Source organism: Klebsiella sp. HMSC09D12 (assembly GCF_001808475.1).
Lineage (GTDB): Bacteria > Pseudomonadota > Gammaproteobacteria > Enterobacterales > Enterobacteriaceae > Klebsiella > Klebsiella oxytoca.
On record NZ_KV793490.1, the window covers coordinates 1 to 41,299 of the forward strand.

At 54.8% G+C, this 41,299-nt stretch carries 36 protein-coding genes and 1 riboswitch; of the genes, 12 read left to right on the top strand and 24 right to left on the bottom strand.

Going from position 1 to position 41,299, the window contains the following annotated elements; genetic code table 11:
- Positions 1-83 precede the first annotated feature (83 nt).
- The gene (locus HMPREF3178_RS17690; protein WP_004117147.1) at positions 84-521 is read right to left on the bottom strand and encodes an acetyltransferase; all 438 of its coding nucleotides are present in this window, start codon (positions 519-521) and stop codon (positions 84-86) included.
- A 156-nt stretch (positions 522-677) separates the two neighbouring features.
- Between HMPREF3178_RS17690 and metA the strand changes: the two genes are divergently transcribed.
- The 4 genes from metA to aceK all read left to right on the top strand — a co-directional run bounded on the left by metA (position 678) and on the right by aceK (position 6,720).
- The gene (metA, locus tag HMPREF3178_RS17695; RefSeq protein ID WP_004109666.1) at positions 678-1,607 is read left to right on the top strand and encodes a homoserine O-acetyltransferase MetA; all 930 of its coding nucleotides are present in this window, start codon (positions 678-680) and stop codon (positions 1,605-1,607) included.
- Positions 1,608-1,866: 259 nt separating this feature from the next.
- Positions 1,867-3,468: a malate synthase A gene (gene aceB / locus HMPREF3178_RS17700; RefSeq protein ID WP_004109664.1), complete on the top strand. Its 1,602-nt coding sequence runs from the start codon at positions 1,867-1,869 to the stop codon at positions 3,466-3,468.
- A 156-nt stretch (positions 3,469-3,624) separates the two neighbouring features.
- Complete coding sequence (gene aceA / locus HMPREF3178_RS17705) at positions 3,625-4,929, top strand: isocitrate lyase (RefSeq protein ID WP_024274896.1); 1,305 nt, start codon at positions 3,625-3,627, stop codon at positions 4,927-4,929.
- A gap of 48 nt (positions 4,930-4,977) precedes the next feature.
- Positions 4,978-6,720 carry a bifunctional isocitrate dehydrogenase kinase/phosphatase gene (gene aceK / locus HMPREF3178_RS17710; protein ID WP_004109658.1) on the top strand — a complete coding sequence of 581 codons (1,743 nt, stop codon included), beginning with the start codon at positions 4,978-4,980 and terminating at the stop codon, positions 6,718-6,720.
- Between the two features lie 14 nt (positions 6,721-6,734).
- On the opposite strand, the gene HMPREF3178_RS17715 is transcribed toward aceK, so the two are convergent.
- Both HMPREF3178_RS17715 and iclR read right to left on the bottom strand, forming a co-directional pair.
- A complete protein-coding gene (locus HMPREF3178_RS17715; protein WP_085955761.1) occupies positions 6,735-7,139 on the bottom strand; it encodes an ASCH domain-containing protein in 405 nt (134 codons plus the stop codon).
- 9 nt (positions 7,140-7,148) lie between these two features.
- The gene (gene iclR / locus HMPREF3178_RS17720; RefSeq protein ID WP_004117167.1) at positions 7,149-7,976 is read right to left on the bottom strand and encodes a glyoxylate bypass operon transcriptional repressor IclR; all 828 of its coding nucleotides are present in this window, start codon (positions 7,974-7,976) and stop codon (positions 7,149-7,151) included.
- A gap of 196 nt (positions 7,977-8,172) precedes the next feature.
- On the opposite strand from iclR, the gene metH reads away from it, so the two are divergent.
- Positions 8,173-11,856 carry a methionine synthase gene (metH, locus tag HMPREF3178_RS17725; RefSeq protein ID WP_004109648.1) on the top strand — a complete coding sequence of 1,228 codons (3,684 nt, stop codon included), beginning with the start codon at positions 8,173-8,175 and terminating at the stop codon, positions 11,854-11,856.
- Between the two features lie 186 nt (positions 11,857-12,042).
- Entirely contained in the window at positions 12,043-13,674 is a 1,632-nt protein-coding gene (locus HMPREF3178_RS17730; protein ID WP_004109645.1) for a Na/Pi cotransporter family protein, read from the top strand.
- A gap of 244 nt (positions 13,675-13,918) precedes the next feature.
- Here HMPREF3178_RS17730 and pepE read toward each other — a convergent pair whose 3' ends face one another.
- The 9 genes from pepE to HMPREF3178_RS17775 form a co-directional block, all read right to left on the bottom strand.
- Positions 13,919-14,608 carry a dipeptidase PepE gene (pepE, locus tag HMPREF3178_RS17735; RefSeq protein ID WP_004109643.1) on the bottom strand — a complete coding sequence of 230 codons (690 nt, stop codon included), beginning with the start codon at positions 14,606-14,608 and terminating at the stop codon, positions 13,919-13,921.
- 306 nt (positions 14,609-14,914) lie between these two features.
- Entirely contained in the window at positions 14,915-15,724 is an 810-nt protein-coding gene (locus HMPREF3178_RS17740; RefSeq protein ID WP_004109640.1) for a shikimate 5-dehydrogenase, read from the bottom strand.
- The gene (sorE, locus tag HMPREF3178_RS17745; protein ID WP_004109637.1) at positions 15,717-16,949 is read right to left on the bottom strand and encodes an L-sorbose 1-phosphate reductase; all 1,233 of its coding nucleotides are present in this window, start codon (positions 16,947-16,949) and stop codon (positions 15,717-15,719) included. The genes HMPREF3178_RS17740 and sorE overlap by 8 nt, the downstream gene beginning before the upstream one ends.
- 176 nt (positions 16,950-17,125) lie before the next feature.
- Positions 17,126-17,950: a PTS system mannose/fructose/sorbose family transporter subunit IID gene (locus HMPREF3178_RS17750; RefSeq protein WP_004109634.1), complete on the bottom strand. Its 825-nt coding sequence runs from the start codon at positions 17,948-17,950 to the stop codon at positions 17,126-17,128.
- A gap of 11 nt (positions 17,951-17,961) precedes the next feature.
- Positions 17,962-18,759, bottom strand: a complete 798-nt coding sequence (locus HMPREF3178_RS17755; RefSeq protein WP_004109631.1) for a PTS mannose/fructose/sorbose transporter subunit IIC — start codon at positions 18,757-18,759, stop codon at positions 17,962-17,964.
- 186 nt (positions 18,760-18,945) lie between these two features.
- Positions 18,946-19,440, bottom strand: coding sequence for a mannose/fructose/sorbose PTS transporter subunit IIB (locus HMPREF3178_RS17760; protein ID WP_017145135.1), 495 nt, complete (start codon positions 19,438-19,440; stop codon positions 18,946-18,948).
- Complete coding sequence (locus HMPREF3178_RS17765) at positions 19,440-19,847, bottom strand: mannose/fructose/sorbose PTS transporter subunit IIA (protein WP_004109623.1); 408 nt, start codon at positions 19,845-19,847, stop codon at positions 19,440-19,442. Before HMPREF3178_RS17765 ends, HMPREF3178_RS17760 begins: the two co-directional genes overlap by 1 nt.
- A 9-nt stretch (positions 19,848-19,856) precedes the next feature.
- On the bottom strand, positions 19,857-20,660 hold the full coding sequence (locus HMPREF3178_RS17770) for an SDR family oxidoreductase (RefSeq protein ID WP_004109619.1): 804 nt from the start codon (positions 20,658-20,660) through the stop codon (positions 19,857-19,859).
- 70 nt (positions 20,661-20,730) lie between these two features.
- A complete protein-coding gene (locus tag HMPREF3178_RS17775) occupies positions 20,731-21,678 on the bottom strand; it encodes a sugar-binding transcriptional regulator (RefSeq protein ID WP_004109617.1) in 948 nt (315 codons plus the stop codon).
- A gap of 470 nt (positions 21,679-22,148) precedes the next feature.
- Between HMPREF3178_RS17775 and rluF the strand changes: the two genes are divergently transcribed.
- On the top strand, positions 22,149-23,021 hold the full coding sequence (gene rluF, locus HMPREF3178_RS17780; RefSeq protein WP_017145134.1) for a 23S rRNA pseudouridine(2604) synthase RluF: 873 nt from the start codon (positions 22,149-22,151) through the stop codon (positions 23,019-23,021).
- Here the strand turns inward: rluF and HMPREF3178_RS17785 are convergent.
- The 3 genes from HMPREF3178_RS17785 to rtcR form a co-directional block, all read right to left on the bottom strand.
- Positions 23,018-23,290, bottom strand: a complete 273-nt coding sequence (locus HMPREF3178_RS17785) for a YjbD family protein (RefSeq protein WP_004109613.1) — start codon at positions 23,288-23,290, stop codon at positions 23,018-23,020. The two genes, rluF and HMPREF3178_RS17785, sit on opposite strands and share 4 nt — an antisense overlap.
- Before the next feature lie 186 nt (positions 23,291-23,476).
- Positions 23,477-24,418, bottom strand: a complete 942-nt coding sequence (gene panS, locus HMPREF3178_RS17790; RefSeq protein WP_004117193.1) for a ketopantoate/pantoate/pantothenate transporter PanS — start codon at positions 24,416-24,418, stop codon at positions 23,477-23,479.
- 111 nt (positions 24,419-24,529) lie between these two features.
- Positions 24,530-26,110 carry an RNA repair transcriptional activator RtcR gene (rtcR, locus tag HMPREF3178_RS17795; RefSeq protein ID WP_017145133.1) on the bottom strand — a complete coding sequence of 527 codons (1,581 nt, stop codon included), beginning with the start codon at positions 26,108-26,110 and terminating at the stop codon, positions 24,530-24,532.
- Positions 26,111-26,554: 444 nt separating this feature from the next.
- Between rtcR and HMPREF3178_RS17800 the strand changes: the two genes are divergently transcribed.
- From HMPREF3178_RS17800 to HMPREF3178_RS17810, 3 genes are all read left to right on the top strand, one after another.
- Positions 26,555-27,682, top strand: coding sequence for a slipin family protein (locus HMPREF3178_RS17800; RefSeq protein ID WP_004109605.1), 1,128 nt, complete (start codon positions 26,555-26,557; stop codon positions 27,680-27,682).
- A 5-nt stretch (positions 27,683-27,687) separates the two neighbouring features.
- On the top strand, positions 27,688-28,476 hold the full coding sequence (locus HMPREF3178_RS17805) for a nucleotidyltransferase domain-containing protein (RefSeq protein ID WP_016808443.1): 789 nt from the start codon (positions 27,688-27,690) through the stop codon (positions 28,474-28,476).
- A 136-nt stretch (positions 28,477-28,612) separates the two neighbouring features.
- A complete protein-coding gene (locus HMPREF3178_RS17810) occupies positions 28,613-29,548 on the top strand; it encodes a hypothetical protein (protein WP_017145132.1) in 936 nt (311 codons plus the stop codon).
- A gap of 50 nt (positions 29,549-29,598) precedes the next feature.
- Here HMPREF3178_RS17810 and lysC read toward each other — a convergent pair whose 3' ends face one another.
- Positions 29,599-30,948: a lysine-sensitive aspartokinase 3 gene (lysC, locus tag HMPREF3178_RS17815; RefSeq protein WP_004109599.1), complete on the bottom strand. Its 1,350-nt coding sequence runs from the start codon at positions 30,946-30,948 to the stop codon at positions 29,599-29,601.
- A 180-nt stretch (positions 30,949-31,128) separates the two neighbouring features.
- Positions 31,129-31,362: riboswitch (Lysine riboswitch) on the bottom strand.
- Between the two features lie 352 nt (positions 31,363-31,714).
- Here lysC and pgi point away from each other — a divergent pair.
- Entirely contained in the window at positions 31,715-33,364 is a 1,650-nt protein-coding gene (gene pgi / locus HMPREF3178_RS17825; protein WP_004097737.1) for a glucose-6-phosphate isomerase, read from the top strand.
- A gap of 43 nt (positions 33,365-33,407) precedes the next feature.
- Here pgi and HMPREF3178_RS17830 read toward each other — a convergent pair whose 3' ends face one another.
- The 6 genes from HMPREF3178_RS17830 to HMPREF3178_RS17855 form a co-directional block, all read right to left on the bottom strand.
- Positions 33,408-33,863: an acyltransferase gene (locus tag HMPREF3178_RS17830; RefSeq protein WP_004109596.1), complete on the bottom strand. Its 456-nt coding sequence runs from the start codon at positions 33,861-33,863 to the stop codon at positions 33,408-33,410.
- Between the two features lie 8 nt (positions 33,864-33,871).
- Positions 33,872-34,381 (bottom strand): GNAT family N-acetyltransferase, encoded by a 510-nt coding sequence (locus HMPREF3178_RS17835; protein ID WP_004109593.1) that lies wholly within the window; start codon positions 34,379-34,381, stop codon positions 33,872-33,874.
- A gap of 108 nt (positions 34,382-34,489) precedes the next feature.
- Complete coding sequence (locus HMPREF3178_RS17840; protein WP_004109587.1) at positions 34,490-34,867, bottom strand: Rid family detoxifying hydrolase; 378 nt, start codon at positions 34,865-34,867, stop codon at positions 34,490-34,492.
- A gap of 25 nt (positions 34,868-34,892) precedes the next feature.
- The gene (locus HMPREF3178_RS17845) at positions 34,893-35,213 is read right to left on the bottom strand and encodes an AzlD domain-containing protein (RefSeq protein ID WP_017145131.1); all 321 of its coding nucleotides are present in this window, start codon (positions 35,211-35,213) and stop codon (positions 34,893-34,895) included.
- Positions 35,206-35,943: an AzlC family ABC transporter permease gene (locus HMPREF3178_RS17850; RefSeq protein WP_004109581.1), complete on the bottom strand. Its 738-nt coding sequence runs from the start codon at positions 35,941-35,943 to the stop codon at positions 35,206-35,208. Before HMPREF3178_RS17850 ends, HMPREF3178_RS17845 begins: the two co-directional genes overlap by 8 nt.
- A gap of 65 nt (positions 35,944-36,008) precedes the next feature.
- Positions 36,009-37,286, bottom strand: a complete 1,278-nt coding sequence (locus HMPREF3178_RS17855) for an L-cysteine desulfidase family protein (protein WP_017145130.1) — start codon at positions 37,284-37,286, stop codon at positions 36,009-36,011.
- Positions 37,287-37,663: 377 nt separating this feature from the next.
- On the opposite strand from HMPREF3178_RS17855, the gene psiE reads away from it, so the two are divergent.
- Positions 37,664-38,074, top strand: a complete 411-nt coding sequence (gene psiE / locus HMPREF3178_RS17860; protein ID WP_004097754.1) for a phosphate-starvation-inducible protein PsiE — start codon at positions 37,664-37,666, stop codon at positions 38,072-38,074.
- Positions 38,075-38,115: 41 nt separating this feature from the next.
- Here psiE and xylE read toward each other — a convergent pair whose 3' ends face one another.
- Positions 38,116-39,591 carry a D-xylose transporter XylE gene (gene xylE / locus HMPREF3178_RS17865; RefSeq protein ID WP_004109574.1) on the bottom strand — a complete coding sequence of 492 codons (1,476 nt, stop codon included), beginning with the start codon at positions 39,589-39,591 and terminating at the stop codon, positions 38,116-38,118.
- A gap of 712 nt (positions 39,592-40,303) precedes the next feature.
- On the bottom strand, positions 40,304-41,194 hold the full coding sequence (gene malG, locus HMPREF3178_RS17870; protein ID WP_004109572.1) for a maltose ABC transporter permease MalG: 891 nt from the start codon (positions 41,192-41,194) through the stop codon (positions 40,304-40,306).
- Positions 41,195-41,299: the final 105 nt, after the last annotated feature.

Consider the following 41,299-nt stretch of genomic DNA (forward strand, 5'->3'; position numbering starts at 1 on the left):
GAGCCCATCCTGACGGATGGGCTTTTTGCGTTTTTGTCGTCTGAAACTGCCGGACATCGGTCTACCCTTATCCGGCCTTTTCATTACTCATGTACCAAATTCAATAACGGATACGGTTTTCCAAGATCGTCCGTTTCAGAACGGCCTGTCACCTTAAAGCCCATTTTCTTATAAAATCCGACCGCTTGTTCATTCTGCTCGTTAACGTTAGTCGTCAGTCTGGGCGCTAACGACAAGGCGTGTTTAATCAAAAGCTTACCCACGCCACAGCCGCGAACGGCAGGATCAACAAATAACGCATCCATATGTTCCCCCGTTAGAAGCATAAAGGCGACCGGCTCATCTTCCTCCGTTACTGCTACCCACAGCGGCGCTTCGGGTAGGAATGAGCTCACCAGCTCTTCCAGCTCCGCTCTATATGCTTTTGATAAAAAACCGTGCGTTGCATCGACCGATCGACACCAGATCGCAATCAGTTTTTTCCCTTCATCATGCCGTGAACGGCGGATACTAATAACCATACGTGCTCCTTTTATTTGTTCTTATATTCTAACGTAAATATCTCCGTGAAATTTTCTCACCCTGCATTTGCAGGCTCGACATTCACATTATTCCTGGGTATCTTCAGCTGTCTGGATGTCTAAACGTTTATACGTATGTTATGAGGTAATAAAGCTATGCCAATTCGGGTGCAGGACGAGCTACCGGCCGTCAATTTCTTGCGTAATGAAAACGTCTTTGTGATGACGACAACTCGCGCGACGACTCAGGAAATCCGCCCGCTGAAGGTGCTCATCCTTAATCTGATGCCGAAGAAAATCGAGACTGAGAATCAGTTTTTGCGACTGCTTTCCAACTCTCCTCTGCAGCTTGATATCCAGCTGCTGCGCATCGATGCCCGCGAATCGCGTAATACCCCAGCGGAACACCTGAACAACTTCTACTGCAACTTTGAAGATATTTGCGATCAGAATTTTGATGGCCTGATTGTTACCGGCGCGCCCTTAGGTTTGGTTGAGTTTAATGACGTTGCCTACTGGCCGCAGATCAAACAGGTGCTGGAATGGGCTAAAGATCATGTTACCTCAACGCTATTTGTCTGTTGGGCTGTACAGGCGGCCCTCAATATCCTCTATGGTATCCCTAAACAGACGCGCTCTGAGAAGATTTCCGGCGTCTACGAACACCATATCCTGCAACCACATGCCTTATTAACCCGCGGCTTTGACGATAGCTTTCTCGCGCCGCACTCGCGCTATGCCGATTTCCCGGCGGCGCTGATACGCGACTACACCGACCTGGAGATTCTGGCGGAAACGGAAGAGGGCGATGCCTACCTGTTCGCCAGCAAAGACAAGCGTATCGCCTTCGTGACCGGTCATCCAGAATATGATGCAAACACCCTGGCCAGCGAGTTCTTCCGCGATGTGGAAGCGGGCCTCGATCCCCAGGTTCCACACAATTATTTCCCGCAAAACGATCCGCAGAACAAACCGCGCGCCACCTGGCGAAGCCATGGCAATCTACTGTTTATCAACTGGCTGAATTATTACGTCTACCAGATCACGCCATACGATCTACGCCATATGAATCCGACTCTGGATTAATCTTCTACACAACGCGATCCTAAAGCGTTTCAGCATTTTGCCTCTGGCACCTTCGGGTGCCTTTTTTATTTCCGAAATGCGGCTCATATTGTGATTAAACTTTATTTATATTGTTATCAATAGGTTAAATAATAATTAAATTAAAAATGGAAATTGTTTTTGATTTTGAAAAATAAATGCGTAGTCTTAATTGTGCTGAACGAAAACTACACAACGATCTTACGTTCGCGCCAACTGGATCAACCAAGAGGAGCAGCACATGACGCAGCAGGCGACAATTACTGACGAACTGGCTTTTAGCCAGCCATATGGCGACCAGGAGAGGCAAATCTTAACGCCTGAGGCAGTCGAATTTTTGACTGAACTGGTGAGCCGCTTTACGCCTGAGCGCAATAAACTCCTGGCGGCGCGTCTCCAGCAGCAGCAGGAAATTGATGACGGTAAGCTACCTGATTTTATTTCGGAAACAGCTTCCATTCGTAATGGTGATTGGAAAATTCGCGGCATCCCTGTGGATTTGCTGGATCGCCGGGTGGAAATCACCGGTCCGGTAGAGCGTAAGATGGTGATCAATGCGCTGAATGCGAACGTAAAAGTCTTTATGGCGGATTTCGAAGACTCACTGGCGCCTGAATGGAGCAAAGTCATTGAGGGGCAAATTAACCTGCGCGATGCGGTTAACGGCACCATCAGCTATACCAATGAAGCTGGCAAAATCTATCAGCTTAAACCGAACCCGGCGCTGCTGATCTGTCGCGTGCGCGGCCTGCATCTGCCGGAAAAACACGTGACATGGCGCAGGGAAGCCATTCCCGGCAGCCTGTTCGACTTTGCTCTTTATTTCTTCCATAACTACAAAGCGTTACTGGAAAAAGGCAGCGGGCCCTATTTCTATCTGCCGAAAACCCAGGCCTGGCAGGAAGCCGCGTGGTGGAGTGAAGTCTTTAGCTTTACGGAAGACCGTTTTGAGCTGCCGCGCGGCACTATCAAAGCCACGCTGCTGATTGAAACGCTGCCCGCCGTATTCCAGATGGACGAAATCCTGCATGCCCTGCGCGACCATATTGTGGGTCTGAACTGCGGGCGCTGGGACTATATCTTCAGCTATATCAAAACGCTGAAGAATCACCCGGACCGCGTTCTGCCGGATCGTCAGGTGGTGACGATGGACAAGCCATTCCTCAGTGCCTACTCACGATTGTTAATTAAGACCTGCCATAAGCGCGGCGCATTTGCGATGGGCGGCATGGCGGCCTTTATTCCGAGCAAAGATGCTGAGCGGAACAATCAGGTGCTGAACAAGGTAAAAGCGGACAAATCGCTGGAGGCGAATAACGGTCATGATGGCACATGGATTGCGCATCCCGGTTTGGCTGACACCGCGATGGCCGTCTTTAATGGCGTGCTCGGTGAGAACAAAAATCAGCTATTTGTCACCCGTGAAGACGATGCGCCAATTACCGCTGAACAGCTGCTGGCCCCCTGCGAGGGCGAACGAACCGAAGAGGGCATGCGCGCCAACATTCGCGTGGCGGTGCAGTACATCGAGGCGTGGATTTCCGGCAACGGCTGCGTACCGATTTATGGCCTCATGGAGGATGCGGCAACGGCCGAGATCTCACGTACCTCAATCTGGCAGTGGATCCATCACGAAAAAACGCTCAGCAGCGGTCAACCGGTAACTAAAGCGCTGTTCCGCCAGTGGCTGGCCGAAGAGATGCGGGTGATTCAGGACGAACTGGGCGAGCACCGCTACAGCAGCGGGCGCTTTGACGAGGCCGCGCGCCTGATGGAACAGATCACCACTTCCGATGAGCTCATTGACTTCCTGACTTTGCCGGGTTACCGCCTGCTGGCCTGACGGCCCAGGCTACTTTGTTTGCCATTTTGGCCCCGGGCAGTACTCAAAATCCTCACGTACTATAAGTACGCTCCGGTTTTTGCGCGCTGGCCGTGACCAAACTGTCATCACCAATAATGCCTGGGAAGCCAGGAAAATAATATGGAGCATCTGCACATGAAAACCCGTACCCAACAAATCGAAGAATTAAACAAAGAGTGGACCAACCCGCGCTGGGAAGGCATTACTCGCCCATACAGCGCCGAAGACGTGGTGAAGCTACGCGGCTCCGTTAACCCGGAATGTACGCTGGCGCAGCTGGGCGCGGCAAAGATGTGGCGACTGCTGCACGGCGAAGCGAAAAAAGGCTACGTCAACAGCCTGGGCGCGCTGACCGGGGGCCAGGCGTTACAGCAGGCGAAAGCGGGCATTGAAGCGATTTACCTTTCTGGCTGGCAGGTCGCGGCGGACGCCAACCTGGCCTCCAGCATGTATCCGGATCAATCGCTCTATCCGGCTAACTCAGTACCGGCCGTGGTCGATCGGATCAATAACACCTTCCGCCGCGCGGATCAGATCCAGTGGTCTGCGGGTATTGAACCGAACGATCCGCGTTATACCGATTATTTTCTGCCGATCGTCGCCGATGCGGAAGCGGGATTTGGCGGCGTGCTTAATGCGTTTGAGCTGATGAAATCGATGATTGAGGCCGGTGCAGCGGCCGTACACTTCGAAGATCAGCTGGCATCGGTGAAGAAATGCGGCCATATGGGCGGCAAAGTGCTGGTTCCCACGCAAGAAGCGATTCAGAAACTGGTTGCCGCGCGTCTGGCGGCAGACGTAATGGGCGTACCAACGCTGGTGATTGCCCGCACTGACGCCGATGCGGCGGATTTAATTACCTCAGACTGCGATCCTTACGATCGTCAGTTCATTACCGGCGACCGTACCAGCGAAGGTTTCTTCCGCACCCATGCCGGTATCGAACAGGCGATCAGCCGCGGGCTGGCCTACGCGCCCTATGCCGACCTGGTGTGGTGTGAAACCTCCACCCCGGACCTTGAGCTGGCGAAGCGCTTTGCCGATGCGATCCATGCGAAATATCCGGGCAAACTGCTGGCCTATAACTGCTCGCCGTCGTTTAACTGGCAGAAAAAGCTGGATGATAAAACCATTGCCAGCTTCCAGCAGCAACTGGCGGATATGGGCTACAAATATCAGTTCATCACCCTGGCCGGTATTCACAGCATGTGGTTCAACATGTTCGATCTGGCTCACGCTTACGCCCAGGGCGAGGGGATGAAGCACTACGTTGAGAAGGTTCAGCAGCCGGAATTCGCGGCGGCGAAAGATGGCTATACCTTTGTCTCCCATCAGCAGGAGGTCGGGACTGGCTACTTCGATAAGGTCACCACCATTATCCAGGGCGGAACCTCATCAGTAACGGCGTTAACCGGCTCTACAGAAGAAGATCAGTTCTGATCATTTCCCCTCTCCCTCTCTCCGGGGGAGAGGGAGAGAGGGGAAGGTATGACACGTGGCCTGGAATTATTGATTGCGCAAACTATTTTGCAGGGTTTCGACGCCCAGTACGGTCGTTTTCTTGAAGTCACTTCCGGCGCCCAGCAGCGCTTTGAACAGGCCGACTGGCATGCCGTCCAGCAGGCGATGAAGCAGCGCATCCATCTCTACGATCACCATGTCGGCCTGGTCGTCGAGCAGCTGCGCTGCATTACCGATGGCAAAAATACCGATAGCGACTTTTTGCTGCGGGTAAAAGAACACTATACCCGCCTGCTGCCGGATTACCCTCGCTTTGAAATTGCGGAGAGCTTTTTCAATTCCGTCTATTGTCGGTTGTTTGACCACCGCTCGCTGACTCCCGAGCGGCTTTTTATTTTCAGCTCGCAGCCCGAGCGGCGCCTGCGCTCTATACCGCGGCCGCTGGCGAAAGATTTCTTTCCCGAGCGCGGCTGGGACACGTTATTACGCAAAGTGTTATCCGATCTTCCTCTCCGCCTGCCGTGGCAAAACAGAGCGCGCGATATCGGGTATATCACCGTTTGCCTGCAGGAAGCGCTTGGCGGCGAGCTGCTCTCCCGGTCGTATCTACAGGTGGCGAATGAACTTTTTTACCGCAATAAGGCAGCCTGGCTGGTAGGCAAATTGGTTACGCCGATGGCCACGCTGCCTTTTCTTCTGCCAATCCATCGTACCGATGAAGGCGAACTGTTTGTCGATGCTTGCCTGACGACGCATGCCGAAGCCAGTATCGTTTTTGGCTTCGCCCGCTCCTATTTTATGGTTTACGCGCCGCTGCCCGGCGCGCTGGTCGAGTGGCTGCGCGAGATTCTGCCGGGTAAAACCACCGCCGAACTGTACATGGCGATTGGCTGCCAGAAGCATGCGAAAACGGAAAGCTATCGGGAATACCTGCACTATCTTTCCCGCAGCAATGAACAATTTGTTGAAGCGCCGGGGATCCGCGGGATGGTCATGCTGGTGTTTACCTTGCCGGGCTTTGACCGGGTATTTAAGGTCATCAAGGACCGCTTCGCGCCGCAGAAAGAGATGACTGCCGCTCACGTGCGCGCCTGTTACCAGCTGGTCAAAGAGCATGACCGCGTGGGACGGATGGCCGACACCCAGGAGTTTGAGAACTTCGTGCTGGAGAAACGGCAAATTGCGCCCGAGCTGATGGCCCTGTTACAAACCGAAGCAGGTGGGAAAATTACCGACCTCGGCGATCGGATTGCGATCAGCCATCTGTATATCGAGCGGCGGATGGTGCCGCTGAATATCTGGCTGGAGCAGGTTGACGGGCAGGCGCTGCGTGATGCAGTCGAGGAGTACGGGAACGCCATTCGTCAGCTGGCTGCCGCCAACATTTTCCCGGGCGATATGCTATTTAAGAATTTTGGCGTTACGCGTCACGGCCGGGTGGTGTTCTACGATTACGATGAAATTTGCTATATGACGGAGGTGAATTTCCGCGAGATCCCGCCAGCGCGCTATCCGGAAGATGAGCTTGCCAGCGAGCCCTGGTACAGCGTCTCGCCGGGCGATGTTTTTCCGGAGGAGTTTCGCCACTGGCTGTGCGCCGACCCGCGTATCGGGCCGCTATTTGAAGAGATGCACGCCGACCTGCTGCGCGCCGACTACTGGCGGGAGCTGCAAAACCGTATTCGCAACGGCCACGTGGAAGACGTCTACGCCTATCGTCGCCGTCAGCGCTTTTGCGTGCGCTATGGCAACCTGCAACAGGCAGGGTAATCAGGCGGCCAGGTTCAGGCGGCCTCTATAACCGCAAATTCTTCGTACACCAGCTCCATATCCGACGCCCAGGTGCCTTCGCGTTCAAAGAATGCCTGATGCGCCGATTGCCAGTAAGCGAGGCTCAAATCACCTTCGCCCTCCAGCGCGGCGAGCTCAGGGCTCATTTCATTAAACCGGATCAGCCTGAGCATCAGGGTGCGTATCACGCAGACGGCTTTGCCCTGGCCGTCCAGCACAATGTGATATGCCCCCGGCGTCACGGGCGGCTGCTCCTGCTGATAGCTGGCAAGCGAACCGCAGGTGCCGCGCTTCTTCCCCGCGATGACCAGGGCCGCCAGCTCGTCGGCCAGCTCCGCTGAATCGCCGAAAGACCAGCAAAAAGCAGAAGGGTATTTATCCTGCCAGTAGGATTTCAGATCGCTCATTTAGCGCACTCCGCCATACGCCAGTGTCACTTCTTTCGCCGCTTTGATCACCATGGCGCCGAACTCGGTCACGCGGTCATCGGTAATGCGGGAAATGGGCCCGGAAATAGAGATAGCGGCGAACGGCTCACGATGTTCATCATAAATGCATGACGCTACGCAGCGCAGTCCTAGCGCGTGTTCTTCGTCATCAAACGAATAGCCGCGCTTACGCGTCTGGGCCAGGTCCTCTTTCAGATGCACCGGCGATACCAGCGTAGCGTGGGTGTAAGCGTGCAGACCTTGACGGTGCAGCAGGCCGGTGACCTGATCTTCACTCAACTGCGACAAAAACGCCTTACCGGCGCCGGAAGCGTGCATCGGCAGCTTACCGCCAATCGGCGCCGACATACGCATCAGTTGGGTACACTGCACCTGATCGATAATGATCGCCTGATGATCGCTCGGGTCCAGCACCGCGAGGTTAACCGTTTCGCCGGAGTCTTCCATCAGTTGACGCAAAATCGGATGGACGATCGCCAACAGGTTACGACTTTGCAGGAAGCTGCTGCCGACGACGAAAGCATGGGCGCCCACCGACCAGTGACCCAGTTCACCGACCTGACGAACAAAACCCAACTGCTGCATCGTGGTTAACAGGCGGTGGGTGGTGGAATTAGGCAAGCCGGCCTGCTGGGCCAGTTCGGTCAGCGCCACGCTGCCGTGAGATTCAGCAATCCATTCGAGCAGCTTCAGGCCGCGGGTCAGGGACTGAACTTGCCCGCCAGCCGGAGCGGCGGCGGAGGCGGCAGGTTTTCTGCCGCGTTTTGCGGGAGCGGGGGTCGCCATCGCGGACTCCTTTTTTCTGTATCGTGGAAATGATTTTCGTTTTATTTGGCGATAATGCAATCACTACCCGACTGATCGGATGAGTGAAGCTGAACATGTCTCATCTTGCCCGCTGTTCTCTTTTCCACCCCTTCGGTTTGTGCCAGTATGGTCCGTTGAGTTTTTTCGGTCTGGTTGAGCGTTGTCGGGAGCGAGTGTGAGCAGCAAAGTTGAGCAACTGCATCAGCAGTTAAAAGAACGTATTCTGGTTCTGGATGGGGGCATGGGCACCATGATCCAGAGCTATCGTCTGAGTGAGCAGGACTTCCGCGGCGAGCGTTTTGCCGACTGGCCGTGCGACCTGAAGGGCAACAACGACCTGCTGGTTCTCAGCAAGCCGGAAGTGATCACCGCCATCCACGATGCCTATTTTGCGGCCGGGGCGGATATCATTGAAACCAACACCTTTAACTCGACGACCATCGCGATGGCGGATTACCAGATGGAATCCCTGTCGGCGGAAATCAACTTTACGGCGGCGAAACTGGCCCGCGCCAGCGCTGATGCCTGGACCGCGCGCACGCCGGAAAAACCACGCTATGTGGCAGGCGTTCTCGGCCCGACTAACCGCACTGCGTCCATTTCTCCTGACGTCAATGACCCGGCCTTTCGCAACATCACCTTTGACGGGCTGGTGGAAGCCTATCGTGAATCCACCAAAGCGCTGGTGGAAGGCGGGGCGGATCTGATTCTGATTGAGACGGTGTTCGATACCCTCAACGCCAAAGCGGCGATCTTTGCGGTCAAAGAGGAGTTTGAAGCGCTGGGGGTCGATCTGCCGATTATGATCTCCGGCACCATCACCGACGCCTCCGGTCGCACGCTGTCCGGCCAGACCACCGAAGCCTTTTATAACTCGCTGCGCCACGCCGATGCGCTCACTTTCGGCCTCAACTGCGCTCTGGGGCCGGACGAACTGCGCCAGTACGTGCAGGAGCTGTCGCGTATCGCCGAATGCTACGTCACCGCCCACCCGAACGCCGGTCTGCCGAACGCCTTTGGTGAATACGATCTGGACGCCGACACGATGGCGACGCAAATTCGCGAATGGGCGGAGGCCGGCTTCCTGAATATTGTCGGCGGCTGCTGCGGCACCACGCCGGAACATATTGCCGCCATGAGCCGCGCGGTGGCCGGCCTGCCGCCGCGCCAGCTGCCGGAGATCCCCGTCGCCTGCCGTCTTTCCGGCCTTGAGCCGCTGAATATCGGCGATGACAGCCTGTTTGTGAACGTCGGCGAACGCACCAACGTCACCGGCTCGGCGAAATTCAAACGCCTGATTAAAGAAGAAAAATATAACGAAGCGCTGGATGTGGCGCGCCAGCAGGTGGAAAGCGGCGCACAGATTATCGATATCAATATGGATGAGGGGATGCTCGACGCCGAAGCGGCGATGACGCGTTTCCTCAACCTGATCGCCGGTGAGCCGGATATCGCCCGCGTGCCGATTATGATCGACTCCTCCAAATGGGAGGTTATCGAAAAGGGCCTGAAGTGTATTCAGGGCAAAGGCATCGTTAACTCCATCTCGATGAAAGAGGGCGTTGAGCCGTTTATCCAGCATGCGAAAAAGGTGCGCCGCTACGGGGCTGCCGTCGTGGTGATGGCCTTTGATGAAGTGGGCCAGGCCGATACCCGTGAACGTAAAATTGAAATTTGCCGCCGGGCGTACACCATTCTTACCGAAGAGGTGGGCTTCCCGCCGGAAGACATCATCTTCGACCCGAATATTTTCGCCGTGGCGACCGGAATTGAAGAGCACAACAACTATGCCCAGGACTTTATCGGCGCCTGTGAAGATATCAAACGCGAACTGCCGCACGCGCTGATCTCCGGCGGCGTCTCTAACGTGTCGTTCTCCTTCCGCGGTAACGACCCGGTGCGCGAGGCGATTCACGCGGTATTCCTCTACTACGCCATCCGTAACGGCATGGATATGGGTATCGTCAACGCTGGACAGCTGGCAATTTACGACGACCTTCCCGCCGAGCTGCGCGACGCGGTTGAAGATGTGATTCTGAACCGCCGCGATGACGGCACCGAACGCCTGCTGGATCTGGCGGAGAAATATCGCGGCAGCAAAACTGACGATACCGCCAACGCCCAGCAGGCGGAATGGCGCAGCTGGGACGTCAAAAAACGCCTCGAGTACTCGCTGGTTAAAGGCATTACCGAATTTATTGAGCTCGATACCGAAGAAGCCCGACAGCAGGCCGTGCGCCCGATCGAGGTTATCGAAGGGCCGCTGATGGACGGTATGAACGTGGTCGGCGATCTGTTCGGTGAAGGGAAAATGTTCCTGCCTCAGGTGGTGAAATCCGCCCGCGTAATGAAGCAGGCGGTGGCCTACCTCGAACCCTATATTGAGGCCAGCAAAGAGAAAGGTTCCAGCAACGGCAAGATGGTCATCGCCACCGTGAAGGGTGACGTTCACGATATCGGCAAGAATATTGTCGGCGTCGTGCTGCAGTGTAATAACTATGAAATCGTCGATCTGGGCGTGATGGTGCCTGCGGATAAAATCCTGAAAACCGCCCGCGAGGTTAACGCCGACCTGATTGGCCTCTCCGGGCTGATTACGCCGTCGCTGGATGAGATGGTCAACGTGGCGAAGGAGATGGAGCGTCAGGGCTTTACTATTCCGCTGCTGATCGGTGGCGCAACCACCTCGAAAGCGCATACGGCAGTGAAAATCGAGCAGAACTACAGCGGCCCGACGGTCTACGTGCAGAACGCCTCGCGCACCGTCGGCGTGGTCGCCGCCCTGCTGTCCGATAGCCAGCGCGATGATTTTGTCGCCCGTACCCGCAAAGAGTACGAAACGGTGCGTATTCAGCACGGACGTAAAAAGCCGCGCACTCCCCCCGTCACGCTGGAAGCCGCGCGCGATAACGACCTGGCCTTTGACTGGGCAAGCTACACCCCGCCGGTAGCTCATCGTCTGGGCGTGCATGAGGTGGAAGCCAGTATTGAAACCCTGCGTAATTATATCGACTGGACGCCGTTCTTTATGACCTGGTCGCTGGCCGGTAAGTATCCGCGCATTCTGGAAGATGAAGTCGTGGGCGAAGAGGCACAGCGCCTGTTTAAAGACGCCAACGAACTGCTGGATAAGCTCAGTGCCGGGAAGGCCCTCAATCCACGCGGCGTCGTGGGGCTGTTCCCGGCTAACCGCGTCGGCGACGATATTGAAATCTATCGCGATGAAACCCGGACTCATGTGCTGACGGTGGGGCATCATCTGCGCCAGCAGACCGAGAAAGTCGGCTTTGCCAACTACTGCCTGGCGGATTTTGTCGCGCCGAAGCTGTCGGGGAAGGCGGACTATATCGGCGCCTTTGCGGTGACCGGCGGCCTTGAAGAAGACGCGCTGGCCGACGCCTGGGAGGCACAGCACGATGACTATAACAAGATTATGGTGAAGGCGATTGCCGACCGTCTGGCGGAAGCCTTCGCCGAGTATCTGCATGAGCGGGTGCGTAAGGTCTACTGGGGCTATGCGGCGAACGAAAACCTCAGCAACGAGGAGCTGATCCGCGAGAATTACCAGGGAATACGCCCGGCGCCGGGCTATCCCGCCTGTCCGGAGCACACCGAAAAGGCGACCATCTGGGAGCTGCTGGAGGTGGAAAAACGTACCGGCATGAAGCTGACGGAATCCTTTGCCATGTGGCCCGGCGCGTCGGTTTCCGGCTGGTACTTCAGCCATCCGGACAGTAAGTACTTCGCGGTAGCGCAAATTCAGCGCGATCAGGTGGAGGACTATGCGTTACGTAAGGGGATGAGCGTGGCGGAAGTGGAGCGCTGGCTGGCGCCGAACCTCGGTTACGATGCCGATTGATCCACCAGCCGTTATCTTTCCTTACAACTAACAGGGCGCTCAACGAGCGCCCTGTCTCTTTATTGTGCATAAACCCTTATACTGAAGGGAGCTTGCGATCGTTGCCGTCGGATAAGCGAAGCGCTATCCGGCCTGTAACGGTTTATGAGTTTCTGGAACAAATAAATATAAGGAGAAGCTGATTCCGTGTTAACTCTGCTACACCTGTTGTCCGCCGTCGCTCTACTGGTGTGGGGCACCCATATTGTTCGTACCGGCGTGATGCGCGTCTACGGCGCTCGCCTGAGAAGTGTACTCAGCAGCAGCGTGGAGAAAAAACCGCTCGCCTTCTGCGCGGGGATCGGGGTTACCGCGCTGGTCCAGAGCAGCAACGCCACCACCATGCTGGTCACCTCTTTTGTCGCCCAGGATCTGGTGGCGTTAGCCCCTGCGCTGGTGATGGTGCTGGGCGCTGACGTTGGTACCGCGCTGATGGCGAGGGTGCTGACCTTCGACCTGTCCTGGCTTTCGCCGCTGCTGATTTTTATCGGCGTCATTTTCTTCCTTGGGCGCAAGCAAACGCGTGCGGGCCAGCTCGGGCGCGTGGGTATTGGCCTGGGCTTGATTCTGCTGGCGCTGGAGCTGATCGTTCAGGCGGTGCATCCCATCACCCAGGCTAACGGCGTGCAGGTGATTTTCGCCTCGTTGACCGGCGATATTATGCTGGATGCGCTGATCGGCGCGGTATTTGCCATCATCAGCTATTCAAGCCTGGCAGCGGTGCTGCTGACCGCTACGTTAACCGCCACCGGCGTGATTTCGTTCCCGGTGGCGCTGTGCCTGGTGATTGGCGCCAACCTCGGATCCGGGCTGCTGGCGATGCTAAACAACAGCGGCGCTAATGCCGCCGCGCGCCGCGTTGCGCTCGGCAGCCTGTTGTTTAAGCTGGTGGGTAGTCTGATTATCCTGCCGTTTGTCCATCTGTTGGCAAACGTTATGGATGAGCTTCCGCTGCAAAAATCCGAACTGGTTATCTATTTCCACGTCTTCTACAACCTGATCCGCTGTATCGCCATGGTGCCGTTCGCCGGGCCGATGGCTAACCTCTGCAAGCGACTGATTCGCGATGAGCCGGAGCTGGATGCACGACTGAAGCCAAAGCATCTTGATACTTCAGCGCTGGACACCCCGGCTCTGGCGCTGGCTAACGCCGCCCGCGAAACCCTGCGTATCGGCGATGCCATGGAGCAGATGCTGGAAAGCCTGCATAAAGTGATGCACGGTGAACCGCGTGAAGAGAAAGAGCTGCGGCGGCTGGCGGACGATATCAACGTACTTTACACCGCGATTAAGCTCTATCTGGCGCGGATGCCAAAAGAGGAGCTGGCCGATGAGGAATCCCGCCGCTGGGCGGAAATTATCGAAATGGCGCTCAACCTCGAGCAGGCTTCAGATATCGTTGAACGAATGGGCAGCGAAATCGCCGATAAATCGCTGGCCGCGCGGCGCGCGTTCTCCATGGAGGGGTTGAAAGAGCTGGATGCGCTCTACGATCAGCTGCTCAGCAATCTACAGCTAGCGATGTCGGTTTTCTTTTCCGGCGACGTACCGAGCGCCCGCCGTTTGCGCCGTAGCAAACACCGTTTTCGCATTATGAACCGTCGTTACTCGCATGCTCACGTTGATCGCCTGCATCAGCAAAACGTGCAGAGTATCGAAACCAGTACGCTGCACCTGGCGCTGCTGGGCGATATGAAGCGTCTGAACTCGCTGTTCTGCTCGGTAGCCTATAGCGTGATGGAGCAGCCGGATGAGGACGATGAGCGCGATGATTATTAAGCGCTGATGTACCGCCTGACATCCCCGGCTCGCGCTGCGCTTAGCCGGGCTACAGGTATACCGCGGTCTGCGGGCTGGTAGCCCGGACAGATGCGCAGCATCGCCTCCGGGAATTCGTGCCACTCAGCGCTTTGCTCCCGGGGGCGGCGCAAAGCGCCTTGCCCGGGCTACGGGGGTCAGCGTCGTCTGTGGGAGGATAGCCCGGACAGGCGCGCAGCGCCGCCTCCGGGACAAGGGCGGCGGGTCAGAAACGATGGCCTGCGTTCAGGGTTACCGCTTCCACTCCGGCTCTGAAAACCAGCGTCGGATTCGGGCCGCCGAGAGTGGCGTGGCCCTGCGTCACCTGTATCCAGTTGCCTTCCGGCAGGCCGATAATCGTCAACTCTGGCGCAACCACCAGCAGCTCGCGAATCCGCTGTTCGCGAGTTTCCCCTTTGTGGCCTTCCGGCAGCGCGTTGGTGAAGTGGGGGTTAATTTGCAGCGGAAACAGCCCCAGCGCAGAAAAACCGTTAGGGTCGACAATCGGCATATCATTGGTGGTGCGAATTGTTGGGCAGGCAAGGTTAGCGCCCGCGCTCCAGCCGATATACAGCGCCCCGCGCTTCATTACATCCACAATCGGCGCCAGCAGGCCGCGGTCGCGACACTCTTTCAGCAGCTGAAAGGTATTGCCGCCGCCGACGATAACTATCTCCGCGTTCTCAATCGCCGAAACCGGGTCCGCGACGCTGTGAATACCGGTAACCGTAACGCCCATTGGGCTGAAGACGGCGGCGGTTTTCGCGGTGTAATCATCCCAGGTTTGCGTCACCCCGGCAAAAGGGATGAATACCGCGGAACGGCGGCCATTTAGCTGCCCGGCAATGGTCGGCAGCGCATGTTCCAGCCAGGCTTTGCCCGGCAGCGTTGAGTTACTCAATAGCAGCAGTTCCATAATTTCTCCATTTGACCAGATGATTATTCGGGCTGGGATGTTATCACAGGATATCTCACCGCTTGCTGACGTGGCTCACGCTGAGACGCGCTGAGCAAAGCGGAGCGGCGATTTTTGGCGCAGGGATTCTCCGAATTAATCTGGAAAGTACCTCGCAGAGTGACTCTACCGGGCGTGACAGGTTAGCGGGAACCGCTTAGTTTCACGTGATGATTCACAGGCAAGGGAAGGGCTGCGCTGCGCGCTGCAATCGACTTTCCGATCAATGGTTATTAGAGCGCCCTCCCTGGCGCTCTTCGTTTGCCCTTATCCTCTGGCAAAGGCCGCGGCTTCAGCGACCAGCGCCGCGTCCGGACGCACGCCGGTGTAGAGCGCAAACTGCTCCACCGCCTGCAGGGCAATCACCTCCGCGCCGCTGATAACGTGTTTGTCCCGCTTCTTCGCCAGTTTGATGAGCGGGGTTTCCGGCGGCAGAGCGACCACGTCAAATACCACGTCGGCCCGTTCCACCATCGTCGGGCTAAAGGCCAGGGTTTCGCTTTCCGCACCGCCCGCCATGCCGAGCGGCGTGACGTTAACCAGAATATCCGCCGCGATCCCTTCCGGCTTTGGCTGCCATTGAAAACCGTACTGCTTTGCCAGCACCAGTCCACGATCGCGATGGCGGGCGGCGATAATCACATCGCGGAAACCGGCATCGCGAAAGGCGGCGATGACCGCTTTGCCCATCCCGCCGCTGCCCTGGATCATCACTTTGGCAGAGGAGTCGAGCTGATGGCTGTCAATCAGGCTTTTCACCGCGATGTAGTCGGTATTCAACCCGGTTAGCCTGCCGTCGTCGTTGACGATGGTGTTGACCGAATCAATCGCCTTTGCCGAAGGGGCAAGCGCGTCAAGATACGCTATGCAGCTCTCTTTAAACGGCATTGAGACCGCGCAGCCGCGGATGCCCAATGCGCGGACGCCCTTCACCGCTGCGGCAATATCCTGGGTAGTAAAGGCTTTATAGATATAATTCAGCCCGAGTTTTTCATACAGATAGTTATGAAAGCGGGTACCGAAGTTGCCCGGGCGACCGGCCAGCGACATGCATAGCTGCGTATCGCGATTAATCATGAGCAATATCCTCCGCGTGGGCCAGCAGATACTCTTCCGCCTCTTTTGACCAGATACCATGGTGACGTTCCATAATCGCCGCCAGCTGCGGGTCGCGAATGTCTCCCAGCGGCGTCAGCGGGAAGTTTTTCCCGGTATAAACCAGCTTCTTACCGCCGCCCACCGCCGGTAAATCCAGGGTGGTCTCGCCCGCCGCATTCAGCCCCAGAATATGGGTCACCACTTTTGCAGTCTGGACTTTTTTTGCCTGCATCAGCGCTACGGCGGCGCGCATATCGTCGGTATTGCCGCCGGAGGTGCCGACGTAGTGAGTGAAGGCGTAATGCACATCGTAAAAATTGATCGGCGCGCTGAACTGCTTATCCTGCGGGCCGGCAAAAAAGTTCAGGCAGCCGTCCGGGGCCAGCAGCGAGGATGCCAGAGTGATGAGCTGTTCGTTAGGGACGAAGACAAAAATATCGTCAAAACCGTGGCCGCCGGAGAGCGCCATCAACGTTTCGCGGCTGGCGTCGTGCCCATCCAGATAGTGAATCAGCGTTTGCGGCTCGGAGGGATAGTGCTGGCGCGCATAGCTGAGTTTTGGCTTATTGGTGTCGGTGACCACCAGCAGCGCCGGGTTGATCGGGCCATGCAGCGCGTAGTCGATAGCCAGCAGACCCATCGGGCCGGTGCCGCCGAGGATCAGGGTGCGCCCCTGCGGGCGAATGCCCATCACATGGTTATAGCTGCCTTCCTGCAGATGATAGTTGGCGTTGAACGCGCCGATTACGCAGGAAAGCGGCTCCACCAGCGAACCTTCAAACCAGGTATCGCCTTCCCAGGTGAGCAGGCAATCCTGCGCCATCACCTCGTCAGGGATCACCACGTGGGTGGCTTCGCCGCCGATCCACGGGAAGGAATAACCGGGGCAGTCCGGGCGATCCGGTAGCTGCAGATTGGCCTGAATCACATAGCGCTGGCCAGCGTGAAACTTATGCTGCCATTTTTTGCCGACGGCGATGATCTCTCCGCAGAACTCATGGCCGATGATGATCGGGTTAGTCGCCACATCATCAGGCACCTTTTTGTGGTCCTCGCCCTGGTTCGCCTCTTTCCACGAAGAGAGGCACAGGCTGTCGGTGACCACCCGGGCGAGAATTTCATCATCCTGCATCGCCGGAAGTGCAAAGGTTTCCAGGCGCAGATCGCGTTTGCCGTACAGGCGCAGGGCTGTTGTTGTTTGCATGTTTACCACCTCACCCCCTTCATCTTTCGCATTACGGCTGTATTGGCTTCCTTCATGTCCCCGGATCACGCAGTGAATCCACGCTCCCAGGGATAAATTCAGTTGCCGCCTCGCCGTACTGCGCCATCTTTGGGGTTAACTTGTTGAAGTAGACCCGGCATCGCCGGGCGGAATAATCAGGACAGGAAGCCCAGTGCGTTACCGATAATCCCCAAACCGAAGAGGGCGAAAATCAGCCAGACCGGGTTCACTTTCTTATTGAGCAGGCGCACCATCAGCAGCGTCAGGCCCAGAGCCAGCAGGCCGGGGCAAAGCTGATCGAGGATGTTTTGTACGGTCATGGTGACGGTTGAGCCGTTGGCGCCCGGGGTTTGCGAGACCACCAGCGGGACGTTGATGGTGGTCCACTTGGTGACCAGCACGCCCATCACAAACAGGCCAAGAATGGAGGCGCCTTCGGTCAGTTTTTGCAGCAGGTTACCGCCCATATCGCTGACGATATTGACCCCTTTACGGAAGCCAAGCTGCAGTCCGTACCACTTCATCGCCAGACGAACCGCGTTGAAAATAAAGAAGAACAGCAGCGGACCAAGAATATTTCCGGAGAGCGCCAGCGAGGCGCCGAGGGCGGCGGTAATTGGCCGCAGCGTGCCCCATACCAGCGGGTCGCCCACGCCTGCCAGCGGCCCCATCAGGCCGACTTTGATCCCGTTGATGGCGCCATCGTCAATAGCGGCGCCGTTGGCCCGCGCTTCCTCCATCGCGACGGTCACGCCAATAACCGGCCCGCAGACTGCCGGAGTGGTATTGAAGAACACCAGATGGCGCTTCAGCGCGGCAACCTGATCCTCCTTCAGCGGGTAGAGGCGCTTGATGGCCGGGATCATGTCGTAGCAGAAACCAAGCCCGTGGATACGCTCGAAGTTGAATGACGCCTGCTGCAGGTTGGATCGCAGAAACATGCTCACCAGGTCGCCTTGGGTAATTTTTTTCTGTTCCATGTTGGGCTCCATCAGTCGTCAAGCTGGTCAAGGGCGGTGGAAGAGGGGGCGGCGGCCTGCGGTTCAGGTTTACGCCACTGCGGGTTGAGCTGGATATAAATCAGCGCGATGATGACCCCCACGCCGCCGAAAGCCAGCAGACTAAAGTCGAGATAGCCGCCCGCGAGGAAGCCGAGAAAGAAGAAAGGCATCAGATACTTCACGCCCATCATGCGCAGCACCATGGCGTAGCCGACCACCACGATAAAACCGCCGGCGATTTGCAGACCGCGGGTGACGAATTCCGGAATGGCGTTGAGCATATTGCTGACCATATCCGCGCTGACAAACAGAGAAACGATGAGTGCGGGAATGGCGACGCGCAGCGCCTGAACGCCCAGCGCCGACACATGCAGCAGATCGATTGTTCTGAAGCGTGCCTCTTCCGCGGCCTTATCCGCCGCGTGCTGGAACACCACGGTAATGGTGCGGGCGAACACGGTGAGTACCTGGCCTGCGGCCGCGACCGGCAGCGCAATCGCTATTCCGGTAGCGATGCTTTGCTGGCCAACGATCACCAGGATGGCGGAAATAATGCTGGCTAACGCCGAATCCGGAGACTGCGCCGCGCCGACGTTCATCCAGCCGAGCGCGATGAGCTCCAGCGTCCCGCCGAGCATAATTCCGGTTTTTAAATCGCCGAGAATTAAGCCAATCACGGTACAGGCGATTAATGGACGGTGAGTCTGGAATTCATCCAGCACGCTGCCCATTCCGGCAATACAGGAAAAAATAAATATGGCTATTATTTGTAGGGTACTTATTTCCATAATTTGTCACCTTGAGGGTATAGAAATCCCTGCCTTTTACGGCATTTACACGATGTTCTTCAGGCTGCCTCTTTGTTGACTGCATTCTCTCGCCCCAGTCGCATAGTAATCTATGCTGCTGGTGACTTTCTCATTTGCCGCCGCGATGCAGCCAGAATGCCAGGGTGAAATAAAAGGCGCGTTTTATTATTCTGTAACGGACTGCTCTGCTATTTTATCGAGAATATTAACCGACGGATCTGAGGCTACGACGCGTAAATCAAGTTTAACCCCCAGATTATCTAACTGCTGAAAGGTATTAATATCCGCTGCGTCTAATGACACCGCTTTGGTTAATTGTTTCTTACCCGGTCGCCAGGCCATACCGCCAATATTCAGGGTGGCTATTTTCACCCCCTGCTGCACCATAGTTAATACGTCCTGCGGATTAGTGAATAAATAAAAAACCGTTTCGCCCTGATATTGCGGGTTGTGATAAACGGCGACGGCTTTCTCGATATTCACCACATTGACCTTCATGCCCGGCGGCGCGGCCTGGCGAAGCAGCGTGCGGCGAACGTCGTCGTTATACACGTCGTCATTACAGATAATAATGCGCTGGGCGTTGGCCACTTTTGACCAAACGGTGGTGACCTGGCCGTGAATCAAACGGTCGTCAATGCGCGCGAGCGTAATGTTCATCAGAAATCCTCCTCAACGGTTTCCGGTTGCCGCCAGGTGACGCAGCACTGGCTGGCGATAAGTTCCAGGTGTTGGCACAGCGCTTCTGCATTCATCGTTTGCTGATTATCGACCAGCTCCAGAGCCAGCGGCAGCGACAGGCCGCTGATGACCCGGAGCTGCGGGTTGCGCATCGCTAGCCCGGCGGCGGCATTCCACGGGCTGCCGCACTGTAAATCGACGGCAATAAGCCACTCTTCGTCTTTGTGAGTACTTACCAACTTTTCAAGCTTACCGGCGATGTCGCCCGCGTTTTCACCCGGTACAAACTCCACGGCGCTGACGTTGACATCGCCGTAAACCATGCGCACCGAGTCGAGCATGGCGCAGGCCAGCTGGCCGTGGGCGCAGAAGATGACGTTAACCATTTTTCCCCCTTAGCCGCGCGTTTTTCCGCCCGCGATGTTAGTGGTGACTCCGGTGATATAGCTGGCGCGATCTGAGAGCAGATAGCAAACAAAATCAGCGACTTCGCTGAGCCGACCCGAACGACCAATCGGAATCGAATTTTTGCTATAGCCTTCGCGCAGCTGCTCGACGGTAATATTACGGGTCCAGGCCAGCGCCTGTTCGTACTCAGGCGTGCGCAGCCCGGTTTTTTCCAGAATGCCCGGCGCAACGCCCACGACGCGAATACCGTGTTTACCTAACTCTTTCGACCATGAGCGGGTAAAGCTATTCAGCGCGGCTTTAGTCGCGGCGTAACAGCTCTGGCCTTCAGAGCCTTCGAGGCCGCTTTCCGACGAGACGTTAACAATCACGCCGCTGCGCTGTTTAACCATCTGGCGGGCTACCGCCTGTGACATCAGAAATACGCCTTTTTGATTGATATTGACCATTTTTTCGAATGCCGCTTCATTTAATTCATAGCGGCCGGACGGCGCTTTCTCATCGACTAATAAACGCGGGAAGTTGACGCCAGCGTTATTAACCAGTCCGTCAATACGGCCAAAACGCTGAATAATACTGTCGACGGTATTATTCACTTCGCTGGCGCTGGAAATATCTGTTGGCCAGAAACAATAATTTTCACCGAGCTGATGTTTATCGCCGCCGTGAATATCGCTCATCTGCACATTTGCGCCCTGGGCTAATAATTCATCGACAATCGCCAGGCCAATTCCTGATGCGCCACCGGTAACAATAATAATTTTATCTTTTAAGTTTAACCACGTATCCATTATCGACTCCTGTTTCTTCAGATAAAGGGATTCCCCGCAGCAGCGCTGCGTGAAATCATATCGTTGTAATTTACTTCAGTAGCGACTCGGCGGTTTCTCGATTCGTCACCAGACAGTTAATATAGTGTCCATTTAAGGCGCCAAGAATACCGGAGTATTTTTCCTCGCCCATGGCGATACCTACCGAATAACGCGCCTGCCTGAGTTTCGCCATCTCAATAGACAGCGTTTTCTCGCTCATGGCGGTTTCTACCAGCGCGCCATCAATATTGTAAAAGCGCGAGCAGATATCACCGGCGACCTGGCGGGCGTTGAGATCGTCGCTCTCTTCACTGCCGTAAAACGCATGCCAGTTGGCGCCGTCGCGGATAGCCGGTGAACCGATCCCCACCAGCGCGACGTCCAGGTTATCCCAGTAAGATGCAATGGTTTTAAAGTGCTGGGATTGCATAATACCGTTGCGAATTAATTTGTTATCCAGCAGCGCCGGGAAATCGGCGAGATGCGATTCCGCTTTCAGCTTCGCCGCGGCGCCGTAGGTCAGCGTATTCACGTGGTAGCGGCTCTCCAGCTTGCCGGAGGGGCCGCCGATAATCGGGACGCAGATAACCTGACGGGACTGGCTGGCCTGCGGCAGATTCTCCACCAGCGCGCGTACCGCACGCCCCCAGGAGAAACCGACGATATCGCCCGGCTCCAGCAGCCTGTCGACCAATTGTGCGCCATGCAGGCCGATAAGATTGAGCTGATCCTCCTCCAGCAGCGAGTCGCAGGCCGCCACCACCGCCTCCTTGAGGCCAAATTTTTGTTTCAGCTGCTGCTCAAGCCACAGATTTTCGTTGTAGTCATAGTTGATGGCGATAGTGACGATGCCCTGCTCGCGGCCGCGCTTCAGCAGACGGCTGATGGTGGTGCGGTATATCCCCAGCTCGCGGGCAATCTGCGCCTGGGTCATATCCTGCTCATAATAGAGCTGGGCGATTTTTACGATCAGACGAATATCGTCGCTGTTTTCCATCGTCACTGTCGGCTCCTGCACATTTGTGCAAATCAGATATTGGCGCTCACGATCTGATATAACCCCATCAGGCGCCCGCTTTAAAGAAATTTTCCTCTTTTTCATAGCAACCTTCTGACCGTTTCTGTTGCACATTTGCGTTGCTAATCGCCGGTTTCCGGCACGTTTGTGCCGTAAGTGATAAGGGCCTGATTCTGCTTTATTTCGCCGGGCAAAGTTGCTGGGCTTTCTGAAGTACACTTTTGTGTTGAAAGGCGGGACAGATCACATTTAGCGTCAGGCGGCGAGCGCGCGATTCTTTTTTATCGCCTGCAAGGTAGGGTATATTTCGTTTTTAAACAGAAAGCATTCAAGTTTTATCAAGGCGGCAAGGGAGCGACGCCCGGCAGCATAGAAATCTATGTGACTGGGATCAGTGAGTGTAGCCATCGCAGAGACAACTTGAAGGATGAAGTGTTTCAGGAGAAGTTATGCTGCCCGACTCGTCAACCCGACTCAATAAATACATCAGCGAAAGCGGAATTTGCTCGCGCCGTGAAGCCGATCGCTTTATCGAACAAGGCAACGTTTTTATCAACGGCAAACGCGCCACTATTGGCGACCAGGTTAAAGCTGGCGACGTAGTCAAGGTCAATGGCCGGTTGATTGAGCCGCGCGAAGCGGATGATTTAGTACTGATTGCGCTGAATAAACCGGTTGGCATCGTCAGCACTACCGAAGACGGGGAGCGCGACAACATCGTTGATTTCGTTAACCACAGCAAACGCGTATTCCCAATCGGCCGTCTGGACAAAGACTCGCAGGGGCTCATCTTTCTGACCAACCATGGCGATCTGGTGAATAAAATCCTGCGCGCCGGTAACGACCATGAAAAAGAGTATCTGGTCACCGTTGATAAGCCGGTGACCGATGAGTTTATTCGCGGAATGGGCGCGGGCGTACCGATTCTCGGCACGGTAACGAAGAAGTGCAAAGTGAAAAAAGAAGCGCCTTTTGTGTTTCGCATTACCCTGGTTCAGGGGCTGAATCGCCAGATCCGCCGGATGTGCGAATATTTTGGCTATGAAGTGACGAAGCTTGAGCGGACGCGGATCATGAACGTCAGCCTGACGGGGATCCCGCTGGGAGAGTGGCGCGATCTGACCGACGATGAGCTGATCGATCTCTTCAAGCTGATTGAGAACTCGTCTTCAGAGGCGAAACCGAAGGCAAAGGCGAAGCCGAAAACGGCCGGCATTAAGCGCCCGGTAGTCGCGATGGAAAAAACCAGCGAGAAGTCTTCCCGTCCGGCGTCGAACGGCAAACGCTTTACTGCGCCTGGGCGTAAAAAGAAAGGGCGTTAGCGTCTGCCGCGCGTTGGCGTATTTGCCGACCAGGAAAACGAGGCCTCCGCATCCGGTTTGTAAGCCTGCTTTTTCTTGAGCTGGCGGGCTTTCTTAGCCTCGGCTTCGCGCTGGAGCATCAGTTTATCGATGTACTCTTTTTTCACGCTATTGGTCTCCGCGTTGGTCAGCGGACGGCCATGGGCGATGCGCGCGCGGTCGAGCAGGGTTTTCAGTTCGCGCTGTTCGCGCTCGGTCATCTCTTTTTGAGTGATGCGGGGGAGTGCCATAGTGGTGCCCTCAGTTAGCCTGTGGCTTCAGTGTACGGTAAAGGGGCGGACGTCTCACGGTAAATTGTTGTGCCTCGCAGAAAATCCCGGAGGCGGTGCTGCGCACCTGTCCGGGCTACAAAACCCGCAAGCTGCAAGGACCGTAGCCCGGCTAAGCGCAGCGCAAGCCGGGAAAATTACGGGTTGTTAGCTCTCTTTTTCCGTTTGACGCGATTCATCCGCAATCGGCTTCCCTGACCAGTAACCGGCCAGCAGCGAGCCAGACAGGTTGTGCCAGACCGAGAACAGCGCCCCGGGCAGCGCGGCCAGCGGGCCAAAGTAGATTTTCCCCAGCGCGGCGGCAAGGCCGGAGTTCTGCATTCCCACCTCGATCGCCAGCGTGCGGCAGGTGGACTCGTCAAAGCCAAACAGTCGCCCGCCCCAGTAGCCGCCGAGCAGACCGATAGTGTTATGCAGGATAACGGCGATAATCACCACAAAACCAACGGAAGCGATATGCGACGCCGAGCCTGCCACCACGGCGCAGATAATCGCCAGAATGCAGACCATCGAAAAGGCCGGGAGAAACGGTTCCACCGCCTTCACCACTTTCGGCAGCAGATGATGCACCGCCAGCCCCAGTGCAATTGGGATCACCACAATTTGCAGAATGCTGAGCAGCATTCCCATCACATCTACCTGAATATGCGCATCCACGTACAGACGCGTCAGCAGCGGCGTCGCGACCACGCCGACCAGGGTGGATACCGAGGAGATGGTGACTGAGAGCGCAACATCGCCTTTTGCCAGAAAGATCATCACGTTGGATGCCGTACCGCTGGCGACGCTGCCCACCAGCACCATGCCGGCGGAAAGCTCCGGCGGCATGTGAAAAATCAGCGCCAGCAGCCAGGCGGCGAGCGGCATCACCAGGTAGTGGAGAAAAATCCCTGCGGCAACCGGCGCGGGGCGGGAAAGCACGCGCTTAAAGTCGTCGACTTTCAGATGCACGCCCATGCCGAACATAATCAGCATCAGCAGCGTCGGGACCCACGGGCCAACGGGAGTAAAAGTGGATGGCGTGTAATAAGCGATAACCGAGAGCAGCAGCGCCCATAATGGGAACAGCCGCGTAAGCGTGGCGAGCATGTTGTTTTCCTTGCACATAAGTTGTGTTTGCTTGTTATTGACCGGCCGGGATCGAGCCCGGCCATAGCTATTGTTTATCGTGCTAAGAAATATTATTCAAACAAATTATGCTCATGTTCCGCTGCGGATAAGCTCCCAGCTGAGTCCGAAGCGCGCTAAATACTTGCGCAGGCGGTCAGCATCGTTAGGATTGGCCTTTTTCTGACGGGAGACGGCGAACAGCTCGCGTCCGGCTTCGGAAAGCGAAGCGCTGCGCTGGCAGACCTCCAGCACCGTTTCCAGCTGCCGGCGATCGAAGAGATCGATTTCCATTGCTATGTCAGGAGAAGACGTCGTCAGCTGCCAGCTCTCTTTCAGCAGCATAATCTCCTCTTCCGCAACGGCCTGCGTAATGCGCCCCTGCTCGGCCAGCGTCGCCATACGCGCCACGGATGAGCTGAGTTCGCGAAAATTGCCGCGCCACTGCGCCTGCGGCGAGCAGGCAAAGGCCAGATAGCGCTCGCGGGCCTCTTTATCAAAGCGGATCTGCGTCTGCCGTTCGCTGGCCAGTCGCCGTAGTTCATACTCCACGTTTGGCGCAATATCTTCCCGCCGCTGCGCCAGGCCGGGGAGGGCAAAGCGCCACATATTGATGCGCGCATAAAGATCTTCGCGAAAGCGTCCTTCCGCCACCCACTGCTGCATATTGCGATGCGTTCCGGCGATTAGCTGAAAGTCGCTGTGCGCCTCTTTGTCCGAACCAAACGGGAAAAAGGTTTTTTCTTCAATGGCCTTCAGCAGCATGGCCTGCTCGTCCAGCCCCAGCTCGGCGATTTCATCAAGAAACAGCACGCCGCCGTCGGCTTCGCGTAATAGTCCGGCGCGCGGCGTGACCGCGCCGGTAAACGCGCCTTTGACATGGCCAAACAGCGTAGACATTGCGTTATCGCCGCGAAGGGTGGCGCAGTTAACCGCCATAAATGTTCCCGCCACTAAATGACGCGACTGGCGCAGCTGATAGATACGTTTGGCGAGAAAGGACTTACCGGCGCCCGTTGGGCCAGTAAGCAGGATCGGATCGGTCGATCGGATCGCCACGCGCTCAATTCGATCGATAAGCTTGTTGAACGTCGCATTGCGCGTCTCTATCCCGGCTTTCAGGAAAGAGACCGACTGCTGCTGTTCGCGCTGAAAGCGGCTGGTGAGCGCGGCATAGCGGTTTAAGTCCAGATCGATAACCGAGTAAATACCGACAGCGATGGCTTCATCCGGTGAGCCTTTCGGCGCAGGACCGGTCTGCAGCAGATTGGCGGGAAGATAGCGCGCCTCCGTCAGCAGGAACCAGCAGATTTGCGCCACGTGAGTCCCGGTAGTGATATGCACCAGATACTCTTCGTTTTCGGTATCAAAGCTGTAGCGGCTGGCGAAGTCGAGAAACGCCGCGTAGACCTCTTCAAAATCCCACGGATCGTTTATCTCGACTCTATGCGGGCGTACTTCGGTTTGCGGCGAAAGCAGGGCGATATCTTCGATCAGCTTTTGCGCCAGGCTTTCATCGTGCGGCTGGTGGATGAGCTCCAGCCTGTCGACAGGAAAATCGGCCTGCTGGCATAGCCCAACGGTGGGCCGCCATTTTTTTAAACGATTAGCCCGCTTGCCGCGTTTATCCAGCACCGTTCCGAGAACGCCAATCACCACCCGACGCTTGTTCATTATTTATCTCATAAGATAAGTATCGATACTAAAAGATAAAAAATTCTCCCGAGCCGGGCAACGGCAAAAACCGAGTTAAAAAATAAATCACTTTTAATCAATGAGATAAAAATTTATTTCGTCACTTTTTCGTTCTGGCACGCATCTGGCAATAACCCTTTCGTTATTTCGCTGAATTCGCAGGGGGTTAAACCCCGCCGGCACGTCAGAAACGGTACTGACCGTCTTTCGGGCGCGTTCCGTCAGCCGATAACCACCAATGGGTTCGATTCCCGATTTCACTCCAATGAAAACTGGTTTGTTAATCATAGAGATACACGGGGTTTTGCGCAGTCAGCACTCCCCACAGCAGGCCGCCGGTAAAGGCGCCGTGCCGCAGGCAAAAGGGAGTTCCCCTGCGGCTTCGCCCCTGCACCCGCGCCTGCTTTTTATAAGGAATAAAAAATGGCTAAAAAAATCACTATACGGAAAGGCCAACTGGGGCTTCTCTCTCGTCAGGGAGATTACTATCAGATTCTGGAAGCGGGCGAGTATCGCCTGCCGTGGTTCAACGTTCCTGAAGTGCTAATCGTTAACAGGGACGGCAGCGAAGTGCCGGAGGCGCTGGCCGAGTATTTACGACGCTTTCAGGCGGAATGGATCGAACAGTACTGCCTGGCGGCGGACCTGACGGATAACGAGGCCGGAGCGCTCTATAACAACGGCGTGCTGCAGGAAATTCTGCCGCCAGCGACGCGTCGACTTTACTGGGCCGCCGGTGACGAGATGCAGCTGCTACGTCTGGATACCCGGCAGGTTGAGGTCCCCGAGGCGATCATGAACGCGGTGCTGCAGCCGAGACGTCACGGGACGGTAAAAGGTCGCGAAGCGATCCTGACCGTATCGGTGCCTGCCTGGCACGTCGGGGTATTGAAAGTCGATGGTGAGACGCAGTCGCTGCTGCCGCCGGGCCTGAGCGCCTACTGGAAGATCAATCACCTGGTGGAAGCTGAAGTGGTCGATACCCGCCTGCAGGTGCTGGAAGTCGGCGGTCAGGAGATTCTGACCAAAGATAAAGTGAATCTGCGTTTAAATCTGGCGGCGAACTGGCGCTACAGCGATGTGTTGCGGGCTTTTGGGCAGCTGACGAAGCCGCTGGACCATCTGTATCGCGAACTGCAGTTTGCGCTGCGTGAAGCCGTCGGAACGCGAACGCTGGATGAACTACTGGAAGATAAGCACATCATTGATGAGGTGGTGAGCGCGCAGGTAGCCGAGCGCATGGCGGCATTTGGTATCGAAGTCGCCTCGCTGGGCGTGAAAGATATTGTTTTGCCCGGCGACATGAAAGCTATTCTGTCGCAGCTGGTGGAGGCGGAGAAATCGGCGCAGGCGAACGTGATCCGCCGGCGTGAAGAGACCGCGGCGACGCGTTCGCTGCTCAACACCGCGAAAGTGATGGAAAACAACCCGGTCGCGCTGCGCTTAAAAGAGCTGGAAACGCTGGAAAGGGTGGCGGAGCGTATCGATAAAATCTCGGTCTTTGGCGGCCTGGACCAGGTGCTGCATGGACTGGTCAATCTAAAAGGATAAACAACATGACGTATAACGGTGTGGATGCCGCCATGCGCCATAAGGTGCGGCGGCAGTTACAGGAGGTGGAGCAGCGCTACGGCGTCAGGGTGCTCTACGCCTGCGAGTCCGGCAGCCGGGGCTGGGGCTTTGCCTCGCCGGACAGCGATTATGATGTGCGGTTTCTCTATGTTCATCCCCCTGAGTGGTACCTGCGGGTGGATGCGCCGCGCGATGTTATCGAGCTGCCCATCGACGCTGAGCTGGACGTCTGCGGTTGGGAGTGGCGTAAGGCGCTGGGTCTGCTGAAAGGGGCAAATCCGACGCTGATCGAATGGCTGGACTCGCCGGTGGTGTATCAGCAGGATGATGCGACAGTTCAGGCGCTTAAACGGCTGATACCGGAGTGGTTTTCTCCGGTACGCGCCCGCTGGCATTACTACTCGATGGCCAGAAAGAATTTTCGCGGCTATCTGCAGGGTGAACAGGTGCGGTTGAAAAAGTACTTTTACGTGCTGCGTCCGCTACTGGCCGTCCGCTGGGTTGAGGCGGGAAAAGGGGCGCCGCCGATGCGCTTTGCTGAACTGCTGGCGGGAAGCTGTCTGGAAGCGGGCCTGCGTCAGGAAATCGACGAGCTGCTGGCGCGTAAACAGCGCGCCGGCGAGGCCGAATATGGTCCGCGGCGGCCATTACTGCATGCGTTTATTCAGTCCGAGCTGCTCAGAGGCGCGATCCCTCCCGCGCTGCCGGATAGCCGGACAGGGAATATCAGGGAGTTGGACAGATTACTGATGACCACGGTGATGGGGAAGTAAATACTGCTAGATGTTGGAATTTGAGGGATGTTTGCCGGGCTAATTTCTGATTTCCAGCGTTGGATAATTTTCTTATAGATTATTGCAACAAATTTCCATGTATTCTTGAGAACATCAGATTAAAAAAGGAATAACTATGGCAAGTTATAAAAAGAAAGTATTTTATATGTTGGGTGTGATTTCATCATTATTATTAATGGTATCCTTGCCGCTGAGAGCTGAATCGATATCCGATGCGCGATATTCATTTTTATTTAAAACAAACCGCAGCGCATGTATGGCCAGGGTTAATAATGCACCGCTACTGAATAATTTTTCGGCTAATAGTGGAACGGTAACGGCAGGAGGAGATATCACTCCCTTTGCCGCAAATGGGAAAAATACCCTTGAACTGGCGATGGGAGCTACGGATCCAGATCAACCTGAGATGCTTTATGCGGATTCATGGTGCGAGCTTGTTGTCTTGCGGAATACCAGAAAATCCAGTGAAGTAGTTTCGACGATAAAGTTAACGGTCGATGGAAATAAGAAAATCATCGCCTCATCTTCTTCTAACCCCAATGGAGCGCAAAATGAAGGCGCGGTTAGCGATGTTCAATCAGCTATGGATAAAGAGAACGATTTATATGGTGCGGGACGTGAGATTACGTTAAGCGGGATGCCTGAATGGGCCTGGGAAAAAGCGCGAAAAATATCTGTACAAGATCTGCCAGCGATAAAAGAAACATACACTAAGATCTGGCAAGCGATGAATAAGCGGGATGTGGGTGCGTTAAAGACCATGGCTCAAATATCAAGTAAAGAGATGGCGTTAGCTACGGGATTTTCTGCTGATTTTATCTTTAAGTCATATGGTCTGCCAGAAAAGGTACAAGATACCAACCTGACGACAGCAGAGTTGAAATGGGAAGATAAAGAACTGGTAACGTATTGCGATGGTCGGCTATTCAGGCTAGCGCGGGGTATATATCAAAACTCGCCGTTGAAAATTATAAATAAAGAGGGGGAAGAGGTTTTTACCTATAATCCCTACCTTGCTATTATTGATGGGGAAGTGGTGATTGTCAGGTGATGAGAAAATATGCCCGGTGGGGTAGCACTTCACCGGGCATATTTAAATAATTACTCGAACAGATTATGGTGCAGCTTCTGGACGACTTTTTCGGCATCTGCACCCGGTACCAGGAAGCACAGATTGTGGCTGGATGCGCCGTAGCAAATCATTCGAATATTAAACGGCTCCAGCACGCCAAACACCTCTTTACCGACGCCGCACGCTTTCGACAGTTCGTTACCAATGATGGCAACCAGCGCCAGGTCCTGTTCAACCTCAACGCGGCACAGCGAGGACAGTTCGGTCAGCAGCGACTGGGTGAGCAGGGTGTCGCCGGCCGAAGTCGAACCGGTGGTATCCATGGTCAGCGCCACGCTCACTTCAGAAGTGGTGATCAGATCAACGGAGATACTGTGACGCGCCAGCGTGCTGAATACCTCGGCCAGAAAACCGCGCGAGTGCAGCATATTGAGGCTGTGCAGGGTCAGCAGAGTCTGCTTGCGGCGCAGCGCCAGCGCGCGGAACAGCGGCGGATTTTCCGTATTTTTGCACACCAGCGTGCCGCCCGCTTTTGGCTCTTTGCTGGAGCCGACGAATACCGGAATATCGCTACGTACGGCGGGAAGCAGGGTGGCCGGATGCAGCACTTTCGCGCCAAAGGTCGCCATTTCCGCCGCTTCTTCAAAGGCGATAACGTCAATGCGTTTGGCCGCCGGCGCAACGCGCGGGTCGGTGGTATAGATACCCGGAACATCGGTCCAGATATCGACGCGGGTAGCGTTTAGCGCTTCGCCGAGTAGCGCGGCGGTATAGTCGCTGCCGCCACGGCCAAGCGTGGTGGTACGGCCTTTCGCTTCGCTGCCAATAAAGCCCTGGGTGATCACCAGGCCTTCCGCCAGACGCGGAGCCAGAAGCTGCTCGGTGAGTTCAGATAAGGCGGCGATATCCGGTTCCGCGCGGCCAAAGCGATCGTTGGTGCGCATAACCTTGCGCACGTCGAACCACTGGGCGGCGATACCGCGCTCGCGCAGGATCTCGACAAACAGCAGAGTGGACATCAGTTCGCCATGGCTGACCAGTTCGTCGGTTAACGCGCTTGAACTGGCCAGGGAGGCGGCTTCCGCCAGGGTGGTGATGTTTTCCAGCAGGCGTTCAATTTCATCGCGAATTACGTTCGGATAACGCAGACGCTCCAGAATATTGAACTGGATTTGCCGCATGGCATCGAGCTTTGCGAAACGTTCGCCAGGTTCCAGCCCTTCCGCTAAGGCGACCAGCAGGTTGGTCACGCCAGCCGAGGCGGAAAGCACCACCACGCGGGTATTGGCATCCAGCAGCGCGACGTCTACGCTGCGGTTCATGGCATCAAAGTCGGCAACGCTGGTACCGCCGAATTTGGCTACAACTAAGTCTGTCATAACAACCTCGTGTCAGGGGGCCTGACTTATTAAAACGATTCCTGACAACCAATCCTGGCGGGGCTGGACGCAGCCGGATTGCAACAAAATGTCTTAATAAGCCAGGCCAAATTATTCAGCCATGGCACAAGGGAAGAGCGAAAAACAGGGTGGGCGCAGAGCGATAAACAAACTACGATGTCACCCAGAAGTGCTCCACCTTGTAGACCCGCTTGCCGATGCAGCGCATCAGATGGCGAGTATGAAACGCCCGACTGCGAACGTTTCTGGTGACAACCCAGGGGATTCAGCCCCTGTGGCCGGTGATGAGCGTAACCAGACGCTTATTCACCTCGGCGTTGCTCCCCCTCACGTATTTTCCCCGGACTGGCTCCTCCAATACGGTTACCTGGGCAACGCACCTCTTCTGGCAATTACCGACGTCTTTCACTTTGCCAGGGGGACGCGGGACATTATACCCCCCTGCAATACCCTTTCGCTGTAGCGTGAAATGCGCGATCCATACCTACCTACGTATATGTAGGTACTGCCGTTATATAAAGGGTTCAGGCGAAGTATGTCAACGTCAGGGTTATGCGGATTTTTCATGCGCGGGTCGCTGACAGAAAAAAGCCTTATGATGTCTATACTATCAGGGACGTTTTGCCTCAAATTGCCCCAATTTCTGACGCGTATCATCGGCATAACATAAAAATCATCACAATTTTTCGTCACCGGCGCTACAATCGACCGCAGTCACAATTCTCAAATCAGAAGAGTATTGCTAATGAAAAACATCAACCCAACGCAGACCTCTGCCTGGCAGGCATTACAGAAACACTTTGATGAAATGAAAGACGTTACCATCGCGGATCTGTTCGCGAAAGATAGCGACCGTTTCTCTAAATTCTCCGCCACGTTCGACGATCTGATGCTGGTGGATTTTTCCAAAAACCGCATCACCGAAGAGACGCTGGCCAAACTGCAGGATCTGGCCAAAGAGACCTTCCTGGCTGACGCCATTAAATCCATGTTCTCCGGCGAGAAGATTAACCGCACGGAAGATCGCGCGGTGCTGCACGTTGCGCTGCGTAACCGCAGCAATACTCCGATTCTGGTTGATGGCAAAGATGTGATGCCGGAAGTGAACGCCGTGCTTGAGAAGATGAAAACCTTCTCTGAAGCTATTATCTCCGGTAGCTGGAAAGGCTACACCGGTAAAGCGATTACCGACGTCGTGAACATCGGTATCGGCGGCTCCGATCTTGGCCCGTTCATGGTGACCGAAGCGCTGCGTCCGTACAAAAATCACCTGAATATGCACTTTGTTTCTAACGTCGATGGTACCCATATCGCCGAAGTGCTGAAAACGGTGAACCCGGAAACCACGCTGTTCCTGGTGGCGTCGAAAACCTTTACCACCCAGGAAACCATGACCAACGCCCACAGCGCGCGCGACTGGTTCCTGGCGACCGCTGGCGATGAGAAACACGTAGCGAAACACTTCGCCGCGCTCTCCACCAACGGTAAAGCGGTAGGTGAATTCGGTATTGATACCGCCAATATGTTTGAGTTCTGGGACTGGGTTGGCGGTCGTTACTCTCTGTGGTCTGCTATCGGCCTGTCCATCATCCTGTCCGTGGGCTTCGACAACTTCGTCGAGCTGCTCTCCGGCGCGCACGCGATGGACAAACACTTCTCCACCACGCCGGCTGAGAAAAACCTGCCGGTGCTGCTGGCGCTGATCGGTATCTGGTACAACAACTTCTTCGGCGCTGAAACCGAAGCGATTCTGCCGTACGACCAGTATATGCACCGCTTTGCCGCCTACTTCCAGCAGGGCAACATGGAATCCAACGGTAAATACGTTGACCGTAACGGCAACGCCGTGGATTACCAGACGGGCCCGATCATCTGGGGCGAGCCGGGCACCAACGGTCAGCACGCGTTCTATCAGCTGATTCACCAGGGGACCAAAATGGTGCCGTGCGATTTTATCGCTCCGGCGATTACGCATAACCCGCTGTCTGACCACCATCCGAAGCTGCTGTCTAACTTCTTTGCGCAGACCGAAGCGCTGGCGTTTGGTAAATCCCGCGAAGTGGTTGAGCAGGAATATCGCGATCAGGGTAAAGATCCCGCGACGCTGGAACACGTGGTGCCGTTCAAAGTGTTTGAAGGCAACCGCCCGACTAACTCCATCCTGCTGCGTGAAATCACGCCGTTCAGTCTGGGCGCGCTGATTGCCCTGTATGAACATAAGATTTTCACCCAGGGCGTGATTATGAACATCTTCACCTTCGACCAGTGGGGCGTTGAGCTGGGCAAACAGCTGGCGAACCGCATCCTGCCGGAGCTGAAGGATGGTTCTGAAGTCAGCAGCCACGACAGCTCCACTAACGGCCTGATTAACCGCTATAAATCCTGGCGCGCATAATCGCTAAAACGTTGTCAATGCCGGCCCAGGTGGCCGGCATTTTTTATAGCCGCCGCAGCAGTTTTGCCGGGTTTCCTGCCCACACGCCTTTCTCTGTAATGGATTTTGTCACCACGCTGCCCGCGCCAATCACGACGCCATCGCAAATGCTGACCGCCAGAATGGTTGCGCCGCTGCCGATAGACACATCGTTGCCAATGACGATTCTTCCCCAGCTTTCGCGGTCGGCGTTGGGCTTGCCATCGCGGAACATATCGTTAGCGAACATTACGCCGTGGCCGATAAAACAGCGTTCGCCGATGGTCACGTACTCGCAGATAAAGGTATGGGACTGAATTTTGCTGTCGCTGCCAACGCGGGTATGGCCCTGGATTTCAACGAAGGGGCCGACGAAGACGTTATCGCCTAGCGTGCAGTCATAGAGGTTGGCGGGCTGGTAAATCACCACGTTTTCGCCGCTGGCGACGTTGCGAATGGCGGTTTCACGAAGGGTATGCATGCTGCCTCTCAGATCGGTTTAGCCAAAATGTGTAATGTGCTTTGCTGGGTCGCAGAATGAAAGATGACATCTTTTACGTGCTGCATTCCCTGACGTTCATAAAAACGGCGGGCGCGGGTATTCGCGGCGAGCACCTCCAGCCAGAGCCAGCGTTCACCGGCAACTTTTGCTCGCTTCTCGACGGCGTGAAAAAGCTGCTCGCCATAGCGATGGCCCGTTGTTGCAGGTAACAGATAGAGCTTATGCAATAGCGTACCGGTTGGACCTTCGGGGTTGATGTCCTGGCGGCAGGCGTATTTAGCAAAGCCGATTGGCTCCTCTGCCTCAGCAATTAACCAGCAGCACTGCGTATCGGCCAGGCTGCGCTCCAGTGAGGCCACGGCATACTCTTGCTGCAGGTAGCGCTCCATTTCATCGGCGTTATGCCAGAGGTGGGTAAAGTGATGACGATAGCTGGCATTCGCCATATCGTTGAGTAAAGCCGCATCTTCCGGACGTGCAAGACGAATCTTTAGCATTCTGCGTTCCTCGCAAAGAAGTGGCGATATTTTGCCCGTAAAGTTCGCTGCGGGTAAACCTCAAAAGTGGGGAGGAGAAGATGCCGGAGGAGAGCCTCCGGCTGGGGATCAGGCGACGGCGATGGCCTCGATTTCAATACCCGCATCTTTAGGCAGTCTGGCGACCTCAACGCAGGAGCGGGCTGGAAACGCCGCGTTGTGTTCAACGAAGAACGCTTCATAGACCGCGTTGATGGTGGCAAAATCGTTCAGATCCTTGACGAAAACCATCGTCTTAACAATATTTTTCACCTGCAAGCCCGCCGCTTCCACGATAGCCTTAACGTTTTCCAGCGATTGGCGCGTTTGCACAGCGATGTCGTCAGACATGGTGCCATCTTGCGCATTAACCGGGAGCTGCCCTGAGGTCATCGTCATGGTACCCAGGTTTACCCCCTGAACATACGGACCGATGGCGGCAGGCGCGGACGCGGTGGAAATAATCATTCTGTTGATTCCTCTTGATAAGTGGTTACATGAAATAGTTAAGTAAAACCAGTGAACCAATGCCGCTGACGACGACCCAGACCAGCCCCAGTCGGAAGCTGGCAAGCGTGCAGATAATCGCGGCGATGACTTTCGGGTTTTTTAAATCAAACTCCATGCTGGAGTTCACGCTCAGGATCTGAATCGTGATGATGGCTGGCAGAACAGTCACCGGCACAAAGCGCAGCGTTTTGCTGACCCGGTTCGACATCTGGATTTTCCCGGCGAGACCAATGAACGAGAAGCGAATAAGAAAGGTCACGGCGGCCATACCCAGCGTCAGGGCGATAAAAAAGCTATTACTCATTTTCCAGCGCTCCTTCGAGAGAGAGTTTAGCGGCGGCCTGCGCTTGTTTACGCTCTTCGGCGAGATCGACGCTCAGGCCCGCCATTACGCCCAATACGGATGCGACGACAATGCCTAACGAATAGGGCAGCACAACCAAAAGTACGCCGGATACGGCAGCCACAATGGCGGCGACGGTACAGGCCTGGCTCTTGATTTGCGGAACGACGATGGCGATAAAGGCGGCGACCATCGCAAAGTCCAGACCGTATTTTTCAATATGCGGAAATGAGGCGCCAACCAGAGCGCCAAGGAAATCGGCTAAAACCCAGGCGAACCAAAATGTCAGCATGGCTGAAGAGTAGAACAGATATTTATCCTTTTTATTCTCCTCCATCTCTTTCACCGTCGTGGCGTACACCTCATCGGTCAGAGCATAGGCCATAAAGCATTTTTTAAAAAAGGACGCCTCGCGTACGGTACTGGAAATTGATGCGCTGTAAAGTATATGACGGAGATTAATAATCAGCGTGGTGAATATAATTACCCCGAGGCTCGCCCCGGTTTTGAGCATATTCAACGCCAGCATTTGTGCTGAACCCGCAATAACAATGGTGGACCAGACCGTACTTTGCCAGACGCTCATTCCGGCGCTCACGCTTAGCGCGCCGACGATAAATGAAAAGGGAAAGTCGCCGATACACAAGGGAAGAATGGCGCTGGCGCCCCGTAGGATAACTTTTTTGTTCATAAGCAATATCTGTTATTTAAGAAATTAATTATTTATGTAAGGTACGTGGAAAGATTAGTTAATGATTATTTAGCAACCATGATGTTGATAATTTCTTTGTCGGTATAGGCCATGGGCTTAACAACCAGACGACAGAGATTATTAATCGTTTGCTCAACGTCAGCGCAAACGATCCCATCATTAGAGCTTGCGCAGCTATTTTGCATGGCCATCAATACAGCCTTAAATGCGCTGGACACGACGGATGAAACTTTCATCGCGCAGCTATTAGAAGCGCCGTCACAAATCATACCGGTAATATCACTGACCATATTAATAATCGCGGTGTTAATGGTTTCCATATCGCGAGTAAATAGCCACGCCATCCCGGCAGCTGCTCCCATTGCTGCCGTAGACGCCGCGCATAGCGCGGACAGACGCGTATAGCGGGAGTGGATCGATATCGCGGTCAGGTGGGAGAGCGCGAGCGCCCGTGCGAGCGTCTCTTGATCGGCATTAAGATGCTCCGCGACCGTCACTACCGGCATGGTAGCGGCGATACCCTGGTTACCGGAACCAAAGTTTGACATGGCGACGACGGGAGCGCCGCCCATCCGCGCGTCGGATGCGGCGACGGTATTGATGATGACTTTACTGAGCAGGTCGTTGCTGAGCAGACCCTTTTTTACTGCATCAGAGAAGGTACCATTGATGTTTAAACCATATTTCTTGCTCTTGCCTTCATTTGCCAGCGCCGAATTGAGGCGGGCGGCTTCGAGAATAAATTCGATGTCGGCAAAATCGACTTCGCTTATAAAATTGAAGGCTTCGACAAGCGAAAAGGTTTCTAACGCTTCCTGCTGCGTTACCGTATTCTGTTTATTAGCCAAAGCCTGCGCTTCGCCATTAATATAAAGTTCAACGATATTGGTATGCGTGCCTTTAACTACCACGCGGCAGCTCTTTTCGCCACCGGTCAGGGTCAGATCCAGATGGATAAAATCGGGAGTATCTTCCACGCGAATATTAACCTGGCCATCGGCGATTAGCTTTTGCGCTAATTCGACATGCTGCTGGGTAATCCCCTCCAGCGTTTTTAAACCCTTATCGGCATCGCCGCCAAAAGCGCCAATGGCGGCGGCAAGCGCGACACCGCTAACGGATGTTCCTGGAATAGTTACGCCCGTCGCGTTTTTGTACAGATTCGCAGAAATAAAACCGTTAATACTTTGACAGGCCGTATCTAAATGTTTCGCAGCGTAAGCGGTAGTAAAAGAAATAGCGACGGGTTCGGTACAACCTAATGCCGGAGCCACTTCTTGTTTTAGCCATTTTATAAAAATGGATGCGCGTTCATTAATCATATTTTAAATCAATCCGCTAATTGTGGGTTATTAACTGGCGAGTATCCTAAGATAATTCTGAAGGAAAAACTTACTCTAATAACCCTGTTATTTATGCATTAAAGAGAAAAATTTTCGCTTATTAAAAGAATGTAAAACTGTGATCTTATTATGGTTAATTAACTGATTTACCGAGTATTTATATTCTGTTTTTTGAACATAAAAAGGGATTTAGTTAACCGCCTCACAGCGATGACGAAAGTAAGATTTTCTCTTTTTACGTATTTCGTCGTATACGAGCAAGGCGGGCAGTGAGGAGAAGGGGACAACAAATGTAGATCTGGATCACACTTTTGCGTTATACAGGTCACAGTAAATCATGATGATGAGGAGTACCTATGCCGCCGGTTTATCGTCCGTTGGTGAGTTTTATTGCAACCGCCATGCAAACCGTTTTGAATCTTGGCCTGCTGTGCCTGGGGGTCATTCTGATCGTATTCCTCGGTAAAGAGACGTTGCATTTGGCGCACGTCCTGTTTACCCCTGAACCTGTCAGTAAATACAAGCTGGTGGAAGGGCTGGTGGTCTACTTCCTCTATTTCGAGTTTATCGCGCTGATTGTGAAGTACTTTGAATCGGGATTTCACTTCCCGCTACGCTACTTTGTTTATATCGGCATCACCGCCATCGTACGCCTGATTATCATCGATCATGAGTCGCCCATGGCGGTGCTGATTTACTCCGCCGCGATCCTGATTCTGGTGATTACGCTCTGGCTGTGTAACTCCAACCGACTGAAACGCGAGTAAACAGACAGCACGCCGCTTCCGGTAGCGGCGTGCTGTGGTTATTATCTGATAGAGGCCTGAAGCGTTTTCTCTTCTGCGGGTGCCCACAGCTCTTCGAGTTCTTCCAGCGTCTTGCCTTTCGTTTCCGGCACAAATTTCCACATAAACATCGCCGCCAGAATTCCCATACAACCGTAAATCCAGTAGGAAAAACCGTTGTGAAAATGGGCAACCAGCCAGGAGTTTTTATCCATCATCGGGAAGGTCCAGGAGACAAAGTAGTTCGCCAGCCACTGCGCGGCAACCGCAATGGCGAGAGCTTTGCCGCGAATCGCGTTAGGGAAGATTTCTGCCAGCAGCACCCAGCAAACCGGGCCCCAGGACATGGCAAATGCGGCGACGTAAAGCAGCATCGACAGCAGCGCCACCAAACCGGATGCTTGAGTATAAAAGGCGGTGCCAAGGCTGAACATGCCAAGCGCCATCCCGAGCGCGCCAATAATTTGCAGCGGCTTGCGGCCAAATTTATCAACCGTCATGATGGCCAGAACGGTGAAAGTCAGGTTGATAACGCCCACGATAATGGTCTGCAGCAGGGCGACATCAGTGCTGGCTCCCAGCGTTTTGAAGACTTCCGGAGCGTAGTAGAGCACGACGTTGATGCCGACAAACTGCTGGAATATAGACAGCATAACGCCGATAGTAATGACGCCTGCGCCAAACATCAGCAGACGACCGCCCGTTTTACGGCCATTTTCCAGTGACAGATTGATCTCCTGCATTGCCTGGACGGCGAGCTTGCTGCCCATAATTTTGCGCAGAATACCCTCCGCCTGTTCCTGTTTGCCCTGCGCCATCAGCCAGCGCGGACTTTCCGGTACGGTATACAGTAGCCCTAAAAACAGCAGTGCGGGAATGCATTCTGAGGCAAACATATATCGCCAACCATTGGTATTCAGCCAGTTAGCATCACCTGATTTTGCAATGAAATAGTTAACACAGTAAACCAATAGCTGCCCAAAAATAATCGCGAACTGGTTAAAGGAAACCAGTTTCCCTCGTATGCTTGCCGGCGCCAGTTCCGCAATATACATCGGTGAAAGCATTGATGCTAAACCTACGCCAATGCCTCCAATAATGCGGTAAATAACGAATTCTGGTACATATCCGGCTAAATAAACTGGCACCGTGTTGTCAGGGTTTATCGGGGTGAAACCTAATTCAGGCCAGGCCGAACCGATACCAGAGATTAAAAACAGAAGCGCGGCAATTTTTAGCGAATCCCGGCGGCCAAAACGGTTACTACAATAGCCGCCAAGCGCGCCTCCAATGATGCAGCCAATCAAGGCGCTGGCAACGCAGAAGCCCAGCAGTGAGTTGGCGGCAGATTCACTCAGGTTTTGCGGAGCCACAAAAACAGTGTTTAAGGATTCTACCGTACCGGAGATGACTGCGGTATCGTAGCCAAATAATAGTCCTCCTAACGTGGCGACTAACGTAATCGAAAAGATATAGCTTGAATTATATTGGGTCTTCATCCTGACCAGCCTTAAATACACATTTCTTCTTATCGGTAATAATGATGGTGTATTCATCACCCGGGGATGGCAATTATCAAATTTAATATTGCAATTACGTTATATTCTTAATGTGATCTCAACTCTATTTAATTGTTAAAAGAACGGCGGTAAATGAAATTGCAGTGATGAATCGCGCAAAAGAAAATAATCGTAACCTAAATGCAAAATAACATAATAAATTTCTTTAAAAGAGTGGCGGATTATCTCTCTTCGGAAGAGACGTTGGTGGGTGGGTGCCGCTGCATCAAGGCGCTGCGGGTGGCTAACGCTCAGCACTTTGCCTGCGAACTTCTGGACTTCCGCGCAAGGGGGAGTTTCATTGCGAGACGTCGGGTACCTGAAACGCGAATAAAAAAAAAGCGGCCTCCAGGGCCGCTGACCAACAGTCACAAATAGAATTTATGTAGGGTCCAGTTGAGGATAGCAGTGGCATTTGCCTTACTTTTTCAGCTGAGGGCGACGGCGGTAATGCCCGGTTGGGGTCGTGCATTACCGCGAAACCGTCATCCCTCCTCTGAAATTTGGGGCGGGTATACTCGTCATACTTCAAGTTGCTGATGCGTTGACTGCACCCGCTCACCCCAGTCACATAGTTATCTATGCTGCTGGGGATTATCGGGCTTGTCGCCTTTCGACAACTCGAATTAATTAGAGTATCTAACGATGAAAATTAACCTTTCACTCCGCCTGCGGTCAGGCCGTTAACCAACCAGCGCTGGGCCAGCAGGAACACTACGGTAATCGGAATGGCGGAGAGCACCGCCGCGGCGGCAAAGTCGCCCCACAGATAGTTCTGCGGGTTGAGATACTGTTGCATTCCGACCGCAAGGGTATAGCTGTTCACATCGCGCAGCAGCAGAGAGGCCACCGGCACTTCGGTAATCGCGGCGATGAACGACAGAATAAACACCACCGCCAGAATCGGTACCGATAGCGGGAGCAGCACCAGGCGGAAAGCCTGCCATGGCGTCGCGCCGTCCAGCGCCGCCGCTTCTTCCAGCGAGCCGTCGATGGTTTCGAAGTAGCCTTTGATTGTCCAGACGTGCAGCGCGATACCGCCCATATAGGCGAAGATCACGCCGCCGTGGGTATTCAGTCCAACGAACGGTACGTACTGGCCGAGACGGTCAAATAGGGCATACAGCGCGACCAGCGACAGAACCGCGGGGAACATCTGGAAAATCAGCATTCCTTTAAGCAGCGTGGCTTTACCCGGGAAGCGCATACGGGCAAAAGCGTAAGCGCAGGTTGTAGAGAGCGCGACGATGCCAATGGCGGTAATGCCGGCCACCTTGATGGAGTTCCACAGCCACAGGAGAACCGGGAAGGGGGGCGGCGTGACGCGGCCGTCAGCGTGTTCGACGCTGAAGCCTAACGCCAGCCGCCAGTGCTCCCAGGAGATACTTTCGGGAATCAGGCTACCGGTGGCGAAGTTCCCTTCGCGCAGCGAGATAGCGATGACCATCAGCAGCGGGAACATAATCGCCGCGATAAAAATCAGCAACAGGAGGTGCGTTGTTAATAAACGCAGCTTCTGAGATTTGGGTTGAACCATAGCCATAATATTTTTACTCCCCTTGATACCGCTCCAGGCTATTTTGCTTGTCATTTTGAACTCGGGCAGTGCTCAGAATCCTCACGTACTACGTGTACGCTCCGGTTCTTG

Bases quoted from the DNA above. Each gene is read 5' to 3' on its own strand.
- aceK (WP_004109658.1), top strand. From the start codon at position 4,978: ATGACACGTGGCCTGGAATTATTGATTGCGCAAACTATTTTGCAGGGT.
- malG (WP_004109572.1), bottom strand. From the start codon at position 41,194: ATGGCTATGGTTCAACCCAAATCTCAGAAGCTGCGTTTATTAACAACG.
- HMPREF3178_RS17740 (WP_004109640.1), bottom strand. From the start codon at position 15,724: ATGATTAATCGCGATACGCAGCTATGCATGTCGCTGGCCGGTCGCCCG.
- aceB (WP_004109664.1), top strand. From the start codon at position 1,867: ATGACGCAGCAGGCGACAATTACTGACGAACTGGCTTTTAGCCAGCCA.
- HMPREF3178_RS17845 (WP_017145131.1), bottom strand. From the start codon at position 35,213: ATGAGTAATAGCTTTTTTATCGCCCTGACGCTGGGTATGGCCGCCGTG.
- aceA (WP_024274896.1), top strand. From the start codon at position 3,625: ATGAAAACCCGTACCCAACAAATCGAAGAATTAAACAAAGAGTGGACC.
- HMPREF3178_RS17770 (WP_004109619.1), bottom strand. From the start codon at position 20,660: ATGGATACGTGGTTAAACTTAAAAGATAAAATTATTATTGTTACCGGT.
- HMPREF3178_RS17800 (WP_004109605.1), top strand. From the start codon at position 26,555: ATGGCTAAAAAAATCACTATACGGAAAGGCCAACTGGGGCTTCTCTCT.
- HMPREF3178_RS17830 (WP_004109596.1), bottom strand. From the start codon at position 33,863: ATGCATACCCTTCGTGAAACCGCCATTCGCAACGTCGCCAGCGGCGAA.
- HMPREF3178_RS17785 (WP_004109613.1), bottom strand. From the start codon at position 23,290: ATGGCACTCCCCCGCATCACTCAAAAAGAGATGACCGAGCGCGAACAG.
- HMPREF3178_RS17765 (WP_004109623.1), bottom strand. From the start codon at position 19,847: ATGGTTAACGTCATCTTCTGCGCCCACGGCCAGCTGGCCTGCGCCATG.
- HMPREF3178_RS17755 (WP_004109631.1), bottom strand. From the start codon at position 18,759: ATGGAAATAAGTACCCTACAAATAATAGCCATATTTATTTTTTCCTGT.
- rtcR (WP_017145133.1), bottom strand. From the start codon at position 26,110: ATGAACAAGCGTCGGGTGGTGATTGGCGTTCTCGGAACGGTGCTGGAT.
- HMPREF3178_RS17855 (WP_017145130.1), bottom strand. From the start codon at position 37,286: ATGATTAATGAACGCGCATCCATTTTTATAAAATGGCTAAAACAAGAA.
- HMPREF3178_RS17775 (WP_004109617.1), bottom strand. From the start codon at position 21,678: ATGGAAAACAGCGACGATATTCGTCTGATCGTAAAAATCGCCCAGCTC.
- xylE (WP_004109574.1), bottom strand. From the start codon at position 39,591: ATGAAGACCCAATATAATTCAAGCTATATCTTTTCGATTACGTTAGTC.
- pepE (WP_004109643.1), bottom strand. From the start codon at position 14,608: ATGGAACTGCTGCTATTGAGTAACTCAACGCTGCCGGGCAAAGCCTGG.
- metA (WP_004109666.1), top strand. From the start codon at position 678: ATGCCAATTCGGGTGCAGGACGAGCTACCGGCCGTCAATTTCTTGCGT.
- HMPREF3178_RS17810 (WP_017145132.1), top strand. From the start codon at position 28,613: ATGGCAAGTTATAAAAAGAAAGTATTTTATATGTTGGGTGTGATTTCA.
- HMPREF3178_RS17835 (WP_004109593.1), bottom strand. From the start codon at position 34,381: ATGCTAAAGATTCGTCTTGCACGTCCGGAAGATGCGGCTTTACTCAAC.
- HMPREF3178_RS17760 (WP_017145135.1), bottom strand. From the start codon at position 19,440: ATGAACATTACGCTCGCGCGCATTGACGACCGTTTGATTCACGGCCAG.
- panS (WP_004117193.1), bottom strand. From the start codon at position 24,418: ATGCTCGCCACGCTTACGCGGCTGTTCCCATTATGGGCGCTGCTGCTC.
- psiE (WP_004097754.1), top strand. From the start codon at position 37,664: ATGCCGCCGGTTTATCGTCCGTTGGTGAGTTTTATTGCAACCGCCATG.
- HMPREF3178_RS17805 (WP_016808443.1), top strand. From the start codon at position 27,688: ATGACGTATAACGGTGTGGATGCCGCCATGCGCCATAAGGTGCGGCGG.
- iclR (WP_004117167.1), bottom strand. From the start codon at position 7,976: ATGGCGACCCCCGCTCCCGCAAAACGCGGCAGAAAACCTGCCGCCTCC.
- lysC (WP_004109599.1), bottom strand. From the start codon at position 30,948: ATGACAGACTTAGTTGTAGCCAAATTCGGCGGTACCAGCGTTGCCGAC.
- HMPREF3178_RS17750 (WP_004109634.1), bottom strand. From the start codon at position 17,950: ATGGAACAGAAAAAAATTACCCAAGGCGACCTGGTGAGCATGTTTCTG.
- HMPREF3178_RS17840 (WP_004109587.1), bottom strand. From the start codon at position 34,867: ATGATTATTTCCACCGCGTCCGCGCCTGCCGCCATCGGTCCGTATGTT.
- sorE (WP_004109637.1), bottom strand. From the start codon at position 16,949: ATGCAAACAACAACAGCCCTGCGCCTGTACGGCAAACGCGATCTGCGC.
- HMPREF3178_RS17850 (WP_004109581.1), bottom strand. From the start codon at position 35,943: ATGAACAAAAAAGTTATCCTACGGGGCGCCAGCGCCATTCTTCCCTTG.
- HMPREF3178_RS17690 (WP_004117147.1), bottom strand. From the start codon at position 521: ATGGTTATTAGTATCCGCCGTTCACGGCATGATGAAGGGAAAAAACTG.
- rluF (WP_017145134.1), top strand. From the start codon at position 22,149: ATGCTGCCCGACTCGTCAACCCGACTCAATAAATACATCAGCGAAAGC.
- pgi (WP_004097737.1), top strand. From the start codon at position 31,715: ATGAAAAACATCAACCCAACGCAGACCTCTGCCTGGCAGGCATTACAG.